The organism is Saccharothrix lopnurensis (assembly GCF_042658445.1).
Lineage (GTDB): Bacteria > Actinomycetota > Actinomycetes > Mycobacteriales > Pseudonocardiaceae > Actinosynnema > Actinosynnema lopnurensis.
In genome coordinates, this window is record NZ_JBHSQO010000052.1 from 1 (window position 1) to 57,671 (window position 57,671).

Below are 57,671 nucleotides of genomic sequence, written 5' to 3' on the forward strand. Positions count from 1 at the left end.
GCCACCACGTGGTGGCCCGAGGCGGCACCCGACGAGCAGCGCGGACAGTGCCTGGGGCTGGCGGCCACCGCGCTGCGCACCGCCCAGGGCGGGGGCATCGTGCTGGCCGGCCTCGCGGCGACCGCGACGTCCGCGGCGTTCGTCGTCGCGGCCGCCGGTGGGCTCGGCGTGCTCGGCGCGCTGCTGGCGACCCTCGCCTGGCGGCGCGCGAGCTCCGGCGGTTAGACCGCCGGCGGTTGGGCGCTGCCAATCAGGGCCGGACCGCGGGCGTCCACTCGTTGCCCCGTAGGGTCCACTCGTTGCCGTCGCGGAAGGTCCACTTGTTGCCGCGGGCGGCGGCGGTCGTGACGGTCGGGGTCCACTCGTTACCAGCGGTGATGCGCATGGGGTGCTCCTCAGTTACCGGTTGTGCCGGGCCAGGTCGAGACCGCACCCGTACGGGCCCGTGACGTGGGGTGGACCCGCGGTTACCGTGCTGGAAAGGCGCAGGTGCGGCCGGGTCGAGTATGGGATGACCAGATGAGTGTGAGCGCGGGGTCCGCGCAGCGGAGGGCGACCGGTCAGCGCCTGCGCCTGGTTCCGCCGTCCTCCTGGCGGCTGTGGGCTCTACCCCGGCCGGTGCTCGCCTACGTGCTGCTCGTCGACCTCGCCGCGGTCGCGCTGGTGGTGTTGACCACCGTGGTCGGCGCGGTCACCCCGACCGACCTGGTGCGCTTCGGCGTGCTGCTGGCGGGCACCGTGGTGCACCTGGAGGCCGCCCGCGGCATCGAGCGGCTGCGCGAAGTGGCCACCCAGGGCAGGCCCTACGTCAACCTCAAGAGCCTGTGGGTCTTCACCGGTGTTCTGCTGCTGCCGTTGCCGCTGGTGGCGGCGTTGACGGCGGTGACGTTCCTCTACGCCTGGATCCGCGTGGACGGGCAGTCCACGGCGTGCCGGAAGGTCTTCACCGCCGCCACCTTCGTGCTGGCCTCTGGCGCGGGGGCCGCCGTGCTCGCGATGGTCGGGAGCACCGACGCCTCCGGTATCCCCGCGGGCCCGCTCGGCGTCCTCGTGCTGGTGCTCGCGGCACTGGCGTGGTGGTCGGTGAACTACGCCCTGGTGGTCGTGGTGCTCGCGCTGAGCAACCCCGGACAGCCGCTGCGCCGGGCGTTGGGCGACCTCGCCGAGCAGCGCATCGTGGCGGCCGCGCTGGCGCTGGGCATCGGCGTGGCGGTGCTGCTGGTCCACACACCGTGGCTGGTGATCATCCAGATGTTCAGCGTGCCGGTCCTGCACCGCACCTTCCTCGTACCGCAGTTCCAACGCCGAGCCCAGACCGACGCCAAGACCGGCCTGATGGAGATGACGTTCTTCACCCACATGGCGACCGCGCAGCTGGACCGGCTGCGCGAGCAGGACCGGCCGGCCGCCCTGGTGATGATCGACCTCGACTGTTTCAAGGACGTCAACGACCGCCTCGGCCACCCGGCGGGGGACGAGCTGCTGATCGGGGTGGCCGGCGTCCTGCGCCGGGAACTGCGCGACGACGACCTCATCGCCCGGTTCGGCGGCGACGAGTTCGCAGTGCTGCTCCCTGGCGTCGGCGCCGCCGACGTCCACGACATCGGCGCCCGGATACTGCTCGCCCTGCACGAGGTCGACCTGACCGTGACCACCCCGACAGGCCCGGTTCCGGTCCACGGGCTGACCGCCTCGCTCGGCGCCGCGCTGTTCACCACACACGGCGACACCGTCGACCAACTCCTGCTCATGGCCGACTCGGCGCAGCAGACGGCCAAACAGGCAGGCCGCGACCGCTTCGTGCTGGCACCACCACCCGGCACCGACACCCCCGTTCTGCACGGCTGAACCCCCGAAACGAACGCCCATCGCCCCGACCCGCGCAGGTCACACCGATGCAACCGGGGATCGCGGCTCGTCCGGCGGCTCGGTGGGGCTGGTGGGCGTCGTGGCGATGGCGACCGCACCCTGAGAACGGAGGAGGGCCGGTGCCCGCCGCGCCGGGTGGACACCGGACAGGCCGGAACCACCACCGGGCAAACTTTGTCCGGGCAAGGTTTGCCCGGTAGGGTGGTGGTATGGACATCGACCCCGCGACGCCGCACGCGGCACAGGAACTCGTCAACGCACGGGCGGAGCTGTTCCGCGCCATCGACTTCGACATCCGTCGCGGCGTGAGCGGGAACCGCATCGCCGACTGGGCGGCGTCCGCGGTCAGCAGACCGATCATCCAGAGCTACGTGGCGGCCGTGAAGTTGCGCGCCGACGCGCACGGGCGGTTGAGGAAGGCCAGACTGGACCGTCCTTTCGGGGTCGAGATCACCGGGGAGATCGGCCGCGGCTCGCGCACCGTGCTGCTGGTCCTGGCGGTCGATCCGACCGAGATCGACCAGGACCCCGGCGACCTGGTCGCACGGGCCACCGCCGCCCTCAACGCGGACAACATCGCGATCGTGGTGCCGGAGGAACACGACTCGGCGGTGGCCGCGCTGTGGAAGGGAGAAGGGACGCCACTGCGCCGGACACAGGGCGGAAACGTGACCGACCCGGAGCACATCCCCGACAGCTGAGACGTCTTGGACAGGCCCGGACACGCGCAGTTGTCCACGGTCAAGGACGGAGTTCCCGCCGATCAGGGCGCATACCACCTCGCGTCGCTGCGGGCGAACGAGTTGACCCCCGTACTTCGGCGGTACCTAGACCGGTCGCTGGCCATGTCATAGCCCTTCGGCAAGCAACCGCTCGCTGTTCGGGACCTTCCCGTGGTGGGCGAGGGCGGCAAGTCGCTGCGCGCAGTGCTCGTCGCCCTTCAGGATCCGCTCGAGCAGTTCGCCGTGCCGGCCGCGTTCGGCGAGCAGTACCGCCAGTTCCCGGCCGGCGTGGCTGAGTCCGGTGTCGGCCAGCTCGCGCAACGCGTCGAGGTTGCCCGCCAGGGCCAGTCGCTTCGGGATCCACGTCTGTGCCCAGGGCTTGCCTTTCTCCAGCTCCAGCGCCTCCGGCCAGCGGCCCTTGTCGGCCAAGAGGTCCGCCAGCGGTTCCTGCACTCGGTCTGCGCGCCATTCGTCGGATTTGGTGAACACATCGCGCCGCAGGAGTTGGATGGCTCCTGCGCGCTCGTTTTTCGACCTCAGCAGCGCATCCGCTGCGGCCGCGCCGGTGGCCGGCTTGATCGCCAGTTCGTGCTCGCCCCGGTCGACCAGGGCGACCAGCAGTCGTTCCGTCGGCGGGTGACCTGCCTGCACCAAGTTCGACACTGTCGCCTTGGCGTCGGCCCGGTCGTCGGTGGCCAGAGTGTGGGCGGCCAGGTTGACGACGGCTTCGGGCACGCCGGTCGCCGCGAGTCGACGCAGTTGGTCGGCGTTGCCCGCCGCGGCGAACCGCTCGGCCAGCCAGGCGCTAGCCCAGCCTGCCGGCTCGGCGCGCACGATCTCCAAAGCTTCGTCCCACCGCCCGGCGTCAGCCAGCACGTCGGCCAGCCGCCGGCCCTTGGACGTCCGCCGCAGCACCGCGATCGCGTCGTCGGTCGAGCCGAGTCCGACCAGTTCGTCGGCCAACAGGAGGCTCGCCCAGGAGCCGCGGCGCTCCATCATCTCCAGGAACGTCCGGCGGCGCGGGAGCCACGGTTGTTGCAGCACCTCGGCGGTTTCGTGGGCGTGGATGTGGATCGGTTTGCGGTCCAGCAGTTCGCAGACCTCCTCCACGCGGCCATGCGCGATCAGCACGTCCATCATCCGCAGCGCCGTCGTGGCGGAGCCGGTGGCGGTGGCCTCGCGGTAGAGCGGATCGGCGTGGCGGTAGCGCAGGCGATGGTAGGCGTTGCGGGCCAGGCGGAACCGGTCCTCGGTGTCCTGGGTGTGGGCCAGGAGGGCGTCCCAGAGGGAATCCGGGGTGAGGGCACGCCGGCGAGCGGACCGGCCGTGCCGGTCCAGGTAGTCGTGCACGTGGTAGCCGTCGGGTGGGTCCACGCCGGGGTCCAGGCGTGTCGGGATGAGCGCGGCGACGCCGAGTCGGGTGGCCGTGGCGGTTTTCAGGCCGGTCTCGAACCACGTTTCGGGTGCGTTTATGCGGTCGTCGTCGGTCAGGTAGCCGGGCGCGGCTGCGGTCAGGAGCGCGGTGGTGAGCAGGGCGTGGTGGCCCAGGCGGCGCGCGTCGAGGGCAGCGGTGAGGATGGAGGTGGCGTAGCGGTCTTCCGGGGTGTCGGGGTGGTCGTAGCGCTCGACCACGGCCGGGCCGCCCGCGATTGCTTGGACGACTTCGCCGTCGTGCGCGGTGGCGAGGGCCTTGGCCAGCCGGGGGTCGGTCGGGGCGGCGGCCATCTGCGCGGCGGTGAACCGCTTGGCGACCCGGATCCGGGTGACGCGGTGGTGCAGCAGGTTGCGGGCCTGGGGCTGGTTCGGGCCGGTCAGGGTCGACCAGTACTGCGGCCACAGGGTGCCCACGACCACGAACGGGCCGGGGAGTTCGAGCAGCGTGCGCAGCGCGGCGGCAGCGCGTTCGCCGTGGGTGTCGAGCAGGTGGTTCTGGGTCTCGTTGAGCCACAGGACCGTGCCGGGTTCGACGCCGGTCGCCAGCGCGTGCAGCAGGTGCTCGGCCGTGCGGGGGTAGAGCAGCGGCCACGTGCCCAGCTCGGCGGTGACTGCCTCGTAGAGCGCGCGGGTCTTGCCCGTGGACGACTCGCCGGTCAACACCACCATCGCGGTGCGCTTCGCCGCGAGCGCCTCGGCCAACGTTTGGTCGTGCTCGCGAGGCAGGTACGCCGGGAGCCCGGCGCCGCCGACGACGACGGCCCGGTGCACGTCCAGGTCGAACGGGTGCCATTCGGTGATCGGCCGAGCGGGCGAGGGGGCGGCGTGCCGCGCGTGCAGGGACACGTGCACGCCGCCCATGATCGACCCGGCCTGGACGACCGCAGCCGCCTCGCCGGACATCTCGATGCGCACCGGGTCTGGCACGCGCCCGACGCTACGGAATCTCGTGGGGCTTCACCACGGCTACGGCGGCGGTGTCGTACCAGCGGATGTGGTCGATGCCGGTGAAAAGCCTGGTGGGCGTAACGGAGAAAGCGGTGGACCGCCGCCGCCGGTCATCTGGCCGCAGGCACGCGCTAGATGTAGTGACTAATCAGGTTGTTGACGGCGTGTCGGGTTGAAGTAGGGGAGGACCTCCGGGCGGAGTGGATTTATCTGATGCATCCCATCGGCACACGGAGGTCCTCCCGTGCATGATGGCACCGACCATCGAGCGGATCGCCGCGCTGTTCGCCCAGCACCGATACGTCGTCACCGACTTCAGCTTCGGTTCTACGCGCGCCCTCGCCGGGTAAGCCGGACGCCCCGCTCACCTACGGGCTCTTGCCTCAATCCTGCGCACCGCCGGTACCAGGCAGGAACCGCCACACCGGCGCATGTCGGTTAGTCCGCAGTCTGAGCGCCCGACAAGCTCTCTAGTTTTCTAGATAATTTCAGTGGTAACCAAAAAATCACGGGACACCACGCACTGGATCACGACCCGGACTGATCCGCACCGCGAGCCGGGACCTCGGCCGCTGACCCGACGCGGCCGGGGTACACCGGCTCGACCTCCCGACCGGATCGCCCGCGCGGTGATCGACCTTCTTTCCGGTCCCGCGGCCACCGTGTTTCCCGGTGGCCGGCTCGCCCGTTCGTCCCGGCCGGACCGTGTGGGCATACCGGTCCGGCCGGGAGGACCGACCACGAGGATCAACCGTGGTCGACGAGCCGGTCGAAGAACATCACCGCCGCGGCGGACGCGGCGACTCCGGCCAGGACGGCCTCGGCCGGGTGCCGTCCGGCCATCGCGGCGAGCACGCCGGCACCGATACCGACGAGCACCGCCAGCAGCAGGATCAACGCGCCGCGCGGCGTGAGCAGCCGCGCAGACTCCGGGACAGCCGACTCGGTCTCCTGCGCGGGCTGGTGAGTGCGGAACATCTGGATCTCCTGGTTGTGGACGAAGGGGTGATATTCCGGATGTCTGCGCGTTGCGCCGTTTCTGCTCACCGCGACGAAGCCGTCTCCGGCTGGACGACAGGTCGTCACGGGCCCGGTTCGGCTACTTCGCCGGCGGGAAGGCCACCGCGAAGAACTCCCGCACTCGTTCCTCTCCGTCCTCCACCTCTCCGTCCATGACCACGGCCCTGATCAGTGCCCTCTCCAGCACCTCCTGGGGCATGTCGAACAGGTGCCGCGCCTGGCGCACGATGCCGCCGAACAGGGCAGGCGCGCGGGAGGGCTTGTACTCGATGAACCAGCCCAGGATCCGTCCGGTCGGTCGCGACAGGGCGACCATGTAGGGGGAGGGATCCTGGGCCCAGCACCCTCGCAGGTCCGCCAACACCGCCTGTTCGATCACCGAGGCCAAGTCCTCGAACGGCACGGTCGCCTCCATGTTCGCCGCGGCGATCCAGGCGATCTGTTTGGCCACCGCGTGCACCGACTGCTCCGTGCGGTGAGGTCGTGACCAACGGCGACGGGAGGCGGGCTGGCCCCACAGGTGCTCGAACAGGAACTTGGTCAACTGCGTCCACAGCCGACGCAGACCGGGCGCGAGCGTGCTGTCGGTGTCCCGGTGAGCACCGTGACCAAGGTGGAGGGATCCCGGCGGCGCTGTTCGAGCCAGTCCTGCACCACGGGCCGCGCCCACTGCTTGCGCCCGCCCTGGACCGCCTGGGGCAGTGGCACGTCCGCCTCGTCGCGGGCGATGTAGGCGCGCAGCGTCGAGGCCGCGATCCCGGCCTGCTCGGCGAACTCCTCCACTCCCAGCAGGGACTGCTCGGCCAACTCCGGGGCGTTGAGCGTCACCACGCACCGTTGTAGGGGTAGTGCGTCGGTTCGCGTGCGTCGCCGCTGTTCCCACTGCGCCAGGTCGTGTCGCCACTGCCGTGTCGGGATCGTGGGGCCTGCACCGGCGCGGGCGGCAGCGGCGCGGCGTGCAGCGACACGTCACCATGCACCACACCGGCCTGCACCACCACGCCCACGCTCCCCGACACCGTGTTGCGGACCCGCGCCGGGCCGTCGCCGCCCGCCTCGGGCGACGGGTCCTGCGACGCGGGGTCGTCGGGCTGCCGCACCTCGGGCGTCACCACCGCAGGCACCTCCCGGTCCGGCCGCCAGTCGATGGCGCACAGCGTGGCACCGCCCCGCCGCTGCGCCAGCCGGCGGCGGCGGAATTCACCTGACCGGCATCGGCCCACCCGCACAACGACGGCTCCACCGGCCCGAACGCCGTGCCACCGGACCCGCGCCGCCGACAGGGCGACCGACGCCCCGCCCCTGACACCCCCCGATGACGCCTCGCAGCGGTCACCCGTGGGCTGAGGCGTCGGTGCCCGAGCGGCACCGACGCGACGCTGGCCCACTCGTGTGCCTTGTGGCCCTGATCGAGATCGTTGAGCCACACCGATGACACGGTGACGTTGCTGGTGTGGCCGCTGTGGGCTTTCACAGCTTGTGCGACGGTTCGGCGGGTCGGTGGCGTTGGGGTAGCGCAGGTTGATGCGGGCCCGGAACCCGGCCGTGGGTGAGTTGCCGAACCCTCACACGTCGCCGATGGCGGCGCGCAGGACGAGATGCAGCTTCACCAGCGGCGTCAGCGGACATCCACCACACGCCGGCGGGGTCAGCCGGTGAGGATGAGGGTTCGGGGCTGAAGCGGTCGGCGAGTAGGTTGTCGAGCAGGGTGGGCAGTTGGGTGGGCAGGAGCTTGTCGCGGCATTGGCGCAGTTCGTCGGCTGGCCACCAGCGGCGTTCGATCAGTCCGGTCTTTTCGTTGTCGGTGGGTCGGAGTGCGACCTGCGGTGCGGTGCTGGGGGTGTGTCCGAGGAAGACGTGTTCGATGCGGTGGTGGTCGCGGTCTCGGTAGCGGAATCGGGATTCGCGTACCCAGAGCTTGCGGCCGAGGGTGGGGAGGGTGATTCCGGTTTCCTCGGCGACTTCGCGGCGGGCCGCAGTCTGGAGGTTTTCGCCGTGGTCGAGGCCGCCGCCGGGCAGTTCCCACCAGTGGTGGTCGGGGTCGGTGGGGTCGAGGGCGTGGATGAGCAGCACGCGGTCGGTGGGGTCCAGGAGAAGGACGCGGGCACCGATGCGAGGTGTGGCGGTGCTGGTCGAGGCGGACATGCTGCGGCTGGTCCTCGCGGTCTCGGCTGACGGGCGGGTGCCGTGGCAGCCGGGAAGCGAGCAGCCGGCCGGTCCGAACAGGGCGGGTTCCGGCTCGGCAGGCGTGGCCGCCGTGGCGGGGTGCGACGTTAGCAGCGCCCCGGTGGTGGCCGGCTCCAGGCGCACGGCGAGTCCCGAATGATCGGTGAGCCGGGAGCCGTCCGCCGCGGGTTGTCTGGTGTCATGGACGTACCGGCAGCCGGTGAGCCGTTGAGGTCAAGGCGGTTGAGCCGTGGGCGTGGTCGTAGCGGTGCCCAGGTCCGGGCGGCGGGCCCAGCTGTGCTCGACCGGTCGCAGTGCAGGTACCGGTACCGGTGTCTCGTGCGGGCTCGGTGAACGCGAGGCGCGGTGGAGTCGGTGCACTGTCGGCCCGCGGCGCAGGCCGGTGCCTGGCACGATCGATCCTCGCCCGCACCATCGGCGCGGAGGGAGCGGCATTGGCGTCACCGGACGAGATGACGGCAGCGGTGGCCGCCGCGTGTGACAAGGCGTCGAAGGGCAAGGAGGCTCTGGGACGTGCCGGGGACCTGGCCGAGGAGGCATCGACGCTGCTGACCATCGCCCTGGAGGGCGGCACCACGGGCGATAAGGATGCCCTCTTGGCCACCTTCCAGAACGTCGTTGAGGGGATCAACGCGTTGTGGCGAATGCTGGGCACGGGCATGGACCTTGCCCGGTTACTGGGCGGCTCGCTTCGGAAGGGTGCGGCCGAACCCTCGCGGATTGCGCCGGTCACGCCGCCTGTGTCACGAAAGCCGCCGACGGTTTCGGCAGGCCAGGCTCGCGTCGCCGCGCCACCGGCCGCCCTACCGCCGCTTGCTCCGGAACGGATCGAGCAGTTGCGTCGCGATCTACCGCCGACTGTGGTGGGGGGAACCGGACAGAAGACCCATGGGCGGTGGATCGCCCCCGACGGGTCGACGCAGCGCGAGATCAGTGGACGCGACGAGTGGACACCGAAGGTCAACACCGCGTTGGCCGACGAGGGATGCCCGAGGTTGCCCGTGGTCACCGATGCGGACGTGGAGCTGAAACTGGCCGCGCGGATGCGGGAGCAAGGCCCCGCCGATCCCGCGCTGCATCACCTGACGCTGGTCTTGAACTACGCGCCGTGCTTGCGACACGAGGTCGCATGCGATGAGTGGATCCACCGAATTGGAGGTCCGATGGTATCGGAGGTGTGATCCCGGGCTTGTGTCTGTGAGCCTGTCCCCGCTTTCGACGTGCGTTGCCGGTAACGGCAGGGTGCGAAGCTCGAATGAAAGCCGAAGGGTTCCCGCTCCATCCGGGGACTACGGGCAAGGGGAAGGCCGGACGGGTGAATGCAGTGAACCCCCAGTGATGCCGCGTTACGTGGACCCCCGTCGATGGGTAGTTTCAGCGGGGTAGAGGACTGGCCGTTGAGAAGCGGCAGGTGCCGGTCGGGGAGCAAGGGCCGACCGGATGGACACCACCGTCCCGCGGTACAGGGGGCACCCACCCCGGCCGTATCTCAAGCATGCGGAACGTGGTAACCCCGACGAGGTCCACGAGCCTGGTGGTTCGTGGTAGGCCGACTGCAAGGAAGGCTGAGTTCCTCGGCGGGATCGGGATGATCCAGGAAGCGAATGCCAGCAGCCGAAAGGAAACAGGAAACCGTGCACGCTCTCTCGGCACCTCCGACGCCGGGGTGTGCGGATAACTGGCTGGATACGGGCCTGTGCCCGGCCCGAAAGGGAGCTGACGTGGGTCAGATGGGCCTGTGCAGGATGGTGTGACCGCAGTGCCGGAACCGAAGGACAAGTTAGACGCGACCGCCTCGGCGGTGGCGAACGGACCGGAGGACGGCTGTCTCGACTGGGGCGGGGTTGACTTCCCGGCCGCCGAGGAGCAGGTACGGCGATTGCGGCAACGCATCTTCACGGCGAGCAAGGCGGGAGATCTGAAGAAGGTGCGAAATCTTCAGAAGATGATGCTGCGTAGCCGTTGCAACACACTGGTCAGTGTACGGCGGGTAACGCAAATCAATGCTGGCCGCCGGACGGCGGGCATCGATGGCAGGGTCGTGGCCTTCGATGACCAGCGCGCCATGTTGCTCTGGTGGGTTCACCACCAGATCCGGCCGTGGCGGGCAAAGCCGGTACGGCGGGTGTACATCCCCAAAGCCAATGGGAAACAGCGCCCGTTGGGTATTCCGGTGGTGGTGGATCGTGTGCTGCAAGCACGTATGGTCAACGCCTTGGAACCTGAATGGGAGGCCCGGTTCGAACCCAGGTCGTACGGGTTTCGGCCGGGGCGTGGCTGTCATGACGCGATCGGGCAGATCTTCGGCTCGTCCCGGGGTGGTACCCCGCGACGGCAGTGGATTCTCGACGCGGATCTGGCGGCGGCGTTCGATCGGATCGATCACGACCATCTGCTGGATGTGCTCGGAGCCGCCCCCGGGCGTGGGCTGATTCGGCAATGGCTCAAGGCTGGTGCGGTCGACGGAGGTCGGTTTCTTCCTTCCGTGGAGGGGACTCCGCAGGGCGGAGTGATAAGTCCGTTGCTGTTGAACATTGCGCTGCATGGGATGGAGGTCGCCGCGGGCGTACGTTACCGGACCTCGCTCGGTCGGGACGGTATTACCGCTCCGGACTCTCCGTTGCTGGTGCGTTACGCCGATGACATGGTCGTGCTGTGTCGTACGGAACAGCAGGCCGAGGAAGTCAAAGCACGGCTCGGTGAGTGGCTGAAACCGAGAGGGTTGACCTTCAACGAGGACAAGACTCGAATCGTCCATATCGGCGAGGGGTACGACTTCCTCGGCTTCAACATCCGTCGCTACGACGGGAAACTGCTCATCAAGCCGAGCCGCGACGCGATCTCCAGGATCAAGCGACGGCTACGCGCCGAAATCCGTGCCCATCGCGGGAACGCGGTCGCGGCGCTGCTGCGCACGCTCAATCCGATCGTGCGTGGCTGGGCGGCCTACTATCGCACGGTGGTATCCAAGAAGGTTTTCCAGGACTTGGATGCCTACTTGTTCCACCTGCTTTACCGGTGGGGGCTGCACCGTCATCCCAACAAGTCCAGGCGGTGGATCGTTTCACGTTACTTCGGGCGTTTCAACATGTCCAGGAACGATAAATGGGTGTTCGGCGACCGCGAAACTGGCGCCTACCTCCACCGCTTCGGCTGGACTAAGATCGTTCGGCACGTCATGGTCACGGGCACGTCGTCAGTGGACGACGCCACGCTGGCGGATTATTGGGCAGGACGCCGCCGCAGGAGATTCGCACCTGTCGACAACACGACCCTGCGACTGCTGAGGAAACAGCAGGGTATGTGCTGGGTGTGCGGTGACTACTTGCTCCATGCCGACCGGCAACCGGAGAGCCCGCAAGAGTGGGAGCAATGGTTGCGAGTGGTCAAGAAGGCGATGGTGTCAAACCGCATCGTCACGCGATCACCGGATTTGCCGAACGCGGGTCCGATCCGTCTAGTACACGCCTACTGCCGGACAAGGTTCCGCCAGTAGGTCCAAGTATCCGCCCAGTCGCCTTCAGGGCTTGCTTGAGCCGGATGCGGTGAAAGTCGCAAGTCCGGTTCTGAGGGGGCGGGGACGCAGTAATGCGTCCCCGCTACCCGGCGAAGGCCCGTTCGGGTGTGACAGCCTGTTGCCCGCAGTGCTGCCCGACGGCTACACGCTCACCGTGCACGGCCCGGACGGGTACTACAAGAAGTTCACCGGAGGAAAGCCGCCGTGGCGTCGTTGATGGCCTGGTACAAGCAGGGCGAGGAGCCGACTCCGATCGCGAGCGTGGCCGATCTCGACGCGCTGCTGGACCGCATGGCCGCCGACTTCGCCGCGCAGGAGGGCCTGGTCCCCCCCATGGTCGAGCTGGCCCGGCCCGACCCGTGGGCCGAGGGCTGGGTGGCCATCCGGCTGGGCATCGCCCACGACCGCGGCTTCATCGCCCACGCCGATGACAGCGGCTCCTACATCACCACCAACGGTGGAGATCCCGACGGCGAACCGGTCCTCTACGACCACCAGGCCCACACGCGGGAATGGCCCGCCTACGCCGAACTGCCCCTGGCCGACGTGATCACCGCGGCCCGCGACCTGATCGCCACCGACGGCAAGCGGTCCACAACCGTCCAGTGGCGGCCATGGGGTCTTTGACACCCGCTATGGCCAGCATGAGCGCGTAGTCGTCGAGCAACTGGTGGTCCCCTTGGCCAGGGCATGCACGGCACGTCTGCGGTTGGCCTGATCAGCCCTTCGCCCATGACCACCCACTCGCGTGGGAAGCATCCGTTCCAGGGCATCGTGCCGAATCTGAATTGGGGACCACCCCCGCTCGCGCGGGGAGCACGACACCTCGCGCATCATCCGCACCGAACACGGCGGACCACCCCCGCTCACGCGGGGAGCACCAGTCCAACACCAGCACCCGGTGGCCGGTCGGGGGACCACCCCCGCTCGCGCGGGGAGCACGTGCTGATGAGCCTGCACGCGGTGGCCGCGATGGGACCACCCCCGCTCGCGCGGGGAGCACCAGCTCTTCCGCAAGCACCAGGCCCTCTCGGAGGGACCACCCCCGCTCGCGCGGGGAGCACACTTTTCCCGAACCCTTACAGTTTCCACATGACGGACCACCCCCGCTCGCGCGGGGAGCACGCGTGGCGGACCGTGCCCGCGGGCGCCCTGATGGGACCACCCCCGCTCGCGCGGGGAGCACACCCACCAGCGCGCGATCAGCATCACCGGCGTGGGACCACCCCCGCTCGCGCGGGGAGCACGAACGGGTTGGCGAGCACGCGCGGGTTGGCCAGGGACCACCCCCGCTCGCGCGGGGAGCACACTTCTTGACCAGGGACTTTACAAGCCAAGGTACGTTTTTTCATTCGGTTCTTTGCAGTCTCGTATATCGGTGGTCGTCTGATTCTCCCGAAGACGAGACGCCGACGATGTAGGGAGCGCGCGGCTGCGTTGGTGGTGGCCAGGACGTTGTATGGGTCGCTCCTGCTCACACGGGAACCCGCCGTTCCGTTGCCTGAGGACCCTCGCTCGCTCGCGCGGGGAGCCCAGGTCGCTGGCTGTCACCGGTCGCCTTCCCGCCGGGCTGTCCCGGCTTGCGTGGTAAGAAATGGCGGTTGCCTGATCGGCGGTGGGAATGTCGCAGAGCTCATGATGAGCCCGTGGGAACGTCCAGGGGCCCTGTCGCGTGTCGGGGCTTCCGGGCTTCATGTGCCGGTCTTGGGCGGGCAGGTGTACTCGGAGACGTGTGGGCGGGCCTGGTGGTTACTCGCCGGGCCGGGCCGGGCCGGGTTAGTGGGCAGTGGGGTACCACTCGGGTGGTGACTGCCATGTGGGTCCGTCCGGGCGGTGCCCTCCGTTGTTCATGTACTCGTGAGTTGCGCTCCGGACCGTGTCCAGTGGAATTTCCGAGTCCTGTGGGTATTCCGTGTCGTTGTTCAGGTAGTAGTAGAGGATTCGTTCGGCGGGGATCCAATCCGGGCCGGGTGTGGCTTTGCTGAACACGACTCCGGCCGGTGATGTGTGCAGGAGTGTTCCTGTGCCCGCCGTGCCGTGGACACCGACGTACAGCCCCAGGCGGCGTGCGGTCGTGTCCACGGGGCGGGCGATCCGGAGTTGGACGATGATCCGGCCTTCCCACCCGGCCACGGTGTCCAACACGGCGTCCAGTTCGGCCGCGGTCTCCACGGTCGTCGCCTGTTCGCTGTCCGCGTCGAACGAGGCCGTTAGCGCCACCACGGTTGTGCTCCTCCTGTGTATCGGATGCGGGTGCGGGTTCCGTTGGTGTTCTGTCCGTGCACGGTGAGCGAGTAGCCCTCCGGCAGCAGGATCGGGACGAGGGCGTCACAGCTGTCCGGGCCCTGGCGGCAGGGTACGTTGTTGATGATCACGGTGGCGTGACGGATGCCGTGGGCTGCCATGTGGGCGGCCAGCTTCTGCTCCACGTCGCCGGACCGGGCCGAGCCTTCTGACAGTCCCATCCGCGCCAGCTGCCCCTGCACCAATGCCGAACGCTGATCGAAACCGCTTGTGATCGACTCGACGTCGCCGTCGGGGCCGATCCATTGGCCCACAGTCTTCTGTCCCGTCCGGGGCACCACCGGTGGTGGCAGGGTGCGGCGGATCGCCTCCACCCGTTCACGCGGCACCACGGCCGGGTCGTCGGGCGCGATCTGACGGATTGGAGGGTGTTGTATCGGGGGTTGCGCGGGCCGCTGGATGGCCGGGGCCGGGTCGGTGGTGCCCTTCGCTGTCAGATGGTCCGCGTAGCTGTAGGCGTCTTTGACGGCTTCGTTGAGCAGTGGCCAGTAGTGGCCCTTACAGGCGTCCGCCACTCCGCTGAACACGGAGAGCACCCGTGCCCCGTCCGCTTCGAGCCGGCGCGCGCCCTCCAGCGCACGGGCCAGGATGTCGTGCGCTTCCCTGGCGAGGTCTTCGGCCTGTTCCAGCGCGGCTCGCGCCCGCTAGCCCTTCGTACACGCGGCCCGGATCTGTGCGGCCACTTCCCGGGTTGACGCCATCGGCCCCTCCTTCCCGTGTGAGCGTGGCATAGGGAGCCGACAGCCGTCCCGGCCGGCACCAGGTCCTTCACTGCCAGGCTCTGGCCGCCGGGGGAGCTTTGGCTCGGTGCGGTCACGCCGATCAGGTGATGGTGCTGCCCGTGGACTGTCACCTGCGGCGTTTCATCGCGTGGGCTTGCGGCCTGGTCCACCTCGGTCAACGGATCCGGTGAGCACATCAGATGCCTGCACCGGGCTGCTGAAGGCCCTGTGCGGTTCAATACGAGACGACCAGGCCGACCAGTGGTCCGTATTGGTAGCCGAGGACGACTTCGATCCGAGAACCTTTCGCCGCACTGCTCGGTGCGTTCGCGGCATCGCGGGAGGCGCTGGCCGAGTTGCGCAGGCCCGAGTTCACGGGCACCGCGCCACCGGCGGCCGTGCCGGCGCGGATACTTCGGCGGCGACCTGACCTTGTCCAGGCACCGAAACCGGTGTGGGACGAGTGCCGCAGCCCCCACCGGAGGCAGTCGGCCACGCCATCGCCCGCGACGGCTCCCGATATCCGCCACAGGCACAGTGGACCGTGGACGACCTGCCCCGCCGGGTGCGGCGTGGCGCCGAGGGAGAGAAGACCGTGGGCCGGGTGCGGCGGATCTGGGCCGCTTCGAAGGACCATCCCCACTCGCGCGGGGAGCACCGAGGGGTCGTACCGCACGAGCACGTTGGCCGGGGACCGGCCCCCGCTCGTGAGGGGAGCACCACCTGTGCGCGCAGCGCCCGCCGCACGGCCTGGGACCACCTCCCGTTCGCACAGGGACCACCCGTTGCGCCCCGGCGACGCCGTCGCGATCGGGGGACCACCCCCGCTCGTGAGGGGAGCACGCGTCGCCAACACCGCCATGTACGCGCAGGTCAAGACCACCCCCGCTCGCACGGGGAGCACCGGCCCGAGCACTTGGTCCAGCTCGGCGCGCAGGGACCACCCCCGCTCGCGCGGGGAGCACGCTGGGGCGTCGGCAGGGCTCGCCCGGGGTGGCGGACCACCCCCGCTCGCGCGGGGAGCACGTCGAGTCGTCTACCACGTCGTCCATCACGTCGGGACCACCCCCGCTCGCGCGGGGAGCACGCGGTGACCGCCAGGCACGCGTTGTCCAGGCCCGGACCACCCCCGCTCGCGCGGGGAGCACCGTCACCCCGAACGAGAACACCATTCCGAACGAGGACCACCCCCACTCGCGCGGGGAGCACCCCAGGGATCAGGTGGTCGTGGTCGTGGTCTTCGGACCACCCCCGCTCGCGCGGGGAGCACTCCTGCTAGGTCTAGCCCCCGTAGCGGCGCAACGGACCACCCCAGCTCGCGCGGGGAGCACCGCGTTCATCGCGGGAGTGCTTTTCCGCCTCGCGGACCACCCCAGCTCGCGCGGGGAGCACACTTCTTGACCAGGGAGTTTACAGGTCGAAATGTGGTTTTTCATTCGGTTCGTTCTAGTCTCGTATATCGGTGGCCGGTCCTGCCCGCTTTGATCGACGGGCTGAAGCTGCGGATCCGGCAGCCTAGGATGCCGGGGTGATACGGTCGGCATGGATCAAGTAGGCTCGCGCCCTTGAGCATCAGCGGGTGTTGGCTCGTGAGGGCCGAGAGTTCGGCTTGGGCCAGTCGCATGACTACGTCCGGTTCGACAACCGCAGCGACCGCGGTGCGGAGTTCTTGAAGATCCAGTGGCGGTTGAGGGTTCTGAAGCCGTTCCCCGAGCGGTGGAGCGTCATCGCGGGGGATGTGCTCACGAACCTGCGGGCGGCGCTGGACTACACGTTCTGGGCTGCGGCGGTGTCGCACGGGGGTATTCCGGACAATCCCCACTTGGTGAGCTTTCCGTTGGCGACCGTCGAGGACGGGAGCTTCCAGAACAGGCGGCGAGACCTCAGACCGCTTGTTTCTCCGGCGTTCTGGGATCTGGTGGAGTCCGTTCAGCCGTTCCGGCTGTCGATGCCGTATCAGTCGCCGTTGGAGTGGTTGAGGTGGTTGTCCAACGCCGACAAGCACCGCGCCGTTCGGGTCGTGGGTCGGGCCGGGGTCGACATCGGGCCGATCGTGGTCCCGAACGACGAGGAGTTCGAGATCGTGCAGGAGCGACGCACCACCGGTTCGCTTGACGACGGTAGCGTGGTGGGAAGTGTGCGGCTCAGGCTCAACCCCCGGGGTAGTCGGGAGATCGAGCTGTTGCCCACCTTCGCCTACTCGCCCTCGCTTGAGGTCGGTGAGGACCCCGCTGAGTTCATCCCGCTCAGCGTGGTCATGGGATTGATGACCGCGAACGTCCTCGATGTGATCAATAAGGCGACGTCGGCGCTGGGAGAGACGATGCCCTCTCCGGAGGAGTTGGAGGTGGGTTTGGAGCACGACGACATCGCGGTCGAGAACACGGGGATCGTCTGGACTTTCCGCGACGCGGCCGGGTTCCTCCACTTCCTGGAGCCGTGCCCCGACGACCCCGACTCCGCGCCGCCGGACGCCTGAAGCACTCAGAGACTGGTCGGTGGCGGGGTCTTCGCGCGCGGACTGCTGCGCCGCACTAGATCGGGCGTGGAACCTGTTCGACACGGCGGCGTCGGACGATCGACCCGCGTGGGCGAGGTACTACGATCGCGCGCACCTCGAACGGGACGCCGGAAGAGCGCTGCTGCACCTCGATTCGGAGGTGACGACCGCAGGGACGCCTGCGACCGCCTGAACGCCTCTATTGTGGGCTTCCCGCCTGGATACTCTCGCGGCAGGGTGCTGGCCCAGGCCAATCTCGCGATGTTGACGATGGCGCGCGACGACTCGCGCCACGCCGTGGCTCTCGGTCACGAAGCCTTGGCCACGATGGGAAGTGTGCGTTCCGACCGGGTGAATCACGCTCTGCGGCAACTGGCCAGGGAAGGCCGGAAATACTGCGATCTGGCTGTTGTGAGGAGGCTGAACAGCCGCATCCGGTACGTCCTGACCTCGAACGCCGGCTCCTGAATCCCGGGACATCGGAGCACGAGTAGGGGCGGTGTACTTTCGCCGCGGCGGGGTGGCCCGCCTGTCGGGATGACGGTGTCCCGGCCTCTGGGACAGGCCGGGACACCGTCGCCGCGACGACGGGTTCGGACTCAGTCGAGAAGACCGTCGAACTCGCCGTTCTTCACTCCGAGGATGAACGCGCGGAGCTCGTCGGTGGTGTAGGGCACCACGGGTGAGTTCTCGATGGTGGAATTACGGAACAGGGCACCGCCGGGCACCTGGGCGACCTCGACGCAGGTGTTCTGCGTGAAGGTGGACCGTTGCCAGGTCAGCGTTGCGGGGTCGGTGACGGCCCCGAGCAGGTCTTGCGGGTCGGTCATGCGGCTGTCAGCTCCTTCCGGGCGTTGGCGATCAGCTCGGTCGAGTGTGCCGGATCGGCGGCGATCGTCCTCAATCGCTCCAGGCGTTCGCGATAGATTTGCAGCTCGTCGTGGTCCTCCACGTAGATGCCGCGCACGGCGGTCTCGATGTAGACCAGGCCGGGGTCGTGCTCCAGCTCGGGTGGGAAGGTCAGCAGTGTGCAGGTCCCGTCGGCGCCCGGATGCCCGCCGTGGGTGGCGGGCAGGACCTGCACCGTGATGTGGGGGTGGTCGCGCAGGGCGAGCAGGTGGTCGAGTTGGCGGGCGAGGACGGATGGGCCGCCGACCCGTCGGCGCAACGCCGACTCGTCGATCACGGTATGGACGCTGACCTGCGGTGTGGAGCGCTCCAGGATGCTCTGCCGACCGGCGCGCAACTCCATCTGACGGTCCAGGCGGTCCGCGTCGATGCCGGGATTGATTTCCTTGATCAGCGCGCGGCCGTAATCCTCGGTCTGGAGCAGCCCGGGAACCCACAAGGCGTCGTAGGATTCGATGCGCTGGGCCGCGCGTTCCACCCCGAGGTAGAGGTTGAACCAGTCCGGCACGACGTCGCCGAGGTAGAGCCACCAGTCGCGGCCGGATTTGGCCGCACGGCGCAGTTCGCGGAAGAACTCCTTGCGTTCGGGCACGCCGTAGAAGTCGAGCAGCTTGTCCAGCTCGGCGGCGCTCGCAAGACTGAACCCGGTCTCGAAGTGCCCGATCGCCGCCTCGCTCTTACCCAGATGGTCCGCGACCTGCCTGCGTTTGAGGCCCCGTGTCATGCGCAGGGCGCGTAGGTCTCCCGCGATCCACCTCCGGATCGCCGTCGGGGCGTCGGACACAACCATCCACGGTCGCCTTTCTGATCATCGGCTGACAGTCGGCCACACGGCATGAATCACCCGATCAGGCTAGTCGCGTCTTAGTGCTCTAAGTCTTAGAGTCCTAACCACGGTTCATGGTGCTCACGCCTGCCGACGGACCGTACCCCCGGAGTCCTCACGGTCCGGGTACCGCCCTCGATTCGGTGACTGCCGGATCAGGGCCCACGTGCTGGCGGTCCCGCCTCGTGCCCCTCGCAGGGGGCGGGACCTGCCTCCACACCGACAACGAGCTTGGAGGTGGTGGCGATGTGGCAAAGGTTGATCGACTGGTGGCCGCCGGTCGCGGGCGCGGTGCGCGCGCTGTGGTGGGCGCTGGGCGACGCGATGGACCTGGGCGGTTCGCCTGCGGGCGGGGCGGGGTGGGGATCGTGACGCAGCCGTTCCGCTGGTACCCGCATGACGGTGAGCGGCACGCGATCCCCGTCGACGCCGGTCACGGCGAGTGCATCGAAACGCTGTGTCACAAGGAGTTGGTCATGGACACCGGCAGGAGGCTGCGGTGCGAGGCGACGTGCGCGGAGTGCGACTCGACGTGGCGTGCGGCGGTCGGCATTCCACCCCAGTCCCGACGCCAGGCGTTCCTGCTCGACCCCCTGGACCGTTCGACGGCGACCTCGGCGGATGTGCCGGTGGAGGCGTCGCGGTGAGCGCCGCGCGCAGGTCCGGCAACGACATGATCACCTACACCGTGATGGGCGAGGAGATCGGTGTCTATCTGGACGCGGTGGCGCGGGTCGTCGAGACCGGGGACGACGACGCCCTCGCCTCGATCGCCCGGATCGAGGTACCGGGGATGCTCGGCGCGGTCCGGGACGCGCTGGCGGGGCACGCGCCCGACGAGCGGGGACGCTGCCCCCTGTGCCGGGGACGCCGGTTGCCGTGGTGGCGCGGGCAGACCGTGCCGTGCCGGTTCTACCGCGCGATCCGCGACCGCCTGATCCCCCCGGAGACCGGACGGCGACACACCCTGCCCGACGGCGTCGGCACGCCGGTCCGCCCGGCCGGGGGAACGGGGTGACCGCTGTCATCCCGCCGGTTGTCATCCCGTCGGTCGCCTCGACGCCACCATGCCGCGCTGCGGCGTCGCGAGGACCTCGCTCTCTGCCGATCCCGTCGAGTGCCGACCGGAACCGTGCCGGTCACGACACCGGCGCGGACCACTAGACCGGTGGGCGGATCCGCCCGGCATGCCGCTCCGGACCCGACTCCGGGAGCGGGAGCCGGCGCGCCCACCACGACGAGGACCGGCTGGCGCCGAGCCCGACAGGCAGCCAGACCTGCCGGGCGGTCGTGCCACCGCAGGCACCGCGCGGCCGGTCCTCGTCTCCCGGTCGGGAGCCCTCCACAGCCGCCGCCCACGCCTCCAGGCGGTCGGTCGAGGGCTCCCGACCTTCTCCCACCTCTTCCGCTGTTCACCTGATTGCGAGTTGTCGTGTCCGTTTCCGCGTCCGAACCACCCGGCCACCCCGGGCACGTCGCGCAGGTGATCCCGCTCGACCGCTTCCGACGTCCCTCCACGGCGGCCCCGGACGGCGATCTCTCCGCCGTGCAGTACCGCCGGTTGATGGTCGACCGGATGCGCCACGACGGCATCCTGACCGACCCGCGCCTGGCGGCGGCCCTGCGGGCGTTGCCGCGGGAGGTGTTCGCGCCCGGGGTTCACGGTGATCACCCCACGGCCACCGGCACCTGACCACCGATCGCGCCGGCCACCTGCTGCTCGACCCGGCGCACACGGCGTGGACCCGGGCCCTGCCCGGCACCCGTGAGGTGCGCACCGGGGGACGCACCCAGGACGCGTGGCGGCACCTCTACGAGCTGTGGGCGCGGTGGGAACGCACCGGCCGCCCCGGACCGGCCGGCTACCGCCTCACGGTCACCGCCGGGGGAGAACCCCACCCCACCCGGCGGCAGCCCCATCGCGCTGGTCGACCACCGCTGACCTCCTCGGCGACGCCATGGCGTTCGCCGGAGAAGCGGCATCGGCGACCCGCACCGGACTTCGGGGCAACGGATCTCGGCGACCTCCACCCGGAGGAAGGGCTCCGCCGCCCCGACGGCATCGACCGCGCCCGGGAACGGGCAGGAGGTGCTGCGGCCGGGCCCACCCACCCGGGTGGGCCCGGTACACCCATCACGCACGACACCCCCGCGGCAAACACGAGGAATCCGAATGCCCACGCCCCGGACCCGCCCCACCCGCTGGCGCCCGACCCGCGCCACCGGATACAAGACACCGGCCCCCGCGCCCACCCGTCGAACAACCACGGCACCGGGACGCACCGCCGGGACACCACCCGCCCCCGACGACCGCCGCAGCACGCCCCCGGCCGCACAGACCCGGGCACGAGATACCCCGCCGCCGAACCGGGCCCGCTCCCTCGCGGCGTCGTCGACCCCGCATACCGCCGACGCGACACACCCGCACACCGCCGCGACGACCGACACCGACTCCGCCCCGCAGACCGGTGCCACGAGGACCCGCGCCCCGGCCCGCAGGCCAGGCAGCCCGTCCCCGGCACGGACGACAGCACCGGACACCGTGTCCGACACGGCGCCGGCCGGTCACGGTGTCATCGACCAACCCGGCGTGTTCACCGAACAGCGCCACCTCGTGGCCGCCGACGCCCCGACCCACAGCTCCGCGCACATGGGAAACCGAGTACGCGCCCTGTGCGGCGCGCTGTGCATGCCCGCCCTGTCCGGCGCCTACACCTGGTGCTCGTGGCCCGTCTGCCCGCAGTGCCCACCCCTCCACCGGACCGACACCGAACCGGTCGACACCCGGCACCCGGCGGCGGCAGATGTCGGTGTACCGCGCCCTCGACACCCGCGCGGCCACGAGCACCCCGCCTCACACGTCGCGGTCCGGCCCGCCACATCCGGTGGCTGACACCGTGCCGGGCTGTCGGCTGTGGGTCTCCGCGCTGCTGCGCGACGAAGACGACCGCATGCTCATCATCGCCCCACCATGGACCCGGGACCGGTTCTTCCGGCTCCCCGGCGGCGAGGTCCCCACCCACCTGAACTCCCCGGCCGTGGCACTGCGCCGCCTGGTGTCGATGCAGCTCGGCGTGGACACCGAGCCCGGCATGGTGGTGGCGATCCACCACGAACGGCCCACATTGCCCGGCGCGATCCCGCACCGCGAACCGGGCCTGCACCTGACCTTCGACTGCGGACGGATCACGCGTGCGCACGCCGACACGCTGATCGCTTCCGACCCGCGACTGGTGACCGGTTGGAGGTTCGCCACAGCGCGGGAGATCAAGGAACTCACCCACCCTTACCAGGCAGCGCGGGCATTCTCCGCGCTGACGACCACGACCGGCCTGGCATTCGTCGAACAGCCACACCGCAGTGCGACATCCGCGCCTCCGGAACCACCCGAGGAGCCGACAGCCCCGCCTGCCGCGCCGGACATCCGGCCCGACACCTCATCACGCCCTCACAACCCGACCGAGCCCTCGACCGCGAAGGCGGAGCCGGACGAAGTACCTGCCGAAACCCGCAACGAGGTCACCACACTGCTCCTCGACACGCCGGGAGGACAGAGCTTCATGACCCGCATCCTGGACGGGCTGCGAAGGCTCGATGACATGCAGCCCGACACACCCACCACAGAAATACCCACCGTCGAACATGAAGCCCCCGACGGCACCACCTGATCATGAACCCGTCGGCGGCCACGGAGGTCTACGGCGCAACCTGCGGCACGTCAGCCCGGTGCGTCCAGAACACCTGAAGTTTCCACGGAACGACACGTCACCCCGCACGTCCGTAGAGAGCGGATGCCTACCTCCAGATCGAGGCTCGGCGTCACTCCGACCCGGCTCCGACGGATCAACTCCGACTCGACAACGTGACAAGCATCGCCGGACTTCGGCCTGCCGGAGTAAGTAGCTGTATCCGAGCTTGGTCGGGCGGAGGCTCTTTGGTGCGCAGACGAGGGAACTCCTGGTAGATCGGACGGTGTCTATGCGCCGTTCCACCAGGAGTTCCGTTGTTATCGTGCCCGATCCCCGCGGGCGGTTCCACCGCGGGTACCCCGTGCTGCCGCCTGGCCGCCTCCCACCAGCCCGCTCGCCGTGTCTCCCGGTATCCCACCGACATCACCGACGCCCAGTGGGCCGAACTCGACCCGCTGCTGCCCGACCCGGCGTGCCTGGCCGGTCGGGGCGGGCGGTGGGAGAAGCACTGCCGCCGGGTGATCGTCGACGCGATCCTCTACGTGGTCGACAACGGCATCAAATGGCGTGCCCTGCCCATGGACTTCCCGCCCTGGCCCACGGTCTACAAGCGCTTCGCCGCCTGGGAGAAGGTCGGGGCGACGCAGCGACTGCTCGACGCGCTGCGCGACCGGGCCCGCCTGGCGGAGGGACGGGCGGCGACGCCGTCGGCCGCGGTGATGGATTCCCAGTCGGTGCGCGCCGCGGAGACCGTCGGCCGCGCGACCCGTGGTTGGGACGGCGGGAAGAAAGTCGCGGGCCGCAAGCGGCACATCGTCGTGGACACCCTGGGGCTGCTGGTGGCGGTGCTGGTGACGCCGGCCTCGACGCAGGACCGGGTCGCCGCCCGCAGCCTGCTGCGGCGACTGCGCGACACCACCGGGAAACGAACCGCGCTGGTGTGGGCCGACGGCGGCTACACCGGACCCCTGATCGACTGGGCCCGCAAGACCCTCGGCCTGGTGGTGGAGATCGTCCAACGTCCGCAAGTGCCCTACTTCACCGTGCTGCCCAGAAGGTGGGTCGTCGAACGCACTCTGGCCTGGATCACCGGACACCGCCGCTGCGTCCGCGACTACGAACGCCTACCCCACCACCACGAGGCCATGGTCCGCTGGTCCATGATCCGCATCACCAGCCGCCGACTCACCCAACGCCACTAGCTCGGAAACGGCTACTAACAGGGGCCGAGGGAATCGACCCGGAGCGGATCGCGCTTCGTCTCGTTCGCTCTGGTCACAGCTTCCGTCCATCCATGTCGAAGACATCGTCGACTCGCGTCGATCTGTGTCGCGCCGCAGCGGAGAGCCGGCTGACCTCGACGACATTGGGGCCGTCGTGCGCGCGGTCAACCCTGTCCGGACCGGCCCAACTCTTCGGATTCCGGACCTGCCTTTCGGGCCACGATTCGGGTGTTCGGACCTACCGTTCGGGCCGCTGTGGGGATCGCGCGACCGGGTGGTGTTCGAGGCGACGGCGCGGGCGTGCGCGTTGCCGGGCCGGCGCTACGAGGTGGTCGACGCGGTCGAGCCGGTGGTGACGGGCAACGTGCGCCGGCTGGCCGGTCGTTCGGGCCTGGTCGACGGATCGCAGCTCAACGGGTCGGTCCACCGCCATGTTCAAGCGGACGGGACATCCCCGGCGGAACGATCCTGGGGAAGACCTCGACCGGCGGAGCAGTCCGGACGTCACGGTGTCCGGTAGGCGATCCACAACCGGAACACGCCGACAGCCGACTACCACCGGCAGACCCGCGTGATCCACAGTTGGCGGGTGAGCGAATCGCAGACCCCGCCCGTCCTGGACAACCTCAGCCCTTTGGAGGAAGCGGTCGTCGCCGCAGCCTGCCGGGGCACCTGGACACGACCCGACACTGACCTGACGCCCGGGCAACTCGCCGACACCGAGGACCCGGGACTGCGGGTGCGGGCGGAACTGATCCGGGAACTGCTGATGGGCCGCCGCGGCGAACTCGATCCCCGCGGCGTACTCATCCGGGGTGTGCGAGTGGTCGGAGAGCTGGACCTGGACCACGTCATCGCGGTCACCGGCCTCGCACTCCTCGCCTGCTCACTACCGGACGGCATCACCTGCATACACGCCCGACTCCACCAGGTGGACCTGCGCCACAGCACGATCACCGACGTCAACGCCGAGAGTGTCCGCACCGACGGCAGCCTGTTGCTGCGCGGCGCGCGCCTCACCGGCAGCGGCGAACGCGGCGCGTTACGGCTGTTCGGTGCCCACATCGGCGGCCAACTCGGCCTAGACAGCGCCACCGTCACCAACACCACCGGCCCTGCCCTGAACGCCGATGATGTCCGCACCGACGGCAGCCTGTTGCTGAGCGACGCGCACCTTACCGGCAGCGGCGAAGACGGTGCGTTACGGCTGTTCGGTGCCCACATCGGCGGCCAACTCGCCCTCGACAGCGCCACCGTCACCAATACCACCGGCCCCGGCCTGGACGCCGACCACATCCGCACCGACGGCCACCTGTTGCTGAGCGACGCGCACCTTACCGGCAGCGGCGAAGACGGTGCGTTACGACTGCCCGGTGCCCACATCGACGGCCAACTCGACCTCGAACGCGCCACCGTCACCAACACCACCGGCCCCGCCCTGGACGCCGACCGCATCCGCACCGACGACGACCTGTTGCTGAGCGACGCGCACCTTACCGGCAGCGGCGAAGACGGTGCGTTACGACTGCTCGGCGCCCACATCGACGGCCAACTCGACCTCGAACGCGCCACCGTCACCAATACCACCGGCCCCGCCCTGGACGCCGACCGCATCCGCACCGACGACGACCTGTTGCTGAGCGACGCGCACCTTACCGGCAGCGGCGAAGACGGTGCGTTACGACTGCTCGGCGCCCACATCGACGGCCAACTCGACCTCGAACGCGCCACCGTCACCAATACCACCGGCCCCGCCCTGAACGCCGATGATGTCCGCACCGACGGCAGCCTGTTGCTGAGCGACGCGCACCTCACCGGCAGCGGCGAACGCGGCGCGTTACGACTGCTCGGCGCCCACATCGGCGGCCAAGCCTACCTGACCGGAACGCGGTTGACCAACGAGTCCGGACCGCTGCTGGTGTTGACGGAGGCCAGGGTGGACGGGGCGTTGTTCCTGCCCGCCGTGCTGGTGTGCCCGCAGGCCGGCCAGACAACAAGCACCCGCCCTTGCCCGGACAGCCCCCGCCAACTCGTCGCGCGCGGGCTGGTGTTCCCCCAGCTTCGGGACATCTCGTGGCGGCAGTGGCTGCACCTGCTCGTGCACCACACCCCCGGCTACCTGCCCCAGCCCTACCAACAACTCGCCGCCGTCGAACGCGCCGCCGGACACGACAACAACGCCCGCCACATCCTCATAACCCAACAGGACGACCTCCGCCGACGCACCCCCGACGCCCTCGGCGGACACCTCGCCCGCGGACGGCACCGGCTGTGGGGCTGGCTGGGCCGCTACGGCTACCGCGCCCACCGCCTCGTCACCGCACTACTCACCGTCCTGCTCCTCGCCGGCGCCACCGGCTACACCGCCGGACAAGTCCCCACCCGGGCAGGACACCACGCCGCCGAACGCGTCACGCCGCCGAACACCCCGACCACCGCGGCAGGCATCCCGTGTTCCACCGCCGAACTCATCGGCCTCGGCATCGACCGCGGCCTACCGTTGGGCGCCACCGGCCTGCGCGCCCGCTGCGACCTCGACACCGGCACCCGGAAGGGCCAGGCATTCACCTACCTGCTGTGGGCACTGCAAGCCATCGTCTGGGCCCTGGCCACCCTCACCATCGCCGCCTACACCGGCCTCATCCGCAAAACCGCCTGACAACACCCCAACCGACGCCCAACACCGCGACGACGCCGTCGCCGACAGAACGACGGCGCGGTTCGGCGTCCGCGGCGACGGCCGTCAACCACCGAATCCGTAAAGCAAGACCGGACAACCAGGGCGTCGGTCGTCCGGACCTACCGTTCGGACCACGCTTCGGGTGTTCGGGCCTACCGTTCGGGCCGCTGTGAGCGCGGCGGGGACCGGCCGGGGGAATGTCGGAGCTGGATGTGCTGCCAGGTGGTGCGCCCCCGGCGCCCGAGGGGTTCGAGCCGGTCTTCGCGGACGATGACGGCGAGTACTACCGGGTGGGTCTGGCCGAGGTGTGGTCGGTACCGTTGGAGTCGTGCCGGCCGGTGCATGGGTCCTCGTCAAGGGGCAGCGGCACCACGTGGGGCGGTGGTGGACGGCCACGACGGGCACGGTGGTGGGGTTCGAGTCGTAGTTGGAGCGCGACCGGCTGATCCTGCTGGACTTCGACCCGGCGGTGATGGGCATCGTGTCGCAGCCATTCTGGTTGTTCTTCACCACGGTCGAGGGCGCGCGGTGTTCGCACGCGCCGGACTACCTCGCGCGGCTGTCGTACGGGTCGGCGCTGGACTGCCGTCCGGCCGACCAGGTCGGACCGCGTGACCGGGTGGCGTTCGAGGCGACGGCGCGGGCCTGTGCGGTGCTGGGCTGGGCTGGCGCTACGAGGTGGTCGACGCGGTCGAACCGGTGGTGGTGGGCAACGTGCGCCGACTGGCCGGTGACCGGTACCCGCGCCACGACCTGCCGGGGGTCGCGGCCGCGCCGCGGGAGGTGTCCGCCGAGCCGGTCGGGTTGCTGAAGGGCGCGGCGCTGGTCGGCGATCCGATCGCGGTGCCGCCGGTGCTGTTCCACCTGCTCTGGCGGCGCGAGCTGCACGTCGGGTTGTCGCCGCCGCCGCACACCAGAGCGGTGGTGAGCCGGTGACGGGCGCGGCGCGGCCGGTGCTGCGGGTGGGCGACCGGGTCGCCTTCGACGGCGGGAAGCACCTGGTCGTCGGGTTGGCCGGGACGGCGGTGAGGCTGCGTGAGCAGGCCGGGGCGGAGCAGGTGGTGCTTGCCCAGCACACCCACCGGCGGCTGCTGCGCCGCTTGGGCCCGGACGCGACCTACGACGCCGTGCTCACCGGCTTCTTCATCTGCGCCCACCGCTGGCAACACCACGACCCCACCGGCCCCGCCGACGCCCACCACCAGCGGGACCGCCGCGCCCGGCTGCTCATCCCGCCCGGCACCGAGACCAGCACCTTCAGCCCGTCACGGCTGTTCGCCGCCACCTACCCCGACGCCGTCGCCCTGGCCGGACTCCTCCGCCCGTTGGGGCCGCCGGCGCCTGGCCGCCGGCGGCCCCAACGACCAACGCGCCTTCGCCACCGAGATCGCCCGCCGCCTCGGCCCGACCGACTACCGGCCCATCCGCTCCCGCGACGCCGTCGCGCACGGGATCGACCAGCGCTGCCGGCAGCCCTCGGTCCTGCCGCACAGCTCCTACCGGCGCGAACACGCCTTCGGCGGCAAGACCTACCGCAAACCCGTCGCCACCGCCGAACAGGCCCGCCGCAATACCGCGGCCGCCTTCGCCGAACACCGCCGCAGCGGCGCGATGATCCTGTTCCACCGCACGACGGCCCTGCCATTCGCCTTCTCCCGCGCCGCCCTGATCACCAGCGACACCCCCACCGAACTCCACGCCACAACCTCGAAGCTGACCATCCGACAGCGCGAAGCCCTCCTCGACGCCGACTACCACCGCCCCAAACCGGCACCAACGACCTGGCTGGACACCGCCGCCGAACCTCTGCGCTGGACCAACCGGACCGGTCCCCGACAGTCCTAGCGCGACCGCCCCTACTTCCCTGGCGGCTGACGCAACCCGCGATCCGAAGGCTAGACCCGCGGCCCCCGGCGCACCCGCACCCGGACTTAGCTTTCGGACCGCAGTTCAACGCGCTCATGCCCCGAAGGGTTCAGGCGGAACGGACAAACCCGCCGGTGTGCTGCACTATCTCGCTGGCGAGGTGGTGGTTCACGGGGTCGACGGCTGTGTCTGGTGCCAGGTCACGCAGGTGGGGCGTTCCTGGGTGTTCAGGAATTCGGTGACCGCCTCGATCAGGGTCGGTGCCGCGGCGCCGCTGCCTGTCGGGAAGTGGTGTCCGCCGGGTGTTGTCCATGCCGGTGAGGCGGGGTCGCCGTCGAGTATGGCTGTGTGCCCTTGGGCGCTGAAGAGCAGGAATCCGAAGTGTTCGTGTACGGCGGCGACCACTTCGTGGTCGGGGTGCAGTCCGGCGGATCGGGAAGCGGTGGCCGGCAGCGACAGCCGGTCCTCGGTGCTGGAGCGTGCGTTCCAGGTGCTGGAGCTGGTCGCCCACGAGGACCGGCCGTTGAACCTGACCGAGATGAGCCGTGCGGTCGAGTTGCCGTTGCCCACGACACACCGTGTGGCGAAGGCGCTGGTCAAGCTCCGCGCGCTGGAGAAGAACGACGGCCGCTACACCCTGGGCCCGGTCTGGTCGGAATGGGCTGGCGTTACGGGCGAACGAGAGTCGTCCGGCGCGTCGAACTGACGCACCGGGCAGGGTGGAACAAGCATGGGAGTGCGGTGCACCTGACGAGTCGCCGACGCTTGGGAGGCTCGACCCCGTTCATGGGGTTGACCGCAAGCGGGGCCTTGACCACCGCGTACCGGAAGATCCCCCGGAACAGGTCATAGATCGTCCTGGACGACTCGCCCGCGTCGGTGAGTGCCACGTACCGAGGGTTGCGGACTTGCTCACTTGCCCAGGTGTAGGGGAGGCGGGCAAGTCGGGGGCAAGTCGCGCCACTTGCCCACCTCCCCCATACCCCCCGCAAGTGGGCAAGTGGGCAAGTCCGCCACATGTCGTGTCGGTCGAGTGACTGTCGGTGCCCTGTGCCACGCTCACGCCGCAGGGAAAGGGGGCGGGGTGGCGTTAACCCGGGAGGTGGCGGCACAGGTCCGGGCCGCGTGCGCGAAGGGTGGGCAGGCGCGGGCCGCGCTCGAACAGGCGGAAGACCTGGCCCGGGAGGCACACGACCTGTTGGCCCGTGCGTTGGACGGCGCGCGGCACCTCGGGCCGGACGGGGAACAGGTGCTGGCCGCGTTCACAGGGGTGGTGGACGCGTGCAAGGGCCACTACTGGCCGCTGCTCAACGAGGCCGTGAAAGCCGCCCAGAGCTACGCGGACCACCTGGCGACCATGGGCACTCCCGACCCGGCCCCGACTGCTCAGCGGCCTACACGGCCCCCGACACAGCCACCCCCGGCGCAGCCGCCGCAACGACCCCCGGCCCGCCAGGTCGAACCCGACGACCCGCCCGTGATCCCGCCCGAACGCATCGAGGCGCTACGGCGCGAGCTGCCCCCGCCCGTGGTGCCCAACACCGGGCAGCGGACCCACGGCCGGTGGATCGGCCCGGACGGCACCGTTCAGGAGATCACTAGCGGAATGGACGCGCGATCCGCGCTGGTGAAACAACAGCTCGCGGACAAAAAGATACCGCGTCCCACCCTGCGGTCCGGTGACGTGGAAATGAAATTGGCGGCCGACATGGCGGCCCGGGGGATCAAACACGCAACAGTGGTCATCAATCACGTGACCTGTAAGGGGCGCTGAACTGTGACACCCTCGTGCCGGTCCTTCTCCCCGAAGGGTCCACACTGACCGTGCACGGAATCAACGTCAACGGGACACGCACCCGCACCCGCTACACAGGAGGAGCACAGCCGTGGTGGAGCTAGAAGCCTGGTACGACGTGGACCACGACGGCCCCACGATCGTGCGCACCCCGGCCGAACTGGACGCGGTGGTGGACGTGGTGACCGGGTGGGAAGGCCGCATCCTCGTTGACCTGTACGTGATCGGAAACCCCGCACGCGGGCTCAACGTCGGGATTCACGGGCAGACGGGTCGGGGTGCGCTCTATTACGCGGCCGGGCATGACGAGTGGTTCAGCAAGGGCACGGCCCCGAGCCCGGGCTGGAGTCCCGACGAAACGCTGCTGTACTACTACATGAACAACGACACCGAGTTTCCCGGTGACTGCGAAATCCCGCTGGAGGCGGTCCGCCGAGCCGCCCACGAATTCATGGCCACCGGGGGCGAACGGCCCACCGTCACCGACTGGCAGCCACGTACCCCGATGCCCCCGGCCGGGTCCGCCGAGTAGCCGCCGGGCCCGCCCGTACGTCACCCGGTTCACGTGCCACACGGGACCGGTGTGTCAACCACTCGGCCCGGCGCTGAGCGGCCCCCTGTCACAACGAAAGCGGCCGGGGTGGCATCGCGCCCCCCCAGCCGCCCGGTACTCGTCTACGGGCCCGCTGTGCTTTACGCGGTCCAGATCACCTCTACGGGAACACCCCCGTCCGTGGTGACCGTGACCCGCCAGCGCCAGTCACACCCCTGGTCCGATTCCACGGGCAACCCGCCGTGTGTCCGGCCGCACCGGACATACGGCGGCCACCCGTTCGCGTGGTCGTAGAGCAGGGACAGAACGGGCCACCAGGCGCGGGCCCCGCAACACGGGGACTCCAACACCACGTGCGGCTTTCCGGAGTCGGTGACGAGGACCATCCCCGCTCGCGCGGGGAGCACGTGGGCGGCCGTGGTGAGGAGGCGGTGCGCGCGGGACCACCCCCGCTCGCGCGGGGAGCACCGGGTGGCTCACCTGAGCACGACTCACCCGGCGGGACCACCCCCGCTCGCGCGGGGAGCACCCCAGCGCCGTCCACGACTCGACGACCGCCGCGGGACCACCCCAGCTCGCGCGGGGAGCACTTCACGGGCTGCTCGCTGGTCCCGGCGGTGACCGGACCACCCCCGCTCGCGCGGGGAGCACGCGCTATTGGTATGGCGTTTATGGCCAATCCAAGGACCACCCCCGCTCGCGCGGGGAGCACTGCCCGCCGGTCATCCCGTCGGGTCCGGACTTCGGACCACCCCCGCTCGCGCGGGGAGCACGCCGAGTGGTCCGACTCGCGCCAGTGCGCCGCGGGACCACCCCCGCTCGCGCGGGGAGCACCCGCGCCTCGCGCTCGCCGACCTGTCCCACCTGGGACCACCCCCGCTCGCGCGGGGAGCACGCGCCGATCCAGCAGGCGGTCCAGCAGCGCCTGGGACCACCCCCGCTCGCGCGGGGAGCACGGCGACCGCGCCAAGTACGACGAGAGCAAGACGGGACCACCCCCGCTCGCGCGGGGAGCACGCCGGGATGGTCAACTCCAGCTGTGCGGCGAGCGGACCACCCCCGCTCGCGCGGGGAGCACTTGGCCATCACCGGCAGCGCGATCGCGGACGCCGGACCACCTCCGCTCGCGCGGGGAGCACAAGATCCTGCGCGACCTCAAGGAGGCGAAGAACGGACCACCCCCGCTCGCGCGGGGAGCACGACGCGAGTTTCCGGCTCATGATCGGAATGGTGGGACCACCCCCGCTCGCGCGGGGAGCACCCCAGCATGATCCGCGTCGGCGGCAGCGTGGCGGGACCACCCCCGCTCGCGCGGGGAGCACCCAGCTCGTTGTCGGCCGAGAGGACCGAGCTGTGGACCACCCCCGCTCGCGCGGGGAGCACCGCGGTCGGCAAGGCCGTACGCGGCGGGCTGGTGTGGACCACCCCCGCTCGCGCGGGGAGCACATGTCGGCGCGCAGGGTGACGCGCACCCGGTACGGACCACCCCCGCTCGCGCGGGGAGCACGCGACGAGGGCCAGGAGCAGGATCACGCCCAGGGGACCACCCCCGCTCGCGCGGGGAGCACCCCGGCTCGCCGCGGCGCCGCAGTTCGCCGGTGGGACCACCCCCGCTCGCGCGGGGAGCACTCTTGGTGATCGTCAAGCTCTTGCTGCGCCGGCGGACCACCCCCGCTCGCGCGGGGAGCACCCGTTGGCGGGGCCGGTCCTCGACCTCCCCCGGGGACCACCCCCGCTCGCGCGGGGAGCACCATCAAGCACCCCCTCGCCTGCCGCCCCGACCTGGGACCACCCCCGCTCGCGCGGGGAGCACCGGTGCCCGCTGGGGGTGGTCCAGCGGCCCACGGGACCACCCCCGCTCGCGCGGGGAGCACGCTCGCCGTGCGTCGCGATCACCTCGTCGCGGGGGACCACCCCCGCTCGCGCGGGGAGCACCTGGGGCTCGATTCGCTCGTGCGGAACTTCGTGGGACCACCCCCGCTCGCGCGGGGAGCACAAGCTGAGCTACGAACCCGAGTACGATATCCCGGGACCACCCCCGCTCGCGCGGGGAGCACGCGTCGCGCCACCAGCCCGCGCGCCGGGCCGGGGGACCACCCCCGCTCGCGCGGGGAGCACACTTCTTGACCAGTGACTTTGCAGGTCGGGGTGCGTGTTTTCATTCGGTTCGTTCCGGTCTCGTATATCGATGGTCGTCCGATGTCTTCGCCAGGTCTGAGCGTGACACGGGCGCCGATAGTTACTGGGCCGGCGCTGAGTTTTTCCGGTCTGGTGGTGCGGGCTGGCCATGGTGGACCACATCCCTGCTCGCGTGGGGGAAGGCAGGGCAGGGAGCGGCTTCCAACAAGCACGTCGGACCACCCGCTCACGCGGGGGAAGACGCGTTGGGTGCGAACCAGGCCACGGCGGATGGGGGACCACCTCCGCTCGAGTGGGGAGCAGGCGCATCCGGGTCCACAGGTCCGCGGCTGTCCAGGACCACCCCGCTCGCGCGGGGAGCACCTGAGGACTTCGTTCATGGCGACGGGTCCATGCCATCACGCCGCGTATTGGTACGCGTAACAACGAATTCCGGTGCCGCGTGGTCGAACCCTTGGCCTGTTGAGGTGGAGGCGAGGTGAATGTTGGTATGCTTCGGTGCGGTCGTGATGCGGCAGACCGATGCGGAATTGCTTCGCCGCCGGCGGAACAGCGGGAAGTCGACCTCTGGCTCTGTCGCTTGGGAGGCGCAGCCAGGGTGTGCGGTGGCGGTCGTTTCATGTCCATGATGTATTGGTTGCGCTCGCGCCGTACCGTTTTCTTCGGCCATTGCATCTGATCGCGTAGCGTTCCGGTTGGACGTAAAGATGTGCTGATGCTAGTGGCTCGCTTGGTTGGAAAAATTTATTACAGTATCTCGGCGTCGAGTTTCCGGTTTGTGTCAGATCGATTGCTGACTGCCGCCAAGTTGGCGCGCGTTGCCGATGTTAGGGGATGGTTCTTCCCTGTGGTGCGGAGTCGGATCGTCAGCAGGAGCTTGAGTTCCTCGATGGCGGTCTGGGTGTTTCCCAGGGCGGCGAGGGTGAGTGCCCGGTACTCGCGGGTGATAAGTGTTGCGTGGTGTTCCTCGCCGAGGATTTCCGTTTTTTCGTGGAGTACATCCTCGAACTCTTGCCGAGCCGTCTCCAGTCGTGAGTTTTCGAAGTGGAATTTCGCCAGTCTGTGGCGGGTGGCGAGTGTGTGGATGTGGGTCGGGCCGAGTACGCGTTTCTGCTTGTCGAGGACTTCCTCGTACAGTTGTTCCAGGCCGTCGATCTTGTTCTGGTCGTGGCGGAGCATGGCCAGGTGGCTGTAGGCGATCAGTGTCTTGGGGTGGTCCTCGCCCAGGGCTTCCCGTTCGTCGGCGAGGAGTCGGTGGTATTCGGCTTCGGCGTCGGCGAGGTCTCCTCGGACATGGAGCAGGGAGGCCAGTTCGCTGCGGGAGTCCAGGGTGTTGATGTGGTGTCTGCCCAGCACGATCTCTCGGGCGGCCAGTACGGCGCGGAACCCGGCTTCCGCTTCCTCGGCTTTGCCTTGCAGGTGCATGAGGTGGGCGAGTCGGTTCTTGGTGTCGAGGGTCTGCCGGTGTTCGGCTCCCAGGATGGTGACCTGGTGGTTCAGCACGGCGCGGAACTCGGCTTCGGCTTCGGTGAGGCGGTCGCGGGCCCGCAGGGCCACGGCGCGTCGGCTGCGGGTGTCCAGGGTGTCGGGGTGCGCGTGACCGAGGAGTTTCGTCTGGATCGTGAGGGCGGTGTGGAATTCGGTGTCGGCGGCGTCGAACTTGGCCTCGGTGGTGAGAACCGAGGCCAGGGTGACGCGGGTGCGGACGGTGTCGGGGTGGGTGTCGCCGAGGATCTTGTGCTGGGGCTCCAGGGCTGCGGTCAGTTCGTGTTCGGCCTGGGAGTAGAGGCCGCATTGGTAGAGAAACCGTCCGCACCGGAAGGTGCTCAGGGCGGCGACGCGGATGTGGTCCGCGTGGTCGGGGGCTTCGGTGCCTGCTTCCTCCCACAGTCGTAGCGGGGCGGTGCAGTGTGGTGCGAGTGCCTGCCACTGCGCCCAGGTGGTGGAGTCCTCGTGGTCCAGGTCGCGGGTGGCGGAGTCCAGCAGTGCCCCTGTCACCTTGGCGTACTCGGCCAGGTTGTCCACGACGTCGCGGTGGTGACGGTTGCTCTCCCGGACCACCGGGTGCAGTACCAGATCGGCCGCCTGTAGCTCCGGGGACTGGTGTGGTCCTCGGGTCTGTTCGGTGAGACCCAGTTCGGCGAGGGCTTGGAGCAGGGTCAGCAGCTTCTCCGGTGTGATCCCGGTGAACAGGGGGGAGGTCGCCATGACGCGGGCGTCCAGCAGCCGGTAGGGGATCCGGCTGTGCGCGAAGCAGGACAGCAGGCGCAGCACTGTGCGTGCTTCCGTGTGTCCGCGTTGCCGGAGCGCTTCCAAGGACAGTTCCCAGGTTTCGGTGATCAACTCTCGTGGCTCTCTGCGTTCGGAAGGGTGCGGTGATGCGGCTTCGACCGTGTTGACGAAGTGTTCGTCGAGGGAGGCCAGGTAGTCGTCGAAGTTCCGGACGGGTTTCAGGCCGGGTAGCGGGGGTGCGGTCGCCATGCGCGCCGAGTGCAGGCCGGCCAGCCGCAGGGCCAGCGGAAGGCCGCCCAGGCGGTCGGCGACGGCACGCGCTGCGGCGAACTGTCCGGCGTCCCGACGGGTCAGGTCGAGTAGGACACGGGCGCCGTGGTCGGGGTCCAGTGCCGGTACCGGCAGCAGTGACGCGTGCGGTCCCCATGCCTGCCGTCGCCCGTCGCGGCTGGTGATCAGCACGGACCCGTTGCTGCCCTTGGTGCTGCGCAGCCAACTCGGCCCCGTGTGGCGGGTGGAGCGGGTGGAGACGACGAGTTCGGGATCGTCGGCGTTGTCGACCACGAGCAACCATGGGTGCGGTAGGTCGGCGAGGCTTCTCCACAGCAGGTCCGGAGCCGAGGTCTGGCCTGTCCAGGCGGCTTGGATGTGTTCCGGCGACACGCCGACGCGCGAGCACACTTCCCGCATGCCGGTGGCCACACCGCTCTCATCGTGAGCCGGTACCCACCACACGGTGACACCGCGTTCGCGCATCCGGGCGGCGAAGTGCAGTGCCAGTGTCGTCTTGCCGTATCCGCCGCCGCCGTGCACCACGATGAGCTGGCCGGTGCCGTCCGCGGTCATCCGGGCCAGGTGGTCCACCAGGCTGGTGCGGCCGCGGACGTCGTGGTCGAGTCGGTCCCACGGTGGTTCGACCGACACCATTCTCGTCAGGTCCGGTGGCGGTGTTGTGTTGTGGATCGTCACGATGTCCCGCCCGGCCTGTGTGACGCTGCTGCGTTCGGCGGCGTGCGCGGACTGTCGTGGGGTGCCCCGGGTCATGCCGTTCCCGCCAGCATATCGGCGATGGCGGCACTGACCGGCACGCCCGCGGCTTCCTCCAGCCAGCCGAACTGGCCTGCGGGGTTGGCTTCGAGGAATCGCCACAGACCACTTGGTGTGACGACGAAGTCGAATGCGGCGAACATGAGCCCGAACGCGGTAAGGAAACGGCCGACCGAGGCGACGACGTCCGAGGGCGGGTCGATCACCGAGTAGGAGAGGTTGCTGTAGTCACTGCGCCAGTCGATGCGGGCGGCGGCGCTGTGCGCGCGGATCGCCACCGCGAACAGGGTGGCGCCGACGGCGATCAGGCGTACCTCGAAAGACTTCTCGACCCACTCCTGGAACAGGTGCGCCGTGGTCTCCACCCCGGTGAGGTCGGCCAGGTCTGCAGACTCCAGCAAGCGCGTGTAGGCGATCCTCGTGACCGGCCCGTCGTCCATCCGATTGACTCCGAGGACCTTGTTCACCACCTGCGGAAAGTCAGTGGTGAACCGGTGGACCGCTTTCGGGTCGTTGGTGATCATCGTCGTGGGTACCGAGAAGCCGCACTGCGCGGCGACCGTCAACTGCCAGGGCTTGTATCCGGCGTCGGCCTGACGGGCGGGGTGGTTGCACCACGGCACGGGCAGGGACGCCAAGACGCCGCCGAGCCCCAACCTGGCCTCCATCCGCATGTGCCGCAGTTCGGCCGCGGACACCCCGGCGTCGAAGGTAAAGCCCGTGGGACTGCGGAACAGCACCGATCTGATGGCGTCGAGATCGACGCTGCGGTGAGGCGTGGTCAACGAACCCCGCCACCGACCTTCGTCGAGCACCGCGTCCAGTGACAGACCGGTGGGAAACCATCCGACGTCACATCGGAAGACCGGCACCGCGCGATCACGAAGTTCGAGCACGACGCGGTTGACCGTGGGGTCGGAGTCACCGCTGATGACCAACACCGTCACTGCGACTCGTCATCCGGCTGGTGGAAGTCCATCTCCTCGTCGCCTGTCGGACCGTCGGTTCCCCCGCTGGACGTGCCCGCCAGCACCACGTGTGTTCGTGGGCTGTCGTAAACCACCACCTGGAGTTCATGCGAATAGCGATAGGCTGGCTGGACCGCCACAGGGGTCTCATGGAGAAAACGGAGCCCGAAAGAGCGAAATGCGATCTGATCAGAAGAGGTCGGGCGAGGCTTGGGACGTGTCCGCCGGCGAGTCGGAAAGCGATCGTCGACGGACACCAGAACGCCGTCTACTCCTGCAAATCCTCTATTGTGGACGCTCACGGCAGCCCCCGACAGTTGATTGCCTGGATGGACCAGTAGACCAGACAGTTTGCCCCTTGGCCAACCCGATCAGCCAAATGGGTGCCATCGGATCGTACAGTCATGCCGGTACCTTCGACGAATCCCGCTATGACCTGGGCAGTCCGCACTTCTGCGGACCTTGCGCCGTGTCGATCTGCTAGTACCCCCTCGGGCGGGTGATGCGTCCGAGGCTGGCCAAGCGATGCACATGCCAACCTTGCGGGCTCTCGCGAATGTTACGTTCAACCGCCTTCGCCGTGTCGACTCGGGTGTCAACCGAGTCCCGTGCATGTGCGAGCGATTAAGCCGAATCGGGACATCCGGGGGTGGACCCTGACCCCGGATGTTGGACACGGGGTTATGCGGCTGGGGTCAGCGTAACCGGTGTTGGTAGCAGGCTGTTCTCGTAGTCGATCGGGGATATCTGGCCGAGGTGGGAGTGGCGCCGTCGGGTGTTGTAGCGGTGCGCCCAGCCGAACACCGCCAGCCGTGCTTCCCTTGCGCTGCCCCAACTCCGGGCGCCTTGCAGTGTTTCGCGTTTGAAGGAGGCGTTGAGGCTTTCGGCGGCGGCGTTGTCCGCGGAGCTGCCGACCGCGCCCATGGACCTGGTGACCCCGGCGGTGCGACAGGCGTCGGCGTAGGCCCTGGCGCCGTATTGGGCTCCGTGGTCGCTGTGGAAGATCGCCCCGGCCAGGCTGCCGCGTGTCCGCTGCGCCGCGTGCAGGGCGTCGAGGACGAGTTCGGTGCGCATGTGGTCGGCCACGGCCCAGCCGACCAGGCGGCGCGAGCACAGGTCCATCACGGTCGCGAGGTAGAGGAAGGTGCCGTCGGCGATGGGCAGGTAGGTGATGTCACCGACGTAGCGGGTGTTGGGCTCCTGGGCGGTGAAGTCGCGTCCGAGCAGGTCCGGGGCCTTGACCGCGGTCGGGTCGGCGAGAGTGGTGCGGTGCCGGCGGCGCAGCCGCAGCCCGGCCAGCCCGATGCCGCGCATCACGCGGGCGACGCGCTTGTGGTTGACCTCGTGTCCGGTGTCGTGCAGTTCGGCGGTGATCCGCGGGACGCCGTAGGTGCCCGCCGACTCGCGGTGGATCACCCGGATGCGCGCGGCCAGGTCCGCGTCGGCCGCGGCGCGGGCCGCCCGGTCCGGGGCGGTGGCCTTCCAGTGGTAGTAGCTGGACCGGGCGAGGCCGATGACCTGGCACAACCGCTTCACGCCGTACTGGCGTCGGTTTTCGGAGACGAACCCGAAGCGGTTCACCAGCGCGTCTCCCCTGCGAAATACCGGGCCGCCTTGCGCAGGATGTCGCGTTCCTCCTCCAGTTCGCGGATCCGCCTGCGCAGTGCGGCGTTCTCGTCCTCCGGCGAGGCCGGAGCCGAGGCGCTCGCGGTGGAGGCGGGCGCCTCGGTGCGTTGTGCGTCGTCGAGCCGGATCCAGTTGCGCAGCGTCTCGTGGTTCACGCCCAGGTCCTGGGCCACCGATTTGATCGTCACACCGGGTCGGGACCGGTAGAGCGCGACCGCCTCGGCCCGGAACTCCGGCGGGTAGTGCTTCATCACCATCTGAACGGGACTCCTGTCCACCCGGATCATCAGGATCCAAGTGTGTCTGGTGTCCAACGTCCAGGGTCAGGGCCCGGTCCTGGCTTGCCGACCCGGTTGTGACCCGACTTGCGCGAGCCCTATGTGCATACTTATCCGCATCCGGACGGGTCCGCCATAGCCGATCCCGTATCTGTTCGTCTGGCCCGTCGACTCCCCGGCCGGTCGTGCCTTCACCTGCCGCTCAGGGATTCGCCCGTCCGAACGGTACGCATCCGCGACAGACCGGCAGCCACAGGGCTCGGCCGTGGCTGCTATCGACCCTGGATCACCCCGCTCGCGCGGGGAGCACCGACGAACCCGGCGGCACCACCAGGCCCGGACGGGACCACCCCCGCTTGCGCGGGGAGCACCGCCGGGTAGCCCCAAAACAGCATGTCGCCCGGGGACCACCCCCGCTCGCGCGGGGAGCACGAAGCCGAGCGGTCATCGTCGGCTTCGCCTGCCGGACCACCCCCGCTCGCGCGGGGAGCACTGCTGCCACGGCTGGCCCGGGTCGCGCAGGGCCGGACCACCCCCGCTCGCGCGGGGAGCACCACGGTCGGCTGAGGGGTGGTGGCCATGGCGGCGGACCACCCCCGCTCGCGCGGGGAGCACCGCGGCGAGGACATCCAGTTGGTGTGGGCGCAGGGACCACCCCCGCTCGCGCGGGGAGCACGACCAGTGCGCGATGGTGAACAGCCTGTTCTTGGGACCACCCCCGCTCGCGCGGGGAGCACCCACCCCGCTCGCGCGGGGAGCACCCACCCCGCTCGCGCGGGAAGCACATCCCGGCCCGCGCGCCAGCATGCTGCTGCTCGGACCACTCCCGCTCGCGCGGGGAGCACACCGTCCTGCTCTTCCCCAACGACTGGACGGCCGGACCACCCCCGCTCGCGCGGGGAGCACACTTCTTGACCAGGGACTTTACAGGGCGAGTGCGTGTTTTCATTCGGTTCGTTTCGGTCTCGTATATCGGTGGCCGTCTGTGTCTGTGTCGGTCGCCGGTCGGTAAGCGTTGGGCGGGTGGAAGGTGACGGCCTGGGTATGGCCGAGGGCGTGGCGGGTCTGTTCGGTGCGACGTCCGACGGGGACTGTGGTGTGGGGCTGCTGTTTGTGTCGGTTCCGGGTGCCCAGGGCAAGGCATGGGTCCAAGTATCCCGTGCCATGTTCCGCAGCTTCCGCGCGTCGGGCGGACGCAGGGATTGGGGGCGGGCTGAACCGGGCCCCCTTCCATGATGGCCGGTGACACCGTGACTGCGATCTGGGAGCGGAAAGTTGTGTTGTGGTGGGGTCAGGAGGTGAGGGTGTTGGGCAGGTGTCGTCCGAGGTAGCCGATGCAGACTCTGTCGTCGGTGTCGAGTGGTTCGTGGAAGTACAGCCGCGGCCAGGGGGCGGGCAGCCCGATGCGGATGTGGCTGGTGTAGAGCAGTGGCCCGGTTGCGTTGTCCGGTCCGGGGCGTTCTCGGGGGCGTCGAAGCCGCGGGTCTGACAACACGGTTCTGGACTCGGTGAGCATCAGTTGCGTGCGGGAGGTCCTCCGGCCCTCGACGTCGGCGCTGTCGAGGTAGGGCCCGGAAGTGCCGCAGATCTCCCGGCTGCATGCCGGGGAGGGCGGCACTTCTCGCGCGGGCGTAGTCCGATAGCGCGCACAGCGAGTTCCACGAGGTGGTCAGCCAGTCCCAGCGGGCCGGCAGCCGTCCGGCGTGGTCGAGCAGGTCCGGCGCCAGCCACAGGCCGGGCAGTTCGGTGCGCGTGGCCTCCAGCAGGTCCTGCCAGCTGTCGAAGCGGTCCTGGGCGGTGGGTTCCGCGCGTCGGGACCGGTCGTCGGCCTCGTCGGCGTTGACGTCGGGCGGTGTGCCGTAGTGGAGCGTGGGGGCTCGGCGCAGCAGGGCCTCGCATGCCTGGTCGAGTTCTTCGGCCAGGGCGGTGATGGTGTCGTGTGCGGCGGCCAGGTCGTCGTCGCGGTGAGTGAGGCTGCGTCGCAGCGCTTCCAGGTGGACGGGGTTGCCGTTCTCGGCGGCGTCGCGTCAGTACCGCGGCAGTGTCCTGACCAGGCGGCGTCGGGAGGACTCGACGCGCTCCAGGCGTGCGCGCAGCCGTTCGGACCGACGCCCCACAGGCGGGATCCACCCCCTTTCACGCGGGGAGCACGACGAGAGAGTGCCGGTCTGACGGCCAAACTGAGGACCACCTCCGCTCACGCGGGAGCACGAGGCGGCGCCCCGGACCGGCATCGCCGCGAGAGGACCACCTCGCTCGCACGGGGAGCACACCTGGGCGACGTGGACCAGGTCCCGGTCGGACGGACCACCCCGGCGCGCGGGGAGCACCATGACCGCCTCGACGACCGCCTGTGTCCTCATGAGCGGTCCGCCGTGCCAACACGATCGGGTGACGCGGGTGGGCGTGACCGCAACAGCGAGGCGAGCCAGGACGATGGGGAGCAGGAGGAACACATGTAGGCGGGTTGTCCACTGGCAACGGAGTTGTCCACAGATGCGCGGTGGCCTGCCGGGGCGATGACGAACGCCCGATACAGTCGGCGACGGATCACCGATCACACCCTTCCCGACCACGTCGACGGGTCGGGAAGAGGTTCCGGCCTGCCCATGTGAGTGGGCAAGTCCAGGGAGGTTGTGTGGTCCGAAGAAGAACGGTCGAGGATGGACGCCGTAGGCGTTCGACGCGGCGACCCAAGCGGAAGTGGAGTTCCACACGGGTCGCCGTCGTCCTTGGCCTCCTGGCACAGGTCGTCGCTTTGATCGCCTCGATCATCGACCTGTTGCCCAGGTGATTGCCAGGTCGGGGGCGTGCCCGTGGGTGCGTCCCCGACCCCTGTTCGCGGAATACCTCCTACGTACAGACCTGTAGACAAGGAGGCGCCTCCGCGCCTAGGTAAACCGTAGCACCGTGCCCCGGTTCATCACGTCCTGTATCAATCCGACGGATGCGCGGCTCCGGTGTTCTGCCGCCCGAGGCTCGCAAACCGGGCGGCGTGCCGAGTTCGAGCCCGTCCAGCGCCCGTCCGGTCGACGGCGCAGTGCCCGCAGTTGTGTCCCGTCACACCGCTGATCGTCCTGCGGTGTCACCGGTCGGGTAGCCGCCCAGCGGGCAGGACCAGTGCTCCGGGTCGACGGGGCACCGCCAACCGGTCATCCCGTCGACCACCGCGACGCGGGCCGGGTGCCGGTGGCCGGGGCAGACAGGGGTGGTGACGGCGAACTGCCGCACGACCTCCTGCTGGAGACCGTCGGCCACCGCGGCGGTCACGTCGGTCGGGGCGAACACGCCGAACCCGGCGTGGTCCACCCGGATCATGACGCCGCCGTGGTCGCCGGCGGCCTCCTCGACGGTGACGGTCACCGGCGGATGCTCCGGAACGGGCGGCTGCGCCCCGGCGACCAGGTCGCTCAACGTCGGGACGACCGCCGCGATGGCGAGTGCTGCCAGCTCGGGTTCGCGGGTCGCGGCGGGTGCGCGGACGACGAACGGGGAGGGGGACGGCGGAGCGTCGGGGACGGGATCGTCATGGTCGGGGTGGTCGGTCACGCCGGCAGCGTAGTGCGCCGCACCGGCGCCGAGCCTGCCTGCGCCGTGTTCTCGACGCCGTGCCGAATGCCGCTGCCCAGGTTGATCAGCACGGTGCTGCCGTCGCGGGCCAACGCGACAGTGAAGCGGTCCCAGTACTCGATCCAACCCTTCTGGTTGGGCCGCACGAAGTCCAACCGGCCGAACAGGTAGTACTCGCCGCACGAGGAGTTCACGGCCGAGGAGCCGTGGAAGATGTAGTCTGGATATTCCACGTGGTCGTTCGCGGCGATGCGTTTGCCGTCGCAGTCCAGAGTAGTGAACTCGGTGACCGGGCCGATGATGCCCACCGCCCATGACTCGCTGATCTTGAAGCCCCAGGCGTAATACCACGGCACGTTGAGAAACGTCACCTGGCCGGTGAAGCGGCCCGCCTCGGCCAGTTCGATCGAGGCCGGGTTGAGCGGGGTGTAGGGCGGATGCGGGCCGGCTCCGGCGGTCACGGGCGTGCACAGCAACGCCACCACGGTCAGCAGGACGGGCAGAACGCGTCTGGTCATGTCGTCCAGCCAGCCAGCACGTCGGGGTGGCCGCAAGGCCCGCGACCACGTGCACCCGTATGAGGTGCAGGTTCCGGCCGACGGGCGGTCGGCCCGTCACGGTGTGTGCGGCCGGGCTTGGTGTGTCACCCGTGCGTTCCGCACCGCGGCGGCGACCCGGACGGTCGAGTAGGGGGGTTGGTGAGGAAGACCCAGGCTTCGTCGCCTTCGTGTGAGCCGAAGTCGAAGTACTCGGTCTGCCCCTGGGGGCAGGGGCGGTTGCTGTAGTCGGTGACGGAGGAGCCGGTGTACTTGACGTAGACCTGCGCGCACTTGCGGTCGGCGAGGATATCCAGGGTCCTGCAGGGACGCCGACGACGTGGATGTCGGAGCGGGTGCACTCGGTGTACTCGGTCCACGCGCCGTCGACCACGATCTTCCTGGCGGCCTGGCACGATTCGGCGTGGGCAGCGGACGGCAGCAGCGCGGCCGCCAGCGGGAACGCCCGAATCTTCACGGGAACACGCACGGTCGATCACTCCTTCACCGGTCCGGATCGCGCCGTCGAGGAGATCGGCGGCCCGGACCACCTCCGCTCGCGCGGGGAGCACATGGTCGCGCTCGCGGCCGCGACCACCACGTCGGGACCACCCCCGCTCGCGCGGGGAGCACCCGGTCGGTGCAGGATCACCCGATCGGGTGAACGGACCACCCCCGCTCGCGCGGGGAGCACGACCGCCGGACCGACCGGCAACTCGAAGGGCTTGGACCACCCCCGCTCGCGCGGGGAGCACCGCTACTGCGTGTGCGACGGCTTCGAGATCCACGGACCACCCCGCTCGCGCGGGGAGCACCTGCTGCACGAGTTGGCCGATGCGAGCGACCTCGGACCACCCCCGCTCGCGCGGGGAGCACCGCCCAGACCCGGCGGATTGGGGCCAGTTCGTCGGACCACCCCGCTCGCGCGGGGAGCACGACGACGCGACCGTTTCCGTGATGGTCGAACAGGGACCACCCCCGCTCGCGCGGGGAGCACTCATCACCGAGGGCCGCCGAGTCCGGCGCGTGGTGATCGACTACCTCGCGCGGGACACGGGCGAGGACCACCCCCGCTCGCGCGGGGAGCACAACTCCTCGTCGATGATCTGCACGAACTTCTCCGGACCACCCCCGCTCGCGCGGGGAGCACCTCGCGCTCGGGCTCGCCAACGACAACCTCAGGGGACCACCCCCGCTCGCGCGGGGAGCACCTGACCCGGAGGTCGCGCACGTGCTCTGGTTCTGGGGACCACCCCCGCTCGCGCGGGGAGCACGCACTTCGAGCCGAATGCACCACCTGACCCACAGGGACCACCCCCGCTCGCGCGGGGAGCACCGCTTGCCCACCATGCACCGAGGCGATGACCGCGGACCACCCCCGCTCGCGCGGGGAGCACGCGCTCCCCTGTCACCTACAGCCGGCCGCCGGCGGACCACCCCCGCTCGCGCGGGGAGCACGTCTTCGGGGAGTGGTCCGGAAGGCCGAGTTCCGGACCACCCCCGCTCGCGCGGGGAGCACGGATGGGCAGCCGGGACAACGTCGTGCGCGTCGGGACCACCCCCGCTCGCGCGGGGAGCACCTGCCCACCTCCGTACCGGGCCCGGTTGCCCGCGGACCACCCCCGCTCGCGCGGGGAGCACGGGTCCTCACGGGCGTACCGGGTGACCATTCCGGGACCACCCCCGCTCGCGCGGGGAGCACGGGTCCTCACGGGCGTACCGGGTGACCATTCCGGGACCACCCCCGCTCGCGCGGGGAGCACCGCTCGTACTCGACCACCGGCGACGGGGTCACGGGACCACCCCCGCTCGCGCGGGGAGCACCGCACCGGCAGATGCACGACGCCGGGTACCGGAGGACCACCCCCGCTCGCGCGGGGAGCACACCAGCCTGCTGTGGCTGGACACCCTGGTCCGGGGACCACCCCCGCTCGCGCGGGGAGCACTCCCGGCGGCGCCGGCGACGGGGCAGCGGCCGGGGACCACCCCCGCTCGCGCGGGGAGCACCACGCGTAGTTGCCCGTGCTGGGCTCCTTGATCGGACCACCCCCGCTCGCGCGGGGAGCACGCCTCGGAGGCGAACGGGCGGACGTCGGAGTGCGGACCACCCCCGCTCGCGCGGGGAGCACCGCGAACCGGGCACCGTCGAGCCGGGCAAGCGCGGACCACCCCCGCTCGCGCGGGGAGCACGTGAACAGCACGCGCGGCGTGGTGCGATCGGCCGGACCACCCCCGCTCGCGCGGGGAGCACTCGACCAGCACGGGCACGAGGTGGAGCGGGAGCGGACCACCCCCGCTCGCGCGGGGAGCACCAGTCTCACGACCCCGTCCGGGTGCAGCTTGTAGGACCACCCCCGCTCGCGCGGGGAGCACGGCTGGCTGTCCGGACGCAGCGCGGCCACCTCGGGACCACCCCCGCTCGCGCGGGGAGCACTGTGACCGGACCTTCGCGAAGGTGCCCTCGGACGGACCACCCCCGCTCGCGCGGGGAGCACGCTGCGCAGCACCACCCTAGTGCTGCGCAGCACGGACCACCCCCGCTCGCGCGGGGAGCACGTAGGCGTGGACGGTGCGCGGCGAGGTGCGGGCGGACCACCCCCGCTCGCGCGGGGAGCACGATGACCACCTCGACCACCGGCGCGGCGGGCGGGGACCACCCCCGCTCGCGCGGGGAGCACGCTGGGGGAATGAGGGCGCGGCCAGAGCGGCAGGGACCACCCCCGCTCGCGCGGGGAGCACGTCCGCGCGGCCGGTGCTGGTCCGGCTGACGAGGGACCACCCCCGCTCGCGCGGGGAGCACTGGTCAGGACGTCCACGGTCGTTTCAGCGTCCGGGACCACCCCCGCTCGCGCGGGGAGCACACTTCGGCGATCAGGTTCGGGGCCATGCGCACGGGACCACCCCCGCTCGCGCGGGGAGCACCCCGACTTCGCCCTGGGCGAGGTCGAATGCGAGGGACCACCCCCGCTCGCGCGGGGAGCACACTTCTTGACCAGGGAGTTTACATGCCGAGGTGTGCGTTTTCATTCGGTTTGTTCCGGTCTCGTATATCGGTGGCAGGTCCTGCCCGCTCTGATCGACGGGCTACCTCCGCTCGAGTGGGAAGACCTCGGCGAGTTCGATCTGGGTATGGCCGTCCTGGGATCATCCTGGCCTGCGCGGAGGAGACGCGGCCCGCCACTGCTTGGGCACGGGATCAGGGGTGATGCCCACTCGCGCGGAGAGGACGTTTCTTGGCCGGCGGGTTCGGTGGGTGAGGGCCGGTTTGGGCATCGGCGTGGTTCTGCTGCGTGGGCCGCTTGTTCTTGCGTGTCAAGGCGTGGTTACGGTTGTGGGTGGATTCGGGCGGCTGTTATCGGCCCCGCCAGGCGAGTGGTGAGAGGGTGATCGCGGCTTTGGCGACGCGGCGTGCGGTCTGGGTCTTGAGGCTCTTGCGGGCGGAGTCGATCCATCCGTCGACGCGTTGCACGTCGGTGTCGCGGTATTCGACGGCCTGGAGCAGCATCTCCAGCTTGTCGGCATCGCTGGCGCAGTGGGCCTCGGCGGACAGTTTCGTCTCGTATTCGTTCACCGCGTCCCGGACTGCGTCGCGTGAACGCTCCGGCAGTTTCGCGGTCTGGTCCCTGGTGATCGCCTGCGGGTCCGGCTTGGTCAAGTAGTCGATGGCGGTGTGGGGTAGGTCGCCGGTGTGGGTTTCCTGGGTGTCGTGCCACAGGGCCAGGAGGCTGCCCGAGCGGGGGTCGGCGCCTTCCTCGGCTGCGATCAGGGCGGCCAGCTGCGCGACGCGCATGGTGTGTTCGGCAACGGACTCGGGGTCGCGGACGCCAGCGTGCCACCAGCCGGCACGCCGGATGCGTTTGAGCACGCCGAGTTCGTAGCCGAAGGCGGCGAGGGCGGAGGCGTCGTCGGACACGTATTCTCCCTGGTGACCGGAATACGGAGAGCATAGTGAAGGCCGACTACCTGATCATGACCGGTTCCGGGATAGCGAGTCGCTGGAAGCTGGCCTGTCCAGGGACTGTGCGAGCGGGCGCGAAAGTGCGGTCGTGCGTTGAGCAGGCCGGTCGTGAGGCGATGAGCGTGTGCAGGGCATACGGGGTGTACCGGTTGTGCGGATTCAACAGGAGTTGCGGTGGCCGGGTCGAGGCGCCCGTCAGGTGGGTGGGCAGTGTACCTCCGTGCCAGGTCCGGATGTCCTTGTCGCGAATGAAAGAGTCGTCAGATGCGCACGTCGCCGAGTTCACCGATCAGTAGGCCCAGTAATTGAGGGTGGCGACTTCGGCTTGTCTGCCCGATGTCTGGCCACGAAGTCGTGGCTGTGCTCACCTTCGTCGGTGGAGGCCGAGGCGGCGAAGGCGGAACGTACTTTGAGTAATCCGGTGATGTCGTTGTCCGGGCGTACCCGGCGGGACCACTCGTGCGCAAGGAGCACCAGGCTCTCCTCGCCGTCGCGGGGGTGCGGCGGGCAACGCCCCCGTTCGTGCTGGGGCACGAGCACGATTGTTCAGGTGATCTTGAGGTTCGTACGACCCCTGGTCATGTCCATGATCACCGCTCCGCGCCCCCTTGGCCACCGTCCTAGCGGCTATCCTCGGAGGCGTGGGCGACGCACCCAACGAGATCGGCCGCAGGCTGCGGCAGATCCGCCATGCTCAGCGAAAGTCGCTGGCCGTCATCGCTGGTCGAGCGGGCATCAGTGTGTCCTACCTTTCCCGCTTGGAATCGGGTGCGCGTGCTTTGGATCGGCGTTCACTTGTCGTGGCACTTGCGAATGCACTCGAAGTCGCGCCGAGCGAGATAACCACTCTTGCTCCGGTCGATCATCTCGAACAAGACCAGTCGCTAGGACCGGTCCGTTTGGCTCTGCTTTCCGTGGCTATGGGCGAGCCAAGCGGCAATGTAATTCCGGTGGACGTCCTTTCTAAACGTGTTGCGGCTCTGCTTGAAGCACAACGTCAATGTAGTTATGTCGACGTCGGTCTCGGACTTCCTGGATTGATTCGAGACCTGCACGCGACGTTGAAGATCGGCCGCGACGTTGAACAAATTCATCGTCTATTGGCCTTGGTGCATGTCCAGGGAACCCAAGCATGGCTGGGTGACATCGGCGCAAACATGGATCTCGGATGGCAAGCCGCAACACTGGCGAAGCAGGCAGCGGAACAGGTGGACGACCCGTTGACGCACGCCGTCAGCGCGTTCGGTACGGCGTTTGGCCTGATAGGCGCTGGTGCGTTCGATCTGGCTTCGAAGGCGCTGGCGGTGCCGAACCTCGGTACAACTTCTCGGGAAGCCGCACAAGCTACGGGGATGCTCACCCTGGCGTCGTCATTGGTGGCCGCTGCCCAGGGTGACCAGACGGAGCGCTTGGCCGCGCTCGAACACGCGACGGATCTTGCGCAGTACACCGGGGAGGGCAACGCGCTGTGGTTCGGGTTCGGTCCCAGCAACGTCGGCGTGTGGCGGATGTCCATCGCGCTCGAAGCGGGCGACTACGTCGAAGCCGCCCGTATCGCCATGACCGTCAATCCGGAAGCTCTTCCCTCTCCCACAAGGAAGTCCGCGTACTGGCGTGAGTACGGTCGGGCGCTGGCGCGGCTTCCGCGGCGGCAGGACGATGCCGTGGTGGCGCTGCGGCGCGCTGAGTTGATCTCACCGGCTCGCATCCACCGGCACCCGTTCATGAGGTCGGTACTGGCCGAACTGCTGGTGAAGGCGAAGCGTGACGCGGTGGGTCGTGAGCTTCGCGGCATGGCATACCGCGCTGGTCTGCCTGTTTAGCCCATTCGAGCTACTTTGCCTGGGTGTCAAAAGATCGACTTCCTGCATTCCTACGGTCCTGATCGATCGTTCTGGACTGTGGAGGTGGTGTGCGGTGTCGTTTCGATGGCTCCCCTACGACGGGCGACGGCACGCTGTTCCGGTTGATCTCCAGCCCGGTGGCGGCGGTGAAACCCTTTGTGGGACAGAGTTTTCTCCGGTGCTGGAGTTCGCTCCGGCGTCGCTGTGGCCCGCGTCGTGGCACGAGTGCCAGGGGTGTGACAACGCGTGACGCACGGTGGAGGAGATCCCTCTGCGGTCCACACGGGTCGGGTCGCGTGTCCTGTGAGCAGCACCAAGGCCGTACTCCGCAATGGCCGCAGTGATCCGTGCCGGAATGCCGTCGGCAAATCTGCCCAACGATTTCACCGAAGCCGCCTACTTCTTGCAGGAAGCCTTCCCGCACCATGATCCAGGCGGCGACACCGTCGATGCCCTACCGCCGGAGCAGCGGCACAGACACCCACCTGGCGAAGCTGCTGACAACGCTCCACGCCCGGCGAAGCCGCGCAGGCGGCACCGCCCGGCTTCCGGCCCGCTTCTCCATCACGGGCGAGCGGCGCCCTTTGTCATCCGAACATCAACTAGCACCGTCGAGGTCGATTGTGAACAGCAACGGCAAGCAGCAGTTTCGTGTGAGCAGTGCCCACAGCCGTGAGTTGGGTGAGGAGCTCCGCCGGGCGCGCCAGGGTGCGGAGATGTCGAGCGGTGAGGTCGTCGCGGCTTTGGGGTGGTCGTTGGGCAAGTTGTCGAAGTTGGAGACCGGTTCCCGTGGTACCGGGATCGCGGACATCGCCGCCCTGTTGGGTCGTTACGCCACCGGCAAGGCGGCCCATGATCGCGTTCTGGCTCTGGCCACCGAAACCGACACCGGTTCTTTCCTGCGTGTCCACGACACCTGCATGGACACCCTGACCACGGTCGGGATGCACGAGCACGACGCGCGCACCGTCACCACCTACGAGCCGTTGACCATCCCGGCCCTGGCCCAGAGCGAGAACTACACCGCCGCCCTGACCGGTGACCGGGACATCGCCCGGGTCCGGGCCGCCCGCAACGAGAAACTGCGTGACCACCGGTCCGGCCGACGCCACACGGTGATCTATCTGTACCAGACGGCTCTGCACCTGGTGGTGGGGGACAGGGCGGTCATGCACGAGCAGATGCTGCACCTGATCACACTGGCCGACCGCCTGGATGTCACCGTGCGGGTGATCCCGGTCGGTCGGGGTGGGCGGGCCGCGTTGTGTCGGCCGGGCACCCTGCTGGACTTCGACGCCCCCACCCGTCCGGTGGTGTTCGTGGAGACCGACGCCGCCACCGTCGTCCACGACGACCCTGGCGTCGTTGCCGCCTACCGGAAGAAGATGCGGGCCCTGGAGGGCTGCGCGTTGGACGCGGGGAAGTCCCGTGACCTGATCGCCGACCAGGCCGTGGCCTACCGGGACCGGATCTCCGTGCCGCTCCGGATCGTCCGTGCCGAACCCGGCACCCCGCCACAGGCCGCTGCGGGCGTCTGACCAGAGGATTCCGGACACACGATGCCCTACACGATCCACTTGCACGTCGACTTCTTCGTCGCCTCGATGAGGAGTCGCGGGTTTTCCTCGGATGCTTCCGTGGCCCGGGCGATGGAGGTCAACCGCAGCACCGTCACCCGCGTTCTGGCCGGCGAGCTGCGGCCGGGCCGGGCGTTCATCGGGGGTGCTCTGACCGCCCTGGCGCCGCTGACGTTCGACGACCTGTTCACCGTCGTGAAGGTGCCACGCGACGCATCCGACCCGGGTCGACGCCGCACGGCCACCCGCCACCCCAAGCCTGACCGTGAGCGTCCGAGGAGCGCGTCGTGATCATCCGGCCCGAGATGGTGGCGAAGTGGGCTCCGCCCGCTCCCGCGGAGTTGCCCGAGGTGCGGTTGCGGTTGCGCGAGTACGTCCTGAGCCGGAACTACGTGGAGTTCGCGATACGCATCGACTTCGGCGGGGGAGCGTTCTTCCCGACGATGCAGGGCCCGCCGGAGAACACCGCGGGGGTGGGCATCACCGGCGGGATGCTGATGGCCCGCCGGGAACACCGGCGACTGGGTGAGGCCCAGTTGTACTGGGTCGACGGGGACATGACCTCGCTGGCGTTGGCGGTGGCCGACATCCCGTCGGGTGAGCCGGTCCGTGCCCGCAGGATGCCGGCGGAGGCGGGGTTGATGCTGTTCGCCCAGCCCATCGGCGGCTACGACCTCGACCTGGCCGCCTCGCTGGCCAACCTCGGCCACCCCGGCGTCCTGGCCCCCGGTGCGATGGTGATGCCGACGCCGATCGTGGCGGTGTCCTGGTCGACCTGGACCCCCGCCCACCTCGACCTCGACGGCGCCCCCGGCGTACTGACCTGGAACGTCAGGACACCCGACGGCCCGGTCGCGCTGGATTACGGCATGGAGGGGGTGTGGTTGACCTTCTGGACCACCGGCAGCAGCGGCTGGGACGCCCTGCCCCCCGACCTGGAACTGCCCGACCTCGCCGGCGGGACCACCTCCGCCGGCCGGTTGGCCGAGTTCGAGGCCCGGAGCAGGAACACCCCGCTGCGCACCTGCGACGAGATCGTGTTGCCTTTCGACAAGCCCCTGCCGGACCCGACCCCCGACACCGGCGGGCAGTGGGCGCACGTGGTCCACACCGCCTGGCAGTTGATGGCCCAGACCGGCAACGCCCAACTCACCGAGACCGAGACCCTCACCCGCCCCCGCCCGGCCCGCAAACGCGACGAACGCGACGGGGTCACCGCATCGGGGGGTGTGCGGCTGGTCCGGGTCCATACCCGGCACCGCCCCGCACCCGACGCCGTCGCCGACGACGAGCAAGCCTCCCACGGCCGGCGCGCACCGCAGTGGACCCGCCGCTGGCCGGTACGCCCCTACCGGCGCAACACCTGCCTCAACTCCCGCCTGCACGCCACCGGCGACTGCGAACACGAGGAACGCATCGTCCCCGCCCACGTCAAAGGCCCCCAGGACAAACCCCTCGTCGTCACCGACCGGGTGAACCTGTGGGACACCCCACCACCGGAACCGTGACCGCCTTCCCGGGACCCACCGGCCCGGCCGGTGCGGTCGATACAGGACCGGCGGACTCCGCCGCGGTCGACCCGGGTGATCGCAGCCCCGATGCCGGAACAGCCGGATCGCGGTAACACGGCCACGAGTGAAAGAGATCGTTGTGAGCACGACTGACGCCACGCTGCCGTCCTCGACGGTGCGCACCAGGGTCATGGGACGGGAACTGGTCCTGGCGCGGGAGCGGCTCGGGCTGGACAGGGCCGCGGCCGCGGCCGTGTTGCACAGCCCGGTCGACTGGCTCGACGCGGTGGAGGACGGCCGACTCGACGTCGACCGGAACACCCTGGCCCGCCTGCTGGGTGCCTACCGGGCCGACACCCGGACCCACACAAGGATGATGGACCTCTACGGCCAGCCCGAAACGGGATGGCTGATCCAACCCCACGACATCGGCGAAGCAGACGGCGTCGACGCCGCACTGCTGCACGAGGCGACCGCCGACGACCTCTTCGTCTACGACATCCTCTCCCTGCCCGTGTTCTTGCGGACCGAACGCTATGCCCGCGAACTGCTCGCCCGCGACGGCAACACCACCCCGGCCGAGGTGGAACAGCGCCTCGCCGCCGGCCTGCGAAGGTACCGGTCGTTCCGGCCCTCGTCCTCGTCCTCGACACGGCGAACCTTCATCGTCCATGAGCCCACCCTGCGCCACCTACACGGTGACCGGCAGACGATCAAGGAACAGCTGCACCACCTGGCACACCTGCCCGCCCGCGCCGCGGCCGTGCGGGTCATACCGGTCTCGGCGCCGGCCAGCTACTGGGAACAGGTGGCCTTCACCCTGACGAAGACCAGGACCCACCGGCCCGTGGTCCACGTCAGAACCGTGTCGTGCACCCTGTTCCTCGACCGCCCCGACCTCGTCGAGCACTACCGCGACATGGCCACCCGACTCCTGGAACACGCCCTGTCCCGCACCGAGTCCCACACCCTCCTGCTGGACCTGGCGAACCCGGCATGAACCACCGCACCCGCCTCGGGCCCTCGGAGAGACGGCACGCCCACACCCGCCGGATCCCGGACCGGGGACCTGCCACCGACCGCCGACCGGGCCACCGTCCCGGATCGGCGCCCATCACGGCTGCGTTACGCACCGGGGCCGGTCCCACCGCGAGCCGCCCACGAACGTCGAGTACCGGAGCATCCCCTTGACCCGTCGCCCATCCCCGCCTTCGCCACCGACTCCGCTCTCGTCCCCGACGTCGTCCCCGCCGACGTCGTCCCCTGCGCCCCGCCCCACCGGGATGGAGAGTCTGCTGGCCTATCCACAGGCCCTGGCCCGTCACCTGGTCGGCCTGCGTGAGCGGCGGGGCTACACCCGGGAGCACACGGCGAGGCTGTTGGGCATCCCGGCCACGACGCTGGCGCAGTGGGAGAACGGCACCCGGCGCCCGTCGCTGCCCCGGCTGCTGCGGCTCACCACGCTCTACCAGACCCCACTGCTCCGATTCCTCGACGACGTCGCACGCGAGGTCCGCCCTCCCGAACACCCCTCACCGCCCTACACCGTCCACGCCTTCCTGCTGTGGTCCGGCGTGGCACCCGAACAACTCCACGGCATCCAACCCGACCCGGTCACCGCCCCCCGACACACCGACGGGGACACCGACGACGAACCCCTGCGCGACGTCGTGCTCTACCGGCGCGCCGACGACCCCGTCCGGATCAACGCGGGCCGACAGCTCACCCGGGAGTACACGGCCGGCGCCAGCATCCGCACCCTGGCCACCCGCCACCGGATCTCCTTCGGCACCATGCGCACCCTGCTTCACGAAGCCGGCGCACCACTACACCGCCACACCCCGCCCCGGCACACCACCAACCCCGAACACGAAACCAAACCACCCCCCACCCCATCCCACCCGAGCCCTCCACCCCGACAACCCCCGCGAGCACACCGCCCCGCGAGCACACCCCCTCCGGAGACCGCCCACCACAACCCCCAGCCGCCCGCCCACCGGGCCCCACCACGACCACACCGCCCTGACCACGGCGGAAACGAAACCTCCACGCCCCGCCCACCGGCGACGACATCCACCGGGCAAGGAGCCCGGCATGACCGGCACGGACAACCCTGACGACACCGCACCCGCCCACATCCGATCCCACACCTGGCACCGGCTGCCGGCCCCCACCTCCGGACTGATCGACCAGCCCGCAGCCCTGCGTCGGGCCCCGACCGCTCTCCACGGTTACACGATCACCGTCGAACTGCGGGCGCTGCTCGGGCGGGACACCCCCGGCAGGACCGGCCGGTCCTCGATAGGCCGGCGCTGTACCTGCGGCACCTGACCGCGCTGAGACAGGGCCGCCACGACATCGCCGAGGCCACCGCCCAGGACGCCGGACGACGCGGCTGGTTCGACCCTGCCGACTGGCGGGACCTCCGCGCCCCAGCCGCGCTGATCTTGGGAATCGCCAGAGCCTCCTACCTCACGGCAATCCGCGGCACCTTCCCACCACCGACCTCGTGACAGGACATCGCGGAGACCGCTCGCTCGGCTCGACGGCCCTGGGCACGTGAGCCGGTGGAAGCGACGGCGGACACCGGCTTTGGTAGCAGAGGCCGAACAGGTGCCTGTCCGGGTCGTCGACCGGCGGCAGCGACAGGAAGGACCAAGGACATGACCATGGCCGACGGCGTCGGCGTCGGCGTCAGGCGATCGGCCCCGGCGCACGAGTGGATACCGTCACTCGACACCGGGAAAGCCTGGCCGTCGCCGAGACTTTCCGCAGCAGGCGCCGCTGGCGACGCCGGTGTTCGTCGAGCGCGAAGAACTCGCCCGACTGATTCGTCTGCACGACACCGGCCCGCTCACCCTGGTCATGGTCAGCGGGCCGAAAGGCATCGGCAAGACCACGCTGACACTGCACTGGGCCCAGCGCCACCGCGACCGGTTCGCGACGGACGGCTACACGTCGACCTCGCCGCCGAACCCTGGGTGGCCACTGAGGTGGTGCTGGTGCGACTGCTGCGCAACCTCGGTGTCGCTGCCCGTGCCCTCCAGTCCGATCCCGGGGGAACGCGCCGCGTTGTGGCGGTCGCTGACCCGTCATCGTCGGCTGCTGCTGGTGCTCGACGGCGTCGAGCACGCCGGGCAGGTGACCACGCTGCTGCCTGCTGGCACCGACTGCCTGACCCTGGTGGTCAGCCGTCTGCGCCTGCCCGATCTCACCGACGTCGGCGCCCGCCACCTGGTGCTGCGCGCCCTGCCCGAGCAGACCGCGACCGACCTGCTCGCCGCCTGCGTGGGCCCGGAACGCGGCAGCGGGCAACGACGACACCTGGCGGCGCTGGCCGCGCACGGCCGCGGCCATCCCGTGACCATGACGCTGCTGGCGCCCACCTGGCCGCACACCCGTAACTGCCGGTGGACGCGCTGACCCGGCTCTACCTGGACCGCCGACCTGCCCACCCGGCCTCCTGATGCCGTGGCCGTGGACAACCTCACCGAACCCGCTCACACGGTGTGGAGCCTGCTGCGCGCCGTCCTGGACCTCGGCCTGACCCGCGACACCGTCCACCGCCTGCTGCCCGACCGCACACCCGACGACCTCGACACCGACCTGGCGCGGCTGGTGGCGACCACCCTGCTGCACCGGACCGGCGGGTACGACACCGCCCGCTTCCGGGTACCGGACATCGCGCGCCGCGACCACGACGACGAGCCGGACACCGTCGCCGGACTGCTGCGGCTGATCGAGCACTACGCGATCGCCACAGCCGGGGTGGCCGAGGCCGTCGAGCCCGACGGGTCCGCGTTCTCCGACCTGCGTGACCGTCCGGCTTCGCGGTTTCCCGACCGGGTGGCCGCCCTCGCCTGGTTCACCGCCGAGCGCGCCACCATTCCGGCCGTCCAACACTTGGCCGTCGACCTGGGCCGCGACGACAGGGCCTGGCGCATCGGCGAAGGGGCATGGACCCCCTGTGGTCGACCGGCCTGGTCGACGACGCGCTGGCCTGCCAGCAGCTCGCCGCCGAGGCCGCCGAACGAGAAGAACATCCCTATCGGACCGTGGCGCTCTCCCGCGTGGTCCTGGCACTGGACCGGCTGGGGCACTTCGAGGCCGCCGTCGAAGCCGGCGAAGCGGCCCTACGGGTGGCCGAGATGCTCGGCCATCCCCGGTTGGTCTCCATCGCCTGGTCGACCCTGGACCTGATCCACCACGGCTCCGGCACATCCCTCCTCGCCCCGGACTGCCTGGACGGGGTGCTATAGGCGGACACCACACCGGCAGCGGAAGGCGTGCTGTGTCGACACCAAGCCGAGATCCCCACGCTCCGGACGACCGACGACGAGACGGTACCTGCGCTCCCGGCTGAGCATCGAGCAGCCGGCCGTGCTTTCTGCCATGCCCAGGGGCAGCCGGGCCCGACCTGGCGACAGTCGGCCGAACTGCACACGCACCCAGGTGACGGCGCACCACCAGGCCGTCCCGGCCCCGCTGTTGGTAGGCGCGCCACCAGGTGCCCACCGACTGCACCGAGATCCGAACACCTCCGCCGCCTGCTTGTAGCCCTCGACCTCCCCGGACTCCAGCGCCGCCGCAGCACCTCCTACTCCGCAGGAGACAACCGGTGCGCACCCCCGCCTCGGCCACGCACATCAACCTGCAGGCAATCGATCACTTTCGACTCAGTAAGTCTGCTATGGCGACTGTGGGGACGGAGATGTCACAGGTCCGGCAGAAATTCGCTCAAGGCGGTACCAGGTGTCGTCCTGGCCGTCGACGGCGGTCGGCTCGTCGGTCACCCGCCATCCGGCTGGCCAGGACGAGTCGGGGCTCGGCGAGGCGATCAGTACCTCATCGAGCCACATGTCCTCGGCAAAGCTCGCTCCTGTGAATACGGCGGTCATGGTGAAGCGTGTTCTGGCGAACCAGACATCCCGAGTGAAGATCGTGTGTTCGAACAGGGTTGTTCCGGCGAAGGTCGTTCCGCCGAAGAGGGTGCTGTTGGTGAATCTTGCTGCGGTGAACCGGGTAGTTCCGGAGAAAGTCGCCCCGCTGAACAGCGTGTCTCCGGAGAATTTCGTTCCGATGAACCAGGCGGTCTGTGCGAAATTCGCCTCGCCGAACCAGGTGTCTGCGGCGAAGCTTGTCTGCTCGAATTGGGCGGTATCGGCGAAGCTCGCTCCTCTGAACCGGGCAGATCCGGTGAAGCTGGCCCTGTCGAAGCGGGCGATTCCGGCGAAATTCACTCCGCTGAAGGTGGCGTTTTCGACAAAGCTGGCCCCGCTGAACGTGGTGTTGCGAACGTGGCAGTCGGTGAGATCGAAGTTGACGAGGGCGGCATTGGTGAGGTCGAGGTCGAGGTCGGGCCAGAAGGTCTCGACCGGCCGGTCGATGTTGTCACCGGGATGCAGATGGGTGGCGAGGATCCGTCGAGCGGTCTGGCGGACCTGCAGCTCCTCGGCCCGCTCCCGCTCGGCGACATGGGCGTCGCCGTCAGCGCTGTCATCGGGTTTTGGGCCGGGTGGGGTGTAGGGCATGCGTAGGTAGGCGCACAGGAGGTTGACCACGGTCTGGCGTTGGTGGGGGTTGTCTTGGGCGAGGCGTTCCAGGGCGTAGAGTCCGGCCAG

Annotated in this window: 49 protein-coding genes, 1 pseudogene and 5 CRISPR repeat arrays (1 of these 55 running past the window's edge); of the genes and pseudogenes, 31 read left to right on the top strand and 19 right to left on the bottom strand. The window is 69.7% G+C overall.

Features of this window, described 5'->3' with window-relative positions:
• Positions 1-225, top strand: a pseudogene (locus ACFP3R_RS32005) (MFS transporter); the annotation flags it as partial.
• Positions 226-250: 25 nt separating this feature from the next.
• Here the strand turns inward: ACFP3R_RS32005 and ACFP3R_RS32010 are convergent.
• Positions 251-385: a hypothetical protein gene (locus ACFP3R_RS32010; protein ID WP_380641569.1), complete on the bottom strand. Its 135-nt coding sequence runs from the start codon at positions 383-385 to the stop codon at positions 251-253.
• Positions 386-519: 134 nt separating this feature from the next.
• Here ACFP3R_RS32010 and ACFP3R_RS32015 point away from each other — a divergent pair, with 134 nt between their 5' ends.
• Together ACFP3R_RS32015 and ACFP3R_RS32020 are read left to right on the top strand one after the other, a co-directional pair.
• Positions 520-1,848 carry a GGDEF domain-containing protein gene (locus ACFP3R_RS32015; RefSeq protein WP_380641571.1) on the top strand — a complete coding sequence of 443 codons (1,329 nt, stop codon included), beginning with the start codon at positions 520-522 and terminating at the stop codon, positions 1,846-1,848.
• Between the two features lie 230 nt (positions 1,849-2,078).
• Positions 2,079-2,570, top strand: coding sequence for a hypothetical protein (locus tag ACFP3R_RS32020; protein ID WP_380641573.1), 492 nt, complete (start codon positions 2,079-2,081; stop codon positions 2,568-2,570).
• Between the two features lie 147 nt (positions 2,571-2,717).
• On the opposite strand, the gene ACFP3R_RS32025 is transcribed toward ACFP3R_RS32020, so the two are convergent.
• From ACFP3R_RS32025 to ACFP3R_RS32050, 6 genes are all read right to left on the bottom strand, one after another.
• Positions 2,718-4,952 (bottom strand): YfgM family protein, encoded by a 2,235-nt coding sequence (locus tag ACFP3R_RS32025; protein ID WP_380641575.1) that lies wholly within the window; start codon positions 4,950-4,952, stop codon positions 2,718-2,720.
• A 768-nt stretch (positions 4,953-5,720) separates the two neighbouring features.
• Positions 5,721-6,020: a hypothetical protein gene (locus ACFP3R_RS32030; RefSeq protein WP_380641577.1), complete on the bottom strand. Its 300-nt coding sequence runs from the start codon at positions 6,018-6,020 to the stop codon at positions 5,721-5,723.
• Positions 6,021-6,072: 52 nt separating this feature from the next.
• Entirely contained in the window at positions 6,073-6,537 is a 465-nt protein-coding gene (locus ACFP3R_RS32035; protein ID WP_380641579.1) for a hypothetical protein, read from the bottom strand.
• Entirely contained in the window at positions 6,534-6,821 is a 288-nt protein-coding gene (locus tag ACFP3R_RS32040; protein ID WP_380641581.1) for a hypothetical protein, read from the bottom strand. Before ACFP3R_RS32040 ends, ACFP3R_RS32035 begins: the two co-directional genes overlap by 4 nt.
• Positions 6,818-7,108 carry a hypothetical protein gene (locus ACFP3R_RS32045; RefSeq protein ID WP_380641583.1) on the bottom strand — a complete coding sequence of 97 codons (291 nt, stop codon included), beginning with the start codon at positions 7,106-7,108 and terminating at the stop codon, positions 6,818-6,820. Before ACFP3R_RS32045 ends, ACFP3R_RS32040 begins: the two co-directional genes overlap by 4 nt.
• Positions 7,109-7,463: 355 nt before the next feature.
• On the bottom strand, positions 7,464-8,138 hold the full coding sequence (locus ACFP3R_RS32050) for an NUDIX hydrolase (RefSeq protein ID WP_380641585.1): 675 nt from the start codon (positions 8,136-8,138) through the stop codon (positions 7,464-7,466).
• Positions 8,139-8,614: 476 nt separating this feature from the next.
• Between ACFP3R_RS32050 and ACFP3R_RS32055 the strand changes: the two genes are divergently transcribed.
• The 4 genes from ACFP3R_RS32055 to ACFP3R_RS32070 all read left to right on the top strand — a co-directional run bounded on the left by ACFP3R_RS32055 (position 8,615) and on the right by ACFP3R_RS32070 (position 12,324).
• A complete protein-coding gene (locus ACFP3R_RS32055) occupies positions 8,615-9,361 on the top strand; it encodes a DddA-like double-stranded DNA deaminase toxin (protein WP_380641587.1) in 747 nt (248 codons plus the stop codon).
• A 569-nt stretch (positions 9,362-9,930) separates the two neighbouring features.
• On the top strand, positions 9,931-11,676 hold the full coding sequence (ltrA, locus tag ACFP3R_RS32060) for a group II intron reverse transcriptase/maturase (protein WP_380641589.1): 1,746 nt from the start codon (positions 9,931-9,933) through the stop codon (positions 11,674-11,676).
• A 49-nt stretch (positions 11,677-11,725) separates the two neighbouring features.
• On the top strand, positions 11,726-11,914 hold the full coding sequence (locus ACFP3R_RS32065; RefSeq protein WP_380641668.1) for a DddA-like double-stranded DNA deaminase toxin: 189 nt from the start codon (positions 11,726-11,728) through the stop codon (positions 11,912-11,914).
• Complete coding sequence (locus tag ACFP3R_RS32070) at positions 11,902-12,324, top strand: Imm1 family immunity protein (RefSeq protein ID WP_380641591.1); 423 nt, start codon at positions 11,902-11,904, stop codon at positions 12,322-12,324. The genes ACFP3R_RS32065 and ACFP3R_RS32070 overlap by 13 nt, the downstream gene beginning before the upstream one ends.
• 165 nt (positions 12,325-12,489) lie before the next feature.
• Positions 12,490-13,005: direct repeats of the CRISPR family, unit length 28 nt; unit sequence GGACCACCCCCGCTCGCGCGGGGAGCAC.
• Between the two features lie 468 nt (positions 13,006-13,473).
• Here ACFP3R_RS32070 and ACFP3R_RS32075 read toward each other — a convergent pair.
• A complete protein-coding gene (locus ACFP3R_RS32075) occupies positions 13,474-13,920 on the bottom strand; it encodes an Imm1 family immunity protein (RefSeq protein WP_380641593.1) in 447 nt (148 codons plus the stop codon).
• Positions 13,908-14,528: a DddA-like double-stranded DNA deaminase toxin gene (locus ACFP3R_RS32080; RefSeq protein ID WP_380641595.1), complete on the bottom strand. Its 621-nt coding sequence runs from the start codon at positions 14,526-14,528 to the stop codon at positions 13,908-13,910. The genes ACFP3R_RS32075 and ACFP3R_RS32080 overlap by 13 nt, the downstream gene beginning before the upstream one ends.
• 1,010 nt (positions 14,529-15,538) lie before the next feature.
• A CRISPR array of direct repeats spans positions 15,539-16,115; the repeat unit is 28 nt; unit sequence GGACCACCCCCGCTCGCGCGGGGAGCAC.
• A 187-nt stretch (positions 16,116-16,302) separates the two neighbouring features.
• On the opposite strand from ACFP3R_RS32080, the gene ACFP3R_RS32085 reads away from it, so the two are divergent.
• Both ACFP3R_RS32085 and ACFP3R_RS32090 read left to right on the top strand, forming a co-directional pair.
• A complete protein-coding gene (locus ACFP3R_RS32085) occupies positions 16,303-17,202 on the top strand; it encodes a hypothetical protein (RefSeq protein ID WP_380641597.1) in 900 nt (299 codons plus the stop codon).
• Positions 17,203-17,460: 258 nt separating this feature from the next.
• Complete coding sequence (locus ACFP3R_RS32090; protein WP_380641599.1) at positions 17,461-17,691, top strand: hypothetical protein; 231 nt, start codon at positions 17,461-17,463, stop codon at positions 17,689-17,691.
• 131 nt (positions 17,692-17,822) lie between these two features.
• Here ACFP3R_RS32090 and ACFP3R_RS32095 read toward each other — a convergent pair whose 3' ends face one another.
• Together ACFP3R_RS32095 and ACFP3R_RS32100 are read right to left on the bottom strand one after the other, a co-directional pair.
• Positions 17,823-18,053, bottom strand: a complete 231-nt coding sequence (locus tag ACFP3R_RS32095) for a DUF397 domain-containing protein (RefSeq protein ID WP_380641601.1) — start codon at positions 18,051-18,053, stop codon at positions 17,823-17,825.
• Complete coding sequence (locus tag ACFP3R_RS32100; protein ID WP_380641603.1) at positions 18,050-18,916, bottom strand: helix-turn-helix domain-containing protein; 867 nt, start codon at positions 18,914-18,916, stop codon at positions 18,050-18,052. The genes ACFP3R_RS32095 and ACFP3R_RS32100 overlap by 4 nt, the downstream gene beginning before the upstream one ends.
• Positions 18,917-19,204: 288 nt before the next feature.
• Here ACFP3R_RS32100 and ACFP3R_RS32105 point away from each other — a divergent pair, with 288 nt between their 5' ends.
• From ACFP3R_RS32105 to ACFP3R_RS32145, 9 genes are all read left to right on the top strand, one after another.
• The gene (locus ACFP3R_RS32105) at positions 19,205-19,330 is read left to right on the top strand and encodes a hypothetical protein (protein ID WP_380641605.1); all 126 of its coding nucleotides are present in this window, start codon (positions 19,205-19,207) and stop codon (positions 19,328-19,330) included.
• The gene (locus ACFP3R_RS32110; RefSeq protein ID WP_380641607.1) at positions 19,327-19,605 is read left to right on the top strand and encodes an HC3 family zinc finger protein; all 279 of its coding nucleotides are present in this window, start codon (positions 19,327-19,329) and stop codon (positions 19,603-19,605) included. Before ACFP3R_RS32105 ends, ACFP3R_RS32110 begins: the two co-directional genes overlap by 4 nt.
• A complete protein-coding gene (locus tag ACFP3R_RS32115) occupies positions 19,602-19,976 on the top strand; it encodes a hypothetical protein (RefSeq protein WP_380641609.1) in 375 nt (124 codons plus the stop codon). Before ACFP3R_RS32110 ends, ACFP3R_RS32115 begins: the two co-directional genes overlap by 4 nt.
• A 414-nt stretch (positions 19,977-20,390) precedes the next feature.
• Positions 20,391-20,651, top strand: coding sequence for a hypothetical protein (locus ACFP3R_RS32120; RefSeq protein WP_380641611.1), 261 nt, complete (start codon positions 20,391-20,393; stop codon positions 20,649-20,651).
• A gap of 1,192 nt (positions 20,652-21,843) precedes the next feature.
• Positions 21,844-22,626: an NUDIX hydrolase gene (locus ACFP3R_RS32125; RefSeq protein ID WP_380641613.1), complete on the top strand. Its 783-nt coding sequence runs from the start codon at positions 21,844-21,846 to the stop codon at positions 22,624-22,626.
• Between the two features lie 335 nt (positions 22,627-22,961).
• Positions 22,962-23,849, top strand: coding sequence for an IS5 family transposase (locus tag ACFP3R_RS32130; RefSeq protein WP_380641615.1), 888 nt, complete (start codon positions 22,962-22,964; stop codon positions 23,847-23,849).
• 610 nt (positions 23,850-24,459) lie between these two features.
• On the top strand, positions 24,460-26,529 hold the full coding sequence (locus ACFP3R_RS32135) for an AsmA family protein (RefSeq protein ID WP_380641617.1): 2,070 nt from the start codon (positions 24,460-24,462) through the stop codon (positions 26,527-26,529).
• Between the two features lie 699 nt (positions 26,530-27,228).
• Positions 27,229-27,486 (top strand): hypothetical protein, encoded by a 258-nt coding sequence (locus ACFP3R_RS32140; protein WP_380641619.1) that lies wholly within the window; start codon positions 27,229-27,231, stop codon positions 27,484-27,486.
• Between the two features lie 675 nt (positions 27,487-28,161).
• Positions 28,162-28,395 (top strand): hypothetical protein, encoded by a 234-nt coding sequence (locus tag ACFP3R_RS32145; RefSeq protein WP_380641620.1) that lies wholly within the window; start codon positions 28,162-28,164, stop codon positions 28,393-28,395.
• Positions 28,396-28,584: 189 nt separating this feature from the next.
• On the opposite strand, the gene ACFP3R_RS32150 is transcribed toward ACFP3R_RS32145, so the two are convergent.
• Positions 28,585-28,956 carry an Imm1 family immunity protein gene (locus ACFP3R_RS32150; protein WP_380641670.1) on the bottom strand — a complete coding sequence of 124 codons (372 nt, stop codon included), beginning with the start codon at positions 28,954-28,956 and terminating at the stop codon, positions 28,585-28,587.
• Here ACFP3R_RS32150 and ACFP3R_RS32155 point away from each other — a divergent pair.
• The 4 genes from ACFP3R_RS32155 (at position 28,859) to ACFP3R_RS32170 (ending at position 30,743) form a co-directional block, all read left to right on the top strand.
• Positions 28,859-29,122 carry a helix-turn-helix domain-containing protein gene (locus tag ACFP3R_RS32155; protein ID WP_380641622.1) on the top strand — a complete coding sequence of 88 codons (264 nt, stop codon included), beginning with the start codon at positions 28,859-28,861 and terminating at the stop codon, positions 29,120-29,122. The genes ACFP3R_RS32150 and ACFP3R_RS32155 overlap by 98 nt on opposite strands.
• A 378-nt stretch (positions 29,123-29,500) precedes the next feature.
• On the top strand, positions 29,501-30,190 hold the full coding sequence (locus tag ACFP3R_RS32160; protein ID WP_380641624.1) for a DddA-like double-stranded DNA deaminase toxin: 690 nt from the start codon (positions 29,501-29,503) through the stop codon (positions 30,188-30,190).
• Between the two features lie 14 nt (positions 30,191-30,204).
• Positions 30,205-30,315, top strand: coding sequence for a DddA-like double-stranded DNA deaminase toxin (locus ACFP3R_RS32165; protein ID WP_380641626.1), 111 nt, complete (start codon positions 30,205-30,207; stop codon positions 30,313-30,315).
• Complete coding sequence (locus tag ACFP3R_RS32170) at positions 30,303-30,743, top strand: Imm1 family immunity protein (protein ID WP_380641628.1); 441 nt, start codon at positions 30,303-30,305, stop codon at positions 30,741-30,743. The genes ACFP3R_RS32165 and ACFP3R_RS32170 overlap by 13 nt, the downstream gene beginning before the upstream one ends.
• A 400-nt stretch (positions 30,744-31,143) precedes the next feature.
• Positions 31,144-32,883: a CRISPR direct-repeat array (repeat unit 28 nt; unit sequence GGACCACCCCCGCTCGCGCGGGGAGCAC).
• Between the two features lie 767 nt (positions 32,884-33,650).
• Here ACFP3R_RS32170 and ACFP3R_RS32175 read toward each other — a convergent pair.
• The 6 genes from ACFP3R_RS32175 to ACFP3R_RS32200 form a co-directional block, all read right to left on the bottom strand.
• Positions 33,651-36,179: a tetratricopeptide repeat protein gene (locus ACFP3R_RS32175; protein WP_380641630.1), complete on the bottom strand. Its 2,529-nt coding sequence runs from the start codon at positions 36,177-36,179 to the stop codon at positions 33,651-33,653.
• The gene (gene tgmB, locus ACFP3R_RS32180) at positions 36,176-37,129 is read right to left on the bottom strand and encodes an ATP-grasp ribosomal peptide maturase (RefSeq protein ID WP_380641632.1); all 954 of its coding nucleotides are present in this window, start codon (positions 37,127-37,129) and stop codon (positions 36,176-36,178) included. The genes ACFP3R_RS32175 and tgmB overlap by 4 nt, the downstream gene beginning before the upstream one ends.
• A gap of 702 nt (positions 37,130-37,831) precedes the next feature.
• Positions 37,832-39,033, bottom strand: a protein-coding gene (locus ACFP3R_RS32185) for an IS3 family transposase (protein ID WP_380641634.1) whose coding sequence is annotated in 2 segments (ribosomal slippage) — positions 37,832-38,742 and positions 38,742-39,033 — 1,203 coding nt in all. Because the reading frame shifts where the segments join, the coding sequence is not laid out codon by codon here.
• A 364-nt stretch (positions 39,034-39,397) separates the two neighbouring features.
• Positions 39,398-39,960: direct repeats of the CRISPR family, unit length 28 nt; unit sequence GGACCACCCCCGCTCGCGCGGGGAGCAC.
• Between the two features lie 2,154 nt (positions 39,961-42,114).
• Positions 42,115-42,603 carry a hypothetical protein gene (locus ACFP3R_RS32190; RefSeq protein ID WP_380641636.1) on the bottom strand — a complete coding sequence of 163 codons (489 nt, stop codon included), beginning with the start codon at positions 42,601-42,603 and terminating at the stop codon, positions 42,115-42,117.
• Positions 42,600-43,142 carry a hypothetical protein gene (locus ACFP3R_RS32195; RefSeq protein WP_380641638.1) on the bottom strand — a complete coding sequence of 181 codons (543 nt, stop codon included), beginning with the start codon at positions 43,140-43,142 and terminating at the stop codon, positions 42,600-42,602. Before ACFP3R_RS32195 ends, ACFP3R_RS32190 begins: the two co-directional genes overlap by 4 nt.
• A gap of 562 nt (positions 43,143-43,704) precedes the next feature.
• Positions 43,705-46,143: direct repeats of the CRISPR family, unit length 28 nt; unit sequence GGACCACCCCCGCTCGCGCGGGGAGCAC.
• Between the two features lie 369 nt (positions 46,144-46,512).
• Positions 46,513-47,073: an HD domain-containing protein gene (locus ACFP3R_RS32200; protein ID WP_380641640.1), complete on the bottom strand. Its 561-nt coding sequence runs from the start codon at positions 47,071-47,073 to the stop codon at positions 46,513-46,515.
• Between the two features lie 686 nt (positions 47,074-47,759).
• On the opposite strand from ACFP3R_RS32200, the gene ACFP3R_RS32205 reads away from it, so the two are divergent.
• The 9 genes from ACFP3R_RS32205 to ACFP3R_RS32245 all read left to right on the top strand — a co-directional run bounded on the left by ACFP3R_RS32205 (position 47,760) and on the right by ACFP3R_RS32245 (position 56,250).
• Positions 47,760-48,941 carry a helix-turn-helix domain-containing protein gene (locus ACFP3R_RS32205; protein ID WP_380641642.1) on the top strand — a complete coding sequence of 394 codons (1,182 nt, stop codon included), beginning with the start codon at positions 47,760-47,762 and terminating at the stop codon, positions 48,939-48,941.
• 94 nt (positions 48,942-49,035) lie between these two features.
• Positions 49,036-49,212, top strand: coding sequence for an HC3 family zinc finger protein (locus tag ACFP3R_RS32210; protein ID WP_380641644.1), 177 nt, complete (start codon positions 49,036-49,038; stop codon positions 49,210-49,212).
• A 175-nt stretch (positions 49,213-49,387) separates the two neighbouring features.
• Positions 49,388-50,500, top strand: coding sequence for a helix-turn-helix domain-containing protein (locus ACFP3R_RS32215; protein ID WP_380641646.1), 1,113 nt, complete (start codon positions 49,388-49,390; stop codon positions 50,498-50,500).
• Between the two features lie 21 nt (positions 50,501-50,521).
• Entirely contained in the window at positions 50,522-50,830 is a 309-nt protein-coding gene (locus tag ACFP3R_RS32220) for a transcriptional regulator (RefSeq protein WP_380641648.1), read from the top strand.
• The gene (locus ACFP3R_RS32225) at positions 50,827-52,047 is read left to right on the top strand and encodes a hypothetical protein (RefSeq protein WP_380641650.1); all 1,221 of its coding nucleotides are present in this window, start codon (positions 50,827-50,829) and stop codon (positions 52,045-52,047) included. Before ACFP3R_RS32220 ends, ACFP3R_RS32225 begins: the two co-directional genes overlap by 4 nt.
• 142 nt (positions 52,048-52,189) lie before the next feature.
• Entirely contained in the window at positions 52,190-53,050 is an 861-nt protein-coding gene (locus ACFP3R_RS32230; RefSeq protein ID WP_380641652.1) for a helix-turn-helix domain-containing protein, read from the top strand.
• Positions 53,051-53,333: 283 nt separating this feature from the next.
• Positions 53,334-54,167, top strand: a complete 834-nt coding sequence (locus ACFP3R_RS32235) for a helix-turn-helix domain-containing protein (RefSeq protein WP_380641654.1) — start codon at positions 53,334-53,336, stop codon at positions 54,165-54,167.
• Positions 54,168-54,846: 679 nt separating this feature from the next.
• Positions 54,847-55,473 carry a hypothetical protein gene (locus ACFP3R_RS32240; protein WP_380641656.1) on the top strand — a complete coding sequence of 209 codons (627 nt, stop codon included), beginning with the start codon at positions 54,847-54,849 and terminating at the stop codon, positions 55,471-55,473.
• 48 nt (positions 55,474-55,521) lie between these two features.
• Complete coding sequence (locus ACFP3R_RS32245) at positions 55,522-56,250, top strand: hypothetical protein (protein WP_380641658.1); 729 nt, start codon at positions 55,522-55,524, stop codon at positions 56,248-56,250.
• 488 nt (positions 56,251-56,738) lie between these two features.
• Here the strand turns inward: ACFP3R_RS32245 and ACFP3R_RS32250 are convergent, their stop codons facing one another.
• Positions 56,739-57,671, bottom strand: the 3' portion of a protein-coding gene (locus ACFP3R_RS32250; RefSeq protein WP_380641660.1) for a pentapeptide repeat-containing protein. It continues 474 nt past the right edge of the window; only the last 933 of its 1,407 coding nucleotides appear in the window; the start codon falls outside the window, past its right edge; its stop codon occupies positions 56,739-56,741.

Coding starts and splice junctions, on each gene's coding strand:
- ACFP3R_RS32195 (WP_380641638.1), bottom strand. CDS start 43,142: ATGACCAGACGCGTTCTGCCCGTCCTGCTGACCGTGGTGGCGTTGCTG.
- ACFP3R_RS32105 (WP_380641605.1), top strand. CDS start 19,205: ATGTGGCAAAGGTTGATCGACTGGTGGCCGCCGGTCGCGGGCGCGGTG.
- ACFP3R_RS32220 (WP_380641648.1), top strand. CDS start 50,522: ATGCCCTACACGATCCACTTGCACGTCGACTTCTTCGTCGCCTCGATG.
- ACFP3R_RS32015 (WP_380641571.1), top strand. CDS start 520: ATGAGTGTGAGCGCGGGGTCCGCGCAGCGGAGGGCGACCGGTCAGCGC.
- ACFP3R_RS32215 (WP_380641646.1), top strand. CDS start 49,388: ATGATCCAGGCGGCGACACCGTCGATGCCCTACCGCCGGAGCAGCGGC.
- ACFP3R_RS32010 (WP_380641569.1), bottom strand. CDS start 385: ATGCGCATCACCGCTGGTAACGAGTGGACCCCGACCGTCACGACCGCC.
- ACFP3R_RS32235 (WP_380641654.1), top strand. CDS start 53,334: ATGGAGAGTCTGCTGGCCTATCCACAGGCCCTGGCCCGTCACCTGGTC.
- ACFP3R_RS32095 (WP_380641601.1), bottom strand. CDS start 18,053: ATGACCGACCCGCAAGACCTGCTCGGGGCCGTCACCGACCCCGCAACG.
- ACFP3R_RS32175 (WP_380641630.1), bottom strand. CDS start 36,179: ATGACCCGGGGCACCCCACGACAGTCCGCGCACGCCGCCGAACGCAGC.
- ACFP3R_RS32050 (WP_380641585.1), bottom strand. CDS start 8,138: ATGTCCGCCTCGACCAGCACCGCCACACCTCGCATCGGTGCCCGCGTC.
- ACFP3R_RS32145 (WP_380641620.1), top strand. CDS start 28,162: ATGATCCTGTTCCACCGCACGACGGCCCTGCCATTCGCCTTCTCCCGC.
- ACFP3R_RS32020 (WP_380641573.1), top strand. CDS start 2,079: ATGGACATCGACCCCGCGACGCCGCACGCGGCACAGGAACTCGTCAAC.